Origin of the sequence: Marinagarivorans algicola (assembly GCF_001292705.1) — a bacterium.
GTDB classification, from domain to species: Bacteria; Pseudomonadota; Gammaproteobacteria; order Pseudomonadales; family Cellvibrionaceae; genus Marinagarivorans; species Marinagarivorans algicola.
The window spans coordinates 1-57,671 of record NZ_LGAK01000023.1 but is presented as its reverse complement, the minus strand read 5'-3'; the positions used below and the strand labels follow the sequence as shown (position 1 = coordinate 57,671).

At 44.0% G+C, this 57,671-nt stretch carries 39 protein-coding genes (1 of these 39 running past the window's edge); 20 read left to right on the top strand and 19 right to left on the bottom strand.

All coding sequences use genetic code 11. The annotated features are described in order from the left end of the window. The 3 genes from AC438_RS09500 to AC438_RS09490 all read right to left on the bottom strand — a co-directional run. On the bottom strand, positions 1 to 924 hold the 5' portion of the coding sequence (locus tag AC438_RS09500) for a substrate-binding domain-containing protein (RefSeq protein WP_053981045.1). It extends 117 nt beyond the left edge of the window; the window shows 924 of its 1,041 coding nt (coding positions 1–924); it begins with the start codon at positions 922 to 924; the stop codon falls past the left edge of the window. Between the two features lie 1,163 nt (positions 925 to 2,087). Then, positions 2,088 to 2,924, bottom strand: a complete 837-nt coding sequence (locus AC438_RS09495; protein WP_053981025.1) for a mechanosensitive ion channel family protein — start codon at positions 2,922 to 2,924, stop codon at positions 2,088 to 2,090. 107 nt (positions 2,925 to 3,031) lie between these two features. Continuing rightward, on the bottom strand, positions 3,032 to 3,904 hold the full coding sequence (locus tag AC438_RS09490) for a hypothetical protein (protein ID WP_053981024.1): 873 nt from the start codon (positions 3,902 to 3,904) through the stop codon (positions 3,032 to 3,034). 92 nt (positions 3,905 to 3,996) lie between these two features. Between AC438_RS09490 and AC438_RS09485 the strand changes: the two genes are divergently transcribed. Further along, positions 3,997 to 5,325, top strand: a complete 1,329-nt coding sequence (locus AC438_RS09485) for a mechanosensitive ion channel family protein (RefSeq protein ID WP_053981023.1) — start codon at positions 3,997 to 3,999, stop codon at positions 5,323 to 5,325. A gap of 154 nt (positions 5,326 to 5,479) precedes the next feature. Continuing rightward, the gene (locus AC438_RS09480; RefSeq protein WP_053981022.1) at positions 5,480 to 6,022 is read left to right on the top strand and encodes a cytochrome b; all 543 of its coding nucleotides are present in this window, start codon (positions 5,480 to 5,482) and stop codon (positions 6,020 to 6,022) included. A gap of 183 nt (positions 6,023 to 6,205) precedes the next feature. Here the strand turns inward: AC438_RS09480 and AC438_RS09475 are convergent, their stop codons facing one another. The 10 genes from AC438_RS09475 to msrA form a co-directional block, all read right to left on the bottom strand. Next, complete coding sequence (locus AC438_RS09475) at positions 6,206 to 7,813, bottom strand: malectin domain-containing carbohydrate-binding protein (RefSeq protein WP_053981021.1); 1,608 nt, start codon at positions 7,811 to 7,813, stop codon at positions 6,206 to 6,208. 490 nt (positions 7,814 to 8,303) lie between these two features. Further along, positions 8,304 to 9,740: an aldehyde dehydrogenase family protein gene (locus AC438_RS09470; RefSeq protein ID WP_053981020.1), complete on the bottom strand. Its 1,437-nt coding sequence runs from the start codon at positions 9,738 to 9,740 to the stop codon at positions 8,304 to 8,306. Between the two features lie 12 nt (positions 9,741 to 9,752). After that, on the bottom strand, positions 9,753 to 11,393 hold the full coding sequence (locus AC438_RS09465; RefSeq protein WP_053981019.1) for an acetolactate synthase large subunit: 1,641 nt from the start codon (positions 11,391 to 11,393) through the stop codon (positions 9,753 to 9,755). A 1,375-nt stretch (positions 11,394 to 12,768) separates the two neighbouring features. Further along, positions 12,769 to 13,017, bottom strand: coding sequence for a hypothetical protein (locus AC438_RS09460; protein WP_053981018.1), 249 nt, complete (start codon positions 13,015 to 13,017; stop codon positions 12,769 to 12,771). A gap of 357 nt (positions 13,018 to 13,374) precedes the next feature. Further along, entirely contained in the window at positions 13,375 to 14,196 is an 822-nt protein-coding gene (locus tag AC438_RS09455; RefSeq protein WP_053981017.1) for a mechanosensitive ion channel family protein, read from the bottom strand. 84 nt (positions 14,197 to 14,280) lie between these two features. Continuing rightward, entirely contained in the window at positions 14,281 to 15,429 is a 1,149-nt protein-coding gene (locus AC438_RS09450) for an OmpA family protein (protein WP_053981016.1), read from the bottom strand. A 332-nt stretch (positions 15,430 to 15,761) separates the two neighbouring features. Next, complete coding sequence (locus AC438_RS09445; protein WP_053981015.1) at positions 15,762 to 18,152, bottom strand: CHASE2 domain-containing protein; 2,391 nt, start codon at positions 18,150 to 18,152, stop codon at positions 15,762 to 15,764. Between the two features lie 8 nt (positions 18,153 to 18,160). Next, entirely contained in the window at positions 18,161 to 19,495 is a 1,335-nt protein-coding gene (locus tag AC438_RS09440) for a FecR family protein (protein ID WP_156312393.1), read from the bottom strand. Between the two features lie 336 nt (positions 19,496 to 19,831). Further along, on the bottom strand, positions 19,832 to 20,527 hold the full coding sequence (locus AC438_RS09435; RefSeq protein WP_053981013.1) for a response regulator transcription factor: 696 nt from the start codon (positions 20,525 to 20,527) through the stop codon (positions 19,832 to 19,834). A 342-nt stretch (positions 20,528 to 20,869) separates the two neighbouring features. Further along, positions 20,870 to 21,502: a peptide-methionine (S)-S-oxide reductase MsrA gene (msrA, locus tag AC438_RS09430; RefSeq protein ID WP_053981012.1), complete on the bottom strand. Its 633-nt coding sequence runs from the start codon at positions 21,500 to 21,502 to the stop codon at positions 20,870 to 20,872. 376 nt (positions 21,503 to 21,878) lie between these two features. Between msrA and AC438_RS09425 the strand changes: the two genes are divergently transcribed. Continuing rightward, positions 21,879 to 22,265 (top strand): DUF2750 domain-containing protein, encoded by a 387-nt coding sequence (locus tag AC438_RS09425; RefSeq protein ID WP_053981011.1) that lies wholly within the window; start codon positions 21,879 to 21,881, stop codon positions 22,263 to 22,265. 88 nt (positions 22,266 to 22,353) lie between these two features. Here AC438_RS09425 and AC438_RS09420 read toward each other — a convergent pair whose 3' ends face one another. After that, complete coding sequence (locus tag AC438_RS09420; protein WP_053981010.1) at positions 22,354 to 23,739, bottom strand: DUF1552 domain-containing protein; 1,386 nt, start codon at positions 23,737 to 23,739, stop codon at positions 22,354 to 22,356. A gap of 11 nt (positions 23,740 to 23,750) precedes the next feature. Continuing rightward, positions 23,751 to 26,612 (bottom strand): malectin domain-containing carbohydrate-binding protein, encoded by a 2,862-nt coding sequence (locus tag AC438_RS09415; protein ID WP_162230723.1) that lies wholly within the window; start codon positions 26,610 to 26,612, stop codon positions 23,751 to 23,753. Between the two features lie 829 nt (positions 26,613 to 27,441). Between AC438_RS09415 and AC438_RS09410 the strand changes: the two genes are divergently transcribed. From AC438_RS09410 to AC438_RS09380, 6 genes are all read left to right on the top strand, one after another. Further along, positions 27,442 to 28,863, top strand: coding sequence for a helix-turn-helix domain-containing protein (locus AC438_RS09410; protein WP_082354066.1), 1,422 nt, complete (start codon positions 27,442 to 27,444; stop codon positions 28,861 to 28,863). 315 nt (positions 28,864 to 29,178) lie between these two features. Then, a complete protein-coding gene (locus tag AC438_RS09405; RefSeq protein ID WP_053981007.1) occupies positions 29,179 to 29,385 on the top strand; it encodes a cold-shock protein in 207 nt (68 codons plus the stop codon). 556 nt (positions 29,386 to 29,941) lie between these two features. Then, a complete protein-coding gene (locus AC438_RS09395) occupies positions 29,942 to 30,997 on the top strand; it encodes an efflux RND transporter periplasmic adaptor subunit (protein ID WP_053981005.1) in 1,056 nt (351 codons plus the stop codon). Then, positions 30,997 to 34,095, top strand: a complete 3,099-nt coding sequence (locus AC438_RS09390; RefSeq protein WP_053981004.1) for an efflux RND transporter permease subunit — start codon at positions 30,997 to 30,999, stop codon at positions 34,093 to 34,095. Before AC438_RS09395 ends, AC438_RS09390 begins: the two co-directional genes overlap by 1 nt. A 161-nt stretch (positions 34,096 to 34,256) precedes the next feature. Beyond that, positions 34,257 to 35,984, top strand: a complete 1,728-nt coding sequence (locus AC438_RS09385; protein ID WP_082354065.1) for a DUF3592 domain-containing protein — start codon at positions 34,257 to 34,259, stop codon at positions 35,982 to 35,984. Between the two features lie 271 nt (positions 35,985 to 36,255). Further along, positions 36,256 to 36,747, top strand: a complete 492-nt coding sequence (locus AC438_RS09380; RefSeq protein WP_053981002.1) for an Hsp20 family protein — start codon at positions 36,256 to 36,258, stop codon at positions 36,745 to 36,747. 78 nt (positions 36,748 to 36,825) lie between these two features. On the opposite strand, the gene AC438_RS09375 is transcribed toward AC438_RS09380, so the two are convergent. Then, entirely contained in the window at positions 36,826 to 37,680 is an 855-nt protein-coding gene (locus tag AC438_RS09375) for a peptidoglycan DD-metalloendopeptidase family protein (RefSeq protein WP_162230722.1), read from the bottom strand. Positions 37,681 to 37,897: 217 nt separating this feature from the next. Between AC438_RS09375 and ptsP the strand changes: the two genes are divergently transcribed. Further along, entirely contained in the window at positions 37,898 to 40,498 is a 2,601-nt protein-coding gene (ptsP, locus tag AC438_RS09370) for a phosphoenolpyruvate--protein phosphotransferase (protein WP_053981000.1), read from the top strand. Positions 40,499 to 40,567: 69 nt separating this feature from the next. Next, a complete protein-coding gene (gene ptsG, locus AC438_RS09365) occupies positions 40,568 to 42,328 on the top strand; it encodes a PTS glucose transporter subunit IIBC (RefSeq protein WP_053980999.1) in 1,761 nt (586 codons plus the stop codon). A gap of 136 nt (positions 42,329 to 42,464) precedes the next feature. Here the strand turns inward: ptsG and AC438_RS09360 are convergent, their stop codons facing one another. Next, the gene (locus AC438_RS09360) at positions 42,465 to 43,553 is read right to left on the bottom strand and encodes a hypothetical protein (protein WP_053980998.1); all 1,089 of its coding nucleotides are present in this window, start codon (positions 43,551 to 43,553) and stop codon (positions 42,465 to 42,467) included. A 362-nt stretch (positions 43,554 to 43,915) separates the two neighbouring features. On the opposite strand from AC438_RS09360, the gene AC438_RS09355 reads away from it, so the two are divergent. Next, positions 43,916 to 44,383 (top strand): hypothetical protein, encoded by a 468-nt coding sequence (locus AC438_RS09355; protein WP_053980997.1) that lies wholly within the window; start codon positions 43,916 to 43,918, stop codon positions 44,381 to 44,383. Between the two features lie 106 nt (positions 44,384 to 44,489). On the opposite strand, the gene AC438_RS09350 is transcribed toward AC438_RS09355, so the two are convergent. Then, complete coding sequence (locus tag AC438_RS09350; RefSeq protein ID WP_053980996.1) at positions 44,490 to 44,795, bottom strand: hypothetical protein; 306 nt, start codon at positions 44,793 to 44,795, stop codon at positions 44,490 to 44,492. 87 nt (positions 44,796 to 44,882) lie between these two features. Next, entirely contained in the window at positions 44,883 to 46,082 is a 1,200-nt protein-coding gene (locus AC438_RS09345; RefSeq protein WP_053980995.1) for a DUF3080 family protein, read from the bottom strand. Positions 46,083 to 46,233: 151 nt separating this feature from the next. On the opposite strand from AC438_RS09345, the gene AC438_RS09340 reads away from it, so the two are divergent. The 8 genes from AC438_RS09340 (at position 46,234) to AC438_RS09305 (ending at position 57,426) form a co-directional block, all read left to right on the top strand. Further along, positions 46,234 to 47,877, top strand: coding sequence for an MFS transporter (locus AC438_RS09340; RefSeq protein WP_338011125.1), 1,644 nt, complete (start codon positions 46,234 to 46,236; stop codon positions 47,875 to 47,877). Between the two features lie 140 nt (positions 47,878 to 48,017). Next, positions 48,018 to 50,399 carry a GH36-type glycosyl hydrolase domain-containing protein gene (locus AC438_RS09335; protein WP_053980993.1) on the top strand — a complete coding sequence of 794 codons (2,382 nt, stop codon included), beginning with the start codon at positions 48,018 to 48,020 and terminating at the stop codon, positions 50,397 to 50,399. A gap of 121 nt (positions 50,400 to 50,520) precedes the next feature. Continuing rightward, entirely contained in the window at positions 50,521 to 51,036 is a 516-nt protein-coding gene (locus AC438_RS09330; protein ID WP_053980992.1) for a gluconokinase, read from the top strand. Between the two features lie 228 nt (positions 51,037 to 51,264). After that, a complete protein-coding gene (locus tag AC438_RS09325; protein WP_053980991.1) occupies positions 51,265 to 52,086 on the top strand; it encodes a sugar-binding protein in 822 nt (273 codons plus the stop codon). Between the two features lie 76 nt (positions 52,087 to 52,162). Further along, positions 52,163 to 52,882, top strand: coding sequence for a glycosyltransferase family 2 protein (locus tag AC438_RS09320; protein ID WP_202904737.1), 720 nt, complete (start codon positions 52,163 to 52,165; stop codon positions 52,880 to 52,882). Between the two features lie 6 nt (positions 52,883 to 52,888). Continuing rightward, positions 52,889 to 53,281: a DUF2304 domain-containing protein gene (locus AC438_RS09315; protein ID WP_053980989.1), complete on the top strand. Its 393-nt coding sequence runs from the start codon at positions 52,889 to 52,891 to the stop codon at positions 53,279 to 53,281. Beyond that, positions 53,265 to 55,130, top strand: a complete 1,866-nt coding sequence (locus tag AC438_RS09310; protein ID WP_053980988.1) for an ArnT family glycosyltransferase — start codon at positions 53,265 to 53,267, stop codon at positions 55,128 to 55,130. Before AC438_RS09315 ends, AC438_RS09310 begins: the two co-directional genes overlap by 17 nt. Positions 55,131 to 55,137: 7 nt before the next feature. Next, the gene (locus tag AC438_RS09305; RefSeq protein WP_053980987.1) at positions 55,138 to 57,426 is read left to right on the top strand and encodes an NPCBM/NEW2 domain-containing protein; all 2,289 of its coding nucleotides are present in this window, start codon (positions 55,138 to 55,140) and stop codon (positions 57,424 to 57,426) included. Positions 57,427 to 57,671 lie beyond the last annotated feature (245 nt).

Below are 57,671 nucleotides of genomic sequence, written 5' to 3'. Positions count from 1 at the left end.
ATGGGTAAACTCAGCCAAAAATTCTTCAATACCAGGAATAACGCCAACATGGGCTTTTTTCACATAGAAGTATAAAGGGCGAGAAACCACATAGCTGCCATCAGAAATACTTTCAAAAGTAGGGGCTTGACCACCCACTTTTGCCGCTTGTACTTTATCAGCATTTTGGTCAAGGAAGCTAAAACCAAAGATGCCCAAAGCTTGTGCGTTTTCGCTCAACTTACGTACAATTAAGTTATCATTTTCGCCCGCTTCAACATAAGCGCCATCTTCACGAACACCGTGACACAAGGCTTTGTACTTGCTTTTGTCTGTTTTCTTCATGGCTTTGATCCAGCCAAACTGCTTACAACCACCTTCCATCGCTAGCTCAACAAATGCATCACGCGTACCTGAAGTGGGCGGCGGACCAAGTACTTCAATTTTAGTCGCAGGCAAGACAGGGTTAACGTCTTTCCATGTTTTATAGGGGTTTTCAATTAAAGTCTCTTTGCCATCGGGACTCGGTACATATTTAGCCAAGCCCAAGAAGATATCTTTCAGGCTTAAAGTCATTGGCTTAGCCTTGATAGAGTTTGCCAATACAATACCGTCATAACCAATCAACACTTCAACAATGTCTTTTACGCCATTCGCTTGGCAGTCTTTATATTCGCTCTCTTTGATGCGACGCGATGCATTGGCCACATCAGGGAACGCAACGCCAACACCTTTACAAAACTCTTTAAAGCCGCCACCGGTACCAGTTGGCTCAATCTTGGGGGCTTTGAAATTCGTTTTACGACCAAAGCGCTCAGCCACAACCTTAGAAAACGGAAATACAGTAGAAGAACCCACCACCATGATGTGATCACGGTTGGCAAACGCCTGTGGCGCTACAGAAAAACCCGCTACACACGCAGCTGCTAAAAGTAATTTTTTCACAATTAAACCCTCGTTTATAAAATTGTCGCCGACAAAGCGTTCGGCTAATACCTTTTTAAGTCGGTCCATCGTAGTCGCCAAATGTGACAGTTTTGTTTCAGTTTTATGGAAAGTTGATCTAGAACACAATTAGATTAAAAACGATACAGCAATGCATACATAATACTGCTCCAATCGATTACCCCCATCACCTGCCCGCCGAGCACTCAGCGAGTCAACCCATGCTGCTCCTATGGAATCAATAAGCCTCATTATCACTGCGTTAAATCGCAATCTCGGATGCGCTGTGTCTTGGGTGACGTTATGTATGGTATTTGTGACAACAGCTGCGCGCCGCCTTGAATTACAACCCAATCGGTACCCAAGGGCTCGTCACTTATCTTCATGCAGCAGCCATCATGTGCGCTAGCGGTTCTACTTTGGCAGAACAAGGTCATGTGCCGGTCGATATTTTTGACCGCCACTTTAAGCCCTATCAACAAGCGCGGGGTGATCTTGTCGGCAGCCTATTTTATTACCTTTTACGCTGGCCACCATTGTACTGAGCTGAGACCTCGTACGTATCGTGGTCTTTAAAAGAAGCCTCTAATGACGCCGGCGGTATCGGTCTGTACTTATTTTAAGATCGCTCTTAATTGTCAATTGCATCGTACTCACACTGCAAGCAATCACTGATACGCTGCAACAACTTATCATTATTGACCAACATGTGCACAGCGTTGTGGCAAACAAGCAATAATGGAATGGATCCCTTTTTTACTTTTTGGCTGTATGCACCTTGCATTAATGCTGGGCTATCGGGTTACTTTCCCTGTAGGCGGCGTTAGCTTGTGGTTCGTCGGCATTGGGGTAACCAGTGGTCACTTCGTCCACAATGATTGATTTTTATACCTGAACGCTTATTGGGTATTTTCACCAAAACAACTTTAATTGCTGTGCCATTTTTTGTATTTATAGGGGTTTTGTTAGTGCGCACAAAGTTAGCCGAAGAGCCACTCAAATATGGTCCAAGCCTATGGAGAGATAGCGCCAAAAGAGATAAAAATGAGTGATATCTATAAAGGTATTATACCCTGCATTATGATTCAACTCGCTGTGCTTTTGTAACTCGCATTTAACCCCAAGCTTGTGACCGGGTTGCCCAAGTAGATCAGCGATACTCCTTAGGGCGCTTTGTTCATGACAGGGAAATCTTGGGTCTGTGAGCCGGCATAGACGGTTAAATGCGGGAAAGGAATTTCTATGTCATTGTCATCAAATGATTTTTTAATCGTCTCGTACATACTATTTTTAAGCGTTAAAAAATTTTCACGTTTAGCCCAAATCGAAAATTGCAAATCAATAGAGGATGCCCCAAAACCCTGAACAATAAATAAAGGTGCGGGCTCAACCAAACATAATGGATTTTTATTGGCAATCTCTAATAGCAATTCACGTACAGCTTCGATATCTTCTTTATAGGCAATACCGATCATTAAATCAGCTCGCCGAATAGGGTATTTTGTGAGCGTGGTCACTTCTGATTTAATCATTGTTTCATTGGGTATTCGCACAAATAAATTATCAAAAGTTCGTAACTTAACCGATAGCCAATCAATAGAGATAACCTCGCCTGTCGTACTTCCCACTCGAATAACATCTGCTATCGAAAAAGGTCGCTCTGCCATCAGAAAGATACCGCTAATTACATTAGACGCCGAGGTTTGCGAAGCAAAACCTATCGCGACTGTTAAAATACCTGCCGCACCTAAAACGACACTCAAATCAAAGCCTAATTGGCGTAATGCCGATATGCCAAACAATGCAAATATGCCATAAAATAAAACACGCTTGAGCACAAGATGACCATGAGCGGTAAAATGTTTATGTGTGATTTTGATAACAGTGACACTCACCAAACGGCCTAAAAAGTAACCCGCCATTAGCAATAAAATAGCGCGTGCAATAGGCAAGAGTTTAGAGGACTCTAAAAGAACTAAAAAACTTTTGACTTCTTCCATAATAGACTCATTAACAAGGTTTCCGCCCCTTAGGTAGGGTAGGTTTAATTTGTGGTTGACAATTAACTTAAGTATCGATTAATGGCGGTGACACAATGCCATTAGCACTAGGCAAATAAACTACTTAGTGCCCGAGTAAAGGCGTGCTTTTCTATTTTAATACGTGGCTCAGCCACAAGCGTCGCCTCTTTTGCCTCTTCCGGCGCCTGCTTAGCCAGCAGCAACTCGGCCAGCTCGCCCCCTTCATCGCGTGTGACGGTTAACAACTGGGTCCATAATTGATGATTAACATCACTATACAAACTCAGTAAAGGGACAGGGATATTTAATCGCTCAATATCGAGCGGCGCATCACGCTTATTATTGACCACTATAGGCGTAATAGCACGATGCGCTCTGGGCGTGAGTAAATCCAGTTGTAGTCGTGCATCGGTATACTTGGCATAACAGAATTCACCATCGCGTGTATTCGCGCCAAACCACGAATCAGAGGGCTGCCAAAACGGAGTATCTAGCATGATTAAATGGCCCGGCATCGCAGAGGCCTGAAACCATAACGGCGTACTCACATAAATGCGCGCCTGCTCGCCAGCAAGTAGACGTACCGGAGAGCTTAAGCGTACAACAATAGAGCGATCGGCCAGTGCGGGCGCAATATGCAGCTCACCAGTGGTCGGCGCTTGCAGATGGCGCATGAGACTTTTAAGGTGTACACGCCGAATATCGCAATACTTTGTGCTACCGAGTAAGTGCTCTTGATGCGCCAATGTATCAGCCTCTTCCAAGGCCGTAACCTGCAAAGCTTGAGCATCTAAAACGCGACAAATGAGCGGTTCCCACACTTCCTCAGGAGTTTCGATATTCCAGCTATTCCACTCCGAGGCTTTGCGCTCAATCACAATGGCTCGCTCGCCGAGCGTCCAGCTTAGTGCTTGACCTTGTACCACATTAAAATCGCCCCACCACTGTGTTTGCAACACAATAATCTCCCGTAAAATAGAAACAATTATATGCCTTGCCGAAGCCATTTAGGTGTATTCTTCACACATTATTTTGTACTTTAGAGGCCATCATGGAAAAACCCCAGCTCGCTAATTTACTCACGACAGCCCAAGAGCATACTATCACTGCACTCTCGCAATCGGCTACGTATGTACAGCTGAGTATCGTATTAACAATATACTTGAGTGCCTTTTTTTTAGGCCGCCGCATTAAAAAAAGTAGCCGGTTATTTAATCAGCCACTGTCCACCCTTGAAGCTTATCCTTTACGACTTTTTGCTGCAAAGCTAGGTAACTTTATTTTCCCACTCATTGCGATTTGCTTCTTACGCTTATCAGTAGAACTCACCGCAGTCACCTTACAGCAAGGCTGGCTTGTTCAAACAGCACTCACCATAGCGCTGTTATTACTTTTTAACTCCTTTATTAACAGCTTTGTAAATAATGCTGTCATTACCAATATTTTGCGCTGGCTTGGCATACCAATGATTTTTTTACATATGGTGGGTGTACTGCCTGGGCTTATTAGTGTTTTAGAATCGATATCCATGACCGTTGGTAACATCAATATCTCAGCTTATGGCATTGTACGCGTCACGATTTTTGGCTCGCTATTATTTTGGTTAGGACGAGTGTCCAACACTACGGGTAAAAGTATTATTCGGCGGCAAAAAAATCTAGATCTGCGTACCAAAGAGGTTGCAGCTAAGCTATTTGAAATTGGAATTTTCGTTTTAATTACACTGGTATTACTACAGATTATGGGGATTAATTTAACCGCACTGGCTGTTTTTGGTGGTGCCGTTGGTGTAGGTCTAGGCTTTGGTTTGCAAGCTATCGCCTCTAACTTTATTTCTGGTATTATTATTTTATTAGATCGCACCGTATCGATTGGCGATTATGTGGAGCTGGCAGATGGCAGCACGGGTATTGTACGCGAGCTCAGTATGCGTTCCACAACCCTAGAAACCTACGACGGTAAAGACATTGTAGTACCGAACGAAAAATTTATTGTTGAGAAGTTCATCAACTGGACACACAAAAACCAAAAGCAGCGCTATCGCGTTGACTTTAGTGTTGCTTACAACTCCGATATCCGCAAACTCGTCAATATTATTAAGGCCGTTGTAGCCAGTCACCCACAAGTACTTAGTGGTGAAGAGCTCCCTATCGAGGAGCGCCCAGACTGTGAAATCGACAGCTTTGGCGATTCAGGGATTAATATGTTTGTAGAGTTTTGGATGGAAGGTATTGATGATGGCCCTAATCGTGTGGGCGGCGATCTATTATTATTGATTTTAGAGGCGCTGCAAGAGCATGGTTTCTCAATACCCTTTCCTCAACGCGAAGTCCGAGTGCTTAACGAAGCCTTTAGTGTTTCGCCTATCAAAAAGGCTTAACGACTCTGTTATGGGTCGGTGTCACCGAGATATCATATTAGACAAGTAGACTCGACCTATGATGCCTGCAATAGGCCGCATTTAATAAACAGTATTCAAATAGACTGCACCATCACAATTGTGATGAGTACTCAATGACAATAGAGAACGGATCATGAAAGATATACACAGTAAATTTAGCCCTATCACTATTAGCCTGCACTGGATTATTGCATTGAGTATTATAATAATGCTGGTTTTTGGTTTGTATTTAGAGGAGCTACCACGCAGCCCCGAAAAGGGCGCATTAATGGGATTACATAAATCATTTGGCACTATCATTCTATTATTGGCTGTTATACGAATTTATTGGCGTATAAAAAATGGCTTTCCTAAACCACTCAGTCAAGGCCCAAATTGGCAAATGACCCTAGCAAAATTCACGCACTGGGTATTAATTACTGGCACAGTATTTATGCCTTTGTCTGGCATTTTTATGTCTGTCGGCGGTGGCTATGGTTTAGCTGTTTTTGGTATTCAAGTCATCCCTAAGATAGAAGCCATAGAGATACTTGGGCAAATCGGTGGTGCCATCCATGGCATTGGCAGCAAGCTACTGATTCTTTTTATTGTGCTGCATATTTTTGGCGCAATAAAACATCAATTTATTGATAAAGACGGTACGATCGCACGTATGCTTGGCTCAAAAATAGATTAATAAAGTCCTCAAAAACGACGATGAGTACATAGACAATATATCTCGAACTTTATACTGACTAAATGTCTTCACAGGCTGTACCAAATACCTAGGCATATAACGCTTCGAGCAACGCCGCTGAGAAAGTAGAAAACAGAGACTGGAGCATTACTGCCTCACCCCTACCCTATGCATACCGTTAAGTTACTTAGCTGAGATATCAAAGTAATCATAAATAAAGCCGTCTTCACGGCCTGCCAGTGTAATATAGTGTTCACCAGTGCCAGCGACATCAATCACTTGTGTAATGGTCGCCCATTTATTCTTACCGCTAATATCAACGCGGCCGTCTAAGTGAGTGCGCATATCTGGGTCGGCGGTGTGCCCGTAATGACCGCTACCTGAATCGGTATTGTGGCGAAATGCACGTATTTTTAATTCATACTTACCCGCTTTCGGTAAATTAACACGGTAATACACTTTAGGGGCTAAGTCTTTATTGGGCCCCCAGTTACTACCGCCATGTGGCGCCTCATTGTGGTTGTCGTATAGCATGTCGGGTAACAAACTTAACACCGCCTTGCCACTCGCCGCGTTAATCACTTGATCATAGTTAAAACCGTTGTTGGCGCTATTATTTTCGATCGGATTACACTGCCAGCGTTTTATCATTTCTGTCACACCTAGTCCTTTGGCATCTTCGCGACCAGTGCCAGTTGTTTTAGGCTCAAAGAAAGTATTTAACTGACTGCGACCCCAACCATTGGCAATAATTTGCTTCACTGTTTGGCCGCCATATTTCACACTATTATTGTTAAGCTCTTCCAGTTCGGTTTTCGCCATCGCGCAGCGGTCGGCAAACTCTGGATGGTCTTTAACCCTAAAGGTATCGGTTTGCACCATAAACCAACGAGCACCGCGATAATCACGATTCCCATAACGCTGAGTGGCAAAGTGCTCAGCCTCAATACGTGTTGTGCCTGTTACTTTTACCGTATGAAAATATTTCTCCATACGCTCCTGCTCGGTCATATTACCAAAAAGCGGACCTTCGTGACCTCGTGGGTCAAAATTACCCGTAGGCACAGAGCTATAAGAAGCACTTGAGCTGCTTACTGAGCTCATCGAATCATTTACCACTGCCGCATTAGAGGGCCATACCGTAATAGCCGCTAAAGTCGGGTTTTCGGTATGGCTGATTGCATCGATATTTAGAATGCCATCGGTAATGCGTATGCCATCTTGAATAACTGTATACGCCGTATCGTGCCCGACGGTAGCGATCAGATCTAAGCGATCAACCGCTTTGTAGCCTTCAATATCGATACTAAAGATACGCTTTTGCGCGTTGGTAAAATATTGCTCAGCAAACTGTAATTCAATACGATACACACCATCATCGACTTGCAGCTGGTAACCAAACTCACCAAAGCGCTCACTCTGAAAAAGTGCGTCACTCATCGTCGCGCTAATAGGGTCATTGCTCGAACCTACCTTACCGCCATTAAAATAATCATCTGCTTCATACACAATATCCATCACTGTGACCGCATCACCGCCAACATTAATCGCCCATACCGGCTGCAAAATAGCAGCACGACTGGAGCTAGAAATTATTGCAGATGTGCTATGAATGGCCACGCTACTGCTAGCCATAGAGCTAACGGCTTGCACGCTAGAAACCTGCGAACTAACGGCCTGAAAGCTCGAAAACGCGACACTCGATGAGCTGGGTTGGGCTGGCTGCTTCGTAGCAACACAACCGCTGACACACAATGAGAAAGCACTCATTAAAATCAATTTTTTATTCATAGGATGATGCTTTGAGAAATGAATATTCAGCGCTGAATCAACCACGCAAGGAAAAATACATAAATGGTGAATAAAACACCAGATAATGCTCAATATTATCCAACAATTGCATCCTATGCATGCATAAAATGCATGCCCTGCCACAAGGTTCACACTTTTTGCTACGACGAACACCCTGACTACGACAGTACATCGCAGACTCGATAGCACCAGAGCCATGCCACTCATCATACTGTATCAAAAATGGAGATACTCAAATGACGACTATTTTATCGCCTTTAGGCAACGGCCTGATAAAGGCATAGAAAAGGGCATAGAAAAGGGCGCCTAGACTGCATTAAGAGAGTGCAAGATCAAGCTTTGAGGAGCATAGAATCAAAAAATATAGAATTAAGAGCTGCCAGCCCAGAGGAAACTACGCCCATGCATCCATGCTGGGGGTAGAGGCTGTATAAGCGATTCGAGAGTTGGCCCCTGCAGGCCTAGATAACTACTTAGATTTATCTCGAATCACAAGTAATCTTATTTCTGTCATATCTTCTATAGCGTAGCGAATACCCTCTCGCCCAACACCCGAATCCTTCACGCCACCATATGGCATGTTATCAACCCTAAAGCTAGGCACATCACCGATGACTACACCGCCAACATCTAATACATCCCAGGCCTTTTGGATTTTAGTAATATCTTTGGTAAAGATACCAGCCTGTAAGCCAAACTTACTTTGATTGACCTCTTCAAGCGCACGGTCAAAATCATCAAATGGTGACAGCGTAACAACAGGCCCAAAAGCTTCTTCAGTATTAATTAATGCATCTGAGGAAACATTTTCTAATACAGTAGCTTCTAAAAAGGCATCATTTTTATGACCACCTGTTAGTATGCTTGCACCCTTGGTAATTGCGTCATCGATCCAAGATTTCAGCCTTGCAGCTTCTGACTCTGCGATCATCGGCCCAATAAAAGTCGCCTCATCTTTCGGGTCGCCCATTTTTAGCGTGCTAACTTTAGAGATAAATTTTTGTTTAAATGTATCGTAGACATCACTATGCACTAGCAAGCGCTGAACGCCAATACAGCTTTGACCTGACTGATAAAACGCACCAAATATAATGCGCTCAACCGCGTCATCAAGATCATCTGTATCACTATCAACAACGCAAGCTGCGTTGCCACCCAACTCTAAAACTACAGGTTTTTTACCCGCTTTAGCCTTTAGTGCCCAGCCCACATCTGGCGAGCCCGTAAAACTCAATAGTTTTAATCTCTCATCTACTGTAAATAAATCTGCACCGTCTCGGCTACAAGGCAGTATTGAGAATGCACCTTTAGGCAAGTTGGTTTCAGCCAAGATTTCACCAATTAATAACGCACCTATCGGGGTCCGGCTAGCTGGCTTTAATATAAATGGGCACCCCACTGCCAGCGCTGGAGCAATTTTATGGGCTGCCAAGTTAAGAGGAAAGTTAAACGGTGAAATAAATGAACAAGGGCCTATCGGTACACGCTTTGACATGGCTGAGTAGCCTTTGGCGCGCGGCGTTATTTCTAAATTTATCACTTCGCCATTTATTCTAACAGATTCCTCTGAAGCAATTTTGAAGGTATCAATTAATCGCTGAACCTCACCTCTAGCATCTTTTATTGGCTTACCGGCTTCAATACATAACGCCATAGCAAGCTCATCAAAACGCTCTTCAAATCGCTTAACGCAATGCTGCAGTATATTTTGTCGGTCATAAGGCGCCATAGCTTGCAACAAAGGCTGGCTCTGAACAGCAGCATCAATTGCTTCATCTATTGCGTCAACATCAGCCATGGCGACATAGGTAACGGTTTCACCTGAATATTTATCAGTGACAGGGAGGTCTTTGTTGGCAAATACAGCTTGATTTGCAAGGTAATAAGGGTAACTTTTGTTTAGCATAGCAATCGCCTTTTAAACTTTACTACTCAATATTCGAAGTTCATGATTAAGAATTTTATCATTTTCACTATAATCAATCGGAACATCTATTAGATGAACAGCATGCTCATTCATACAAGATTTAATGAGCGGTAACAATTCGTCTGCTGCTGCAATTCTATGACCTTTACCTCCATAGGCTTCGACATATTTTACAAAATCTGGATTACCATAATCTAAGCCGTAATCTTCAAACTCCATATTAGCCTGCTTCCATTTTATCATCCCGTATGCATCATCTCTTAATATAAGAATAATTAAATGTTGTTTAAGCCTTATTGCCGTTTCAAGCTCTTGGCTATTCATCATGAATCCACCGTCGCCACAAATGGCCATAACCGGTCTATCTGGGTGTACCAGTTTGGCCGCCATAGCCGACGGCAGTCCTGCCCCCATCGTTGCGAGTGCGTTATCCAATAATACTGTATTGGGCTTTTTAGCTTTATAGTTGCGGGCAAACCATATTTTATAGACGCCATTATCTAAGGCGATGATGCCATCATCTGGCATTGCTTTTCTAACGTCTGCGACAAGACGTTGAGGGTATATTGGAAAACGGTCGTCGTCACAGCCATGCGGTAATTCTTTTTCTTCTGCGGCTTTAACTTTATCGAAATAACTAAAGTCCCAATGTGCCTGCGGCTTAATCTGCTCCAATATCGCCCATACACCATTGGCAATATCACCTACCACTTCGACTTGCGGAAAATAAACTTGATCAACTTCTGCGGCATTATAATTAATATGGATAACTTGTTTTTCATTAGATCGCATGAAAAATGGAGGTTTTTCTACAACATCATGCCCCACATTAATAATGAGATCTGCGTGCTCTATTACTCGGTGAACAAAGTCACCATCGGATAGCGTTGTATTACCTAAAAATAAAGGATTAGACTCATCAACAACCCCTTTACCCAGCTGAGTAGTGACAAAGGGAATCTTTAATTCATCGACAAAGCGGCTTAACATCTTACTGGTCATTTTACGGTTAGCCGCAGCACCAATAAGTAGTAGAGGCGACTTAGCGAGTTCAATTAAATTAACGGCTCTATCTATGGCTTTGCGCTCTGCAATTGGTCTTCGAATAGTGCTTTCAGCAATAAGATTAGGATTAACTTCTTCAACGGCTATATCTTCTGGCAACTCTAAGTGAGTGGCACCAGGACGCTCAGAACTAGCAATCCGGAAGGCTTCTCTTATATGAGAGGCAATGCGCTCAGCACTCACTATTTGCGCCGTATATTTTGTAATTGGCCTCATCATATCAACAACATCTAACACCTGAAATCGACCTTGCTTACTGGCTTTTATGGGTTTTTGGCCAGTAACCATGAGCATTGGCATCGCACCTAATTGTGCATAAGCCGCTGAGGTGACAAGATTGGTGGCACCAGGACCTAAAGTAGACATGCAAACCCCTACTTTACCGGTAAGGCGACCATAAGTGGCTGCCATAAACCCAGCCGCTTGCTCATGCCTTGTTAAAATCAGCTTAATATTTGAGCTTCTAATAGACTCAAGTAGGTCCAAATTTTCTTCACCTGGTATACCAAAAATATATTCAACGCCTTCTTGCTCTAATGCTTTTACAAATAAATCTGAAGCTTTCATATTTTTATCCCCAATTAGTTATATGCACAAAGTCATTGACTGTTGATATTTCAAAGTAGCACGATTCATGCTCGAAATCGCATGAGTCGTTACACCCTCTATTGAACTTGACCTCTGTTTGACTTTAAAAGGCTTGACTTTAAAAGATCTACCTTTAAGGACAACAAAATCTCTAACAATACTTAAAATATATGGATACTTTTTCGAGCGCTTCTGCTGAGGAGCTAAGTTTTATTGATTAAAGCCCAAATCTTAGATTAATCACCTAAACATTACAAATAAAATTAACTAATCTTAATTAAAGATCTTATTGATATTACAAAGTATAAATTCTTTGCTCACTAGAATTATGAATGCGTAATCAAAATAAAACGAGAATACCAAAAAATCTATCATATTACCGTCAAATTTACGATATCCACCGCCAAACTGTAGTATGCCTAACAATATTCTGTTTTACTTCACCCAATACCCCCAATACATTAGCATCAAAAAAGCAAAGTCATAGTAATTGCCAATATGACAACAAGCAGGACTACTATAGTTCCCACTAAGACAGCGACGCATGATTGGCTATATCACACTATAATCAATACCAACAACCCAATTACATTAACTAAAATAGAAAAATATTAGAATGAAGCAATGCAGACTTCGAATCGGTAAAATGGAAATTACCATACAAATATTTTTTGGTAGAGAAGGAGAGAAATAATGACTAATAATTAAAATTTTATTTATCAGCAGTCAATTCATAAAATAATTAAATTTAAAAAAATTATAACTAAACCATTTCATCAATCGTGATAATTTTTAATGAGAGCCTATCACTTATGGGGATAACATTTTTTTATAAGCATAACATCTACTAATATCACTAACTCCGCGCTAGACAAATTTAATCGCAATACAACATATTTATATATGACGATGAATATCGAAACGGCATGATAATGGATTATTGACTAAGCCACTCAAGCAATATGAGCATACAGTTTTTATAGCTAGGCGAACCCGCTCTTCTAAAGATCGGCTACAGCAATAATTTAACTAACAAGATTAAGATAATAAGGGTATGCTTAATGAAGCTAACAATCACTGATTGCGTAATCAAGCATAAGAGCCTGTAGGCCAGCTAGACTTTAAATGAAAAAGCACGATTAAGGCTCAGCAAATAATACAGGCAACACTAAAGTCAATACAGAGGCAGCACTATTGAATCAAGGGCAATAATACCAACACGGATTGAATAAAGATTACCGTATAAGAGAAAAAAGAACGCTATGGAGGGGCATGTGAGGGGCCCAATCAAACTATAATTGAAAGACTGGGCGTTATATAAGATATTCATTGAACGGGATGTGCAAGTTCAATCTTATTTAAGCTCGGCAACTGTCTCATCAAAAAGTCTAGCAGCATCTTGGTTAAACAAAAAATTTTCTCGAATAAATAATAAGGTTTTTTTCTCAATATCGGACACTCTAACGCCCTCTTTAACAGATGTAATAAGGTCCCATACATCGTCTTGCGAGAGTTCACGAGCACCTTGCTCTGCGGTATAATCTTGAACCAAATCCAACAGTTCTTTTTCATACTTTTCGCCATCTATTGATATATAAGTCATAAGAATTCCACATATGAAATATTAATAAAAACCGCTGCAACCCTTAGCCCTTACTAAATAAGAGTTACAGCGGAAACCTGAGTATTAACACCAAACAAAATATATCACGGTAAACATACAGCTAAAAGCATAAATTTAACAAGTACTTTAAACCCAGCACTCATTAGAACCAATAAAAATCCATAAAGCGGTCCTTTTGTAACTATTAAGAGGACTAAATTGACATCAATGAGTGATGACTTTAAGTATTCAAGTCATCTGCGACTCGTATTAATTGACTTTGCGCCCCGCAAAGTCAATACCCGGCGTATCCATACTGGGGTACGACACTATATAAGTGCTTAGTATCGCTCTAGATTAGTTTTCTTTAGAGACATGCACGTCCATTTGAGGAAAGGGTATTTCAATACCGGCCTGATCAAATCGAAGTTTAATTTGCTCATTTGTAGAAAAATATAAAGGCCAATAATTTTCGGTTTTCGTCCATATACGGAAGGCAAAGTTAACCGATGAATCTGCCAGCTCGGCTACACCAATCGTGATGCCTTTATCGATTAGTACTCGATCATCTGAGTTGGCAATTGCTTCAAGCTCTTTACGTACTAAGTTTAAATCTGCGCCATACCCTACACCTACAGTAAAATCAACACGGCGCTCAGGTTGAGTAGAATAATTAGTAATATTACCGCCCATGACAGAAGCATTAGAAATAGTCACTGTCTTATTATCACCTGTTGTTAGAATCGTCGAAAATATCGAAACATCTTTAACAACACCAGAAGCACCACCAGCCTCAACAAAATCTCCCAATTTAAATGGGCGGAATAAAATCAACAACACACCTGCAGCAAAATTGGCTAAAGAACCCTGCAATGCAAAACCTATAGCTAAACCTGCCGCACCAATAATTGCAACAAAAGATGCCGTTTGCACACCCAATTGCCCAAGAGCAGCAATAATAACCATGGTAAACATTGCATAATATACAATATTTTTAGTAAAACTAATAATAGTTGCATCAACTTTACGCGAAGCCATTCCCTTTTCAAGTAGACTCGCAACTGCTTTAGCAACCCACTTACCAATAAGGTAAACAGCAAATGCTAAAATGATTTTCATGCCATAAGTCATGATTATTTCGGGGGCCTTATCAATTAAGCCTTGAATATTCTCATTCATATTTTTATTCTCATAGGGAGGTTGATTTTACGAATAGGTCACTACGGACTTATAATCACCTATTCGTGATCTATGTGCCACTCACTATTTAGCTTGTGGAACTTGAATTGTAGCGCTAACCACAGCTTCAACACGTCTATTTTGTGCGCGACCTTCTGCTGTGGCATTGTCAGCAACAGGCGAAGCTTCACCTAAGCCACGAGCCGTAACACGATTAGCACTAATACCGTTCTCGGTTAATAAAACAGCTACTGCTTCAGCACGCTTTTGTGACAACTGTAAGTTATAACCTTCACTGCCGCGATCATCGGTATACCCCTTAATAACCACCTGACTTTTAGGGTATTCGCGCATAAATTTAGCCAGTGAAGTAATTTGTGTATCGTTAGGATTAAGCACTGTGGCAGCATTATTAGCAAACTGTAATTTCAAGGTTACCGTACGATCCTCACTTAATAATACATAACAACCTTTATTGTCGACTTTTGCGCCAGCTTTGGTATCAGGGCAGTTATCTTGGCTGTCATTCACGCCATCTTTATCAACATCAATGAAGGAAGGGCAACCCGTACTATCGACAACAACGCCGCTTGCAGTACCTGGACAGCTATCTAAACGGTCAGCCACGCCGTCATGATCAGCGTCGGTATTTTTGATAGGTTTGGCAGGTGCTTTACCGCCAATTAAAAAACTTAAGCCTAAATTGAAGGCACCTTGCGTGGCGTGCTCATCAAGATGATGAATAAGACGGATGTCTGAGCGCAGCGCAACAATATCGCTAAAGGCATGTTTAATACCAATGCCCGCATTAACAAGGGTGTCATCGATTTTTGAGCCATTATAAGTTAGCTCGCTAACGCCTGCCCCCATAACACTGTAAAGCTGAGTTTTATCGGTGCGGTCTAAGTAATAAAGTGCATCTAAACGCAAATGCTCTTCATCGGCTTCTTCGCTTGACTGGTTAAAGTTTGGCTTGCTGGCAAGGTAGGTAAGCTCTGCCGCCCAAGGGCTAGCAAATTGGTAGCCCGCGCCCAGGCTCACAGTATTACTATCATCTAAACCAACTTTACTACTCTCATGTGTATGACGCCCAATAGCGGGTGTAAGGGTGAAGCCTGCGCCATCATGCAAGCCTTCACTCATGGCAGCATCTGAGCCGAGTGTAATAAGAACCATAACGGCAATTAGCTTACGCTTTTGAATTCGTGTGAGGGTATTTGAAGTTGAAATCATAGGTACTTCCATTAAATAGTGCATGTTTAATCGTTGCGCTATTGTGGACAATACTCACAATAAAGTGTGTAAAACGTTGTAAAATCACCCAATGACAAGCACCAAAGTGTGAGTCTATAAGAGAGGCAATCGTGTAGCCTTTTAGTTGTAGTTGTAGTTGTAGTTGTAGTTGTAGTTGCAGGCAACCTTAGAGCTGCCGATGTGTACACAACTCAATCTATATTCGCATACATACTTGGGCAAGAAGTTATAATGGTCGCCATGATAAAGCACATAATAATACGCTAACGACAGCAATAAATATAATTAAGGGAGGCACTCAATAATTGGACTCAATCCATAAAAGTCAGTTTTTTAAGCGGGAATAGGCACGTAATTATACAGCCTGCATTAAGCTCGCTGCGCAATTGCAGCTGCCCTAAATGATTCTGAACTACTGTCTTTATAAAGTATAGCCCAAGCCCTGCTCCCTCTGAGGCCGAAGCATCGCGTGTAAATCGCTCAAATGCGTGAGCTTGTTGAGCTAATGTCATGCCTATACCAAAATCTTGCACCGTCAGAGCAATTAACTCACCCCCGCTATCATTCACACCCTCTTGCTGCGGCTGGGCGCTATTGGCATGAGCAGCTGTGAGCGCTAAAGACAAAATCACACCACGTGTAGAAGCACCATATTTCACGGCATTAGTTAATAAGTTTACTACTGCGCGCTGCAATAACTCATAATCACCATCTAACCAAAATTCATGCTCATCAAACTCACAGATTAACGGGCAATGATGTTCGCGCGCAAAGGGTAATACTTGCTCATAAGCATCTTCACATACGGCTAATAAATCACACAATACCGCTTGATTAACTGACAGTTGCTCTGCGCGATTAAGCTGCAACAGGCTTTCGGAATAAGCTAAATTACGATTGGCGTAGCGCTCAATCTTTGCCAACAAGTCAGTCAATGCGTGATCATCTTGGTCGTTAACAGTGAACATCTCACGATGATGCTTGATTAAAGAAATGATCGAGACTAATGGTGAGCGCAAATCATGTGAGATGAAATTTAATGTTTCTTCACGTAAACGCTCACTAGCTTTTAATTCAGAAATATCTGTTAACGTTAAAACACCTACAGTCACAGGCTTACTTTTGCCCTCTAGCTGTATTTTACAATGCTGCAACTGTAAAAAATAACTCGCGAGCAAACCTGCCTCATCAGGTACTAGCGCTTCGGCAGCACAGCACAATGTCTCTTGCTGGTTAAAAGTATCATGAATAAGCACAGCCCAAGATTCCACATGAATATTCAAGCTGTGCTCAATATCAAAAATACTCTCGCTATGCCAACGAGGTAGCCATGCCGTAGCCAAGGTATTCACTAAAAAACAGCAGCCTTGATTACTGAATATAATGCAGCCCTCTTGTAAACCCGACATACTTTGCTGTAAAAGATTGTAAGAAACTTCTTGCTTGAGTGAAATGGCTTCTAGCTGCTCAATAGTTAATGCTACGGTGTCTGATGCAACCAGCCAATGAGGCTTTGAAGGCTGAACATTAAAGTGCTCAACTAATCGAATACTTGGCGGGCTCTTACGCTGATGAGCCAGTAATGAACGCTTTAAATAACGCATCGCCAACTCTAATCTCAACCAACTCCATAATGGGTAAAATAATAGAGTGGCCATTAATAACGGCGCTACTGGCAACCATCTATTCCAAACCACCAACAAATAAAAAGCCACGCTAGACTCTACTAGCAGTAGCGCGCTAACCCCAAGCAATAACTTCGATGACGAGAGCACGGATATACCCGCCAAAAAAAGCACTAGCAAAGCCCCCAGCAACAGTGCACTCAAGCGCCCTTCGTATAATTGAATTAAAGTACCCTGATATAAATGATGATATATCAAAGCCGTGATTTCAACGCCGGGTAAGCGCCCTACTGGCGTTGTTAATATATCGTGTACACCGGCTGCCGTCGCACCGATAAAAATAGTTTTACCTGCCAAAAAATTAGTCGGTATACGCCCTTCAAGCACATCGATATAGGATATTTTAGGGACACTGTCTGCAGGGCTAAAGGGAATAAAATTATGAAAGTCACGATAAATCAATAGCGCTGATAAACGCTCAGCAGGTAAGGCACGTGCTCCCACTGTATTTTGCGTGAACGGCCACAGAGCGGCACTAAGATGTGGCCACCGAGGTTGTCCAACCCCTTCGCGCAAATATAACGAGCGGCATACACCATCAAAGTCACAATTAATATGCGCATGACCTATGGCTTTAGCTGGCTCATAAAAGGTCATCGCGGGCACCACCTCGATCAATTGCCCTTGGTCCCCTAGCGGTTCAATCGTCATAGGCAATATAACCTGCCCATGCCGATCAATAGCTGCAGCTAACGCTAAATCTTCACTGGATATACTTGCATCCGAAAACAATACATCAAAATAAACAGCTTTTGAGCCACTATCATAAAGTTGATTAATTAATTGCGCATGCACATCACGAGACCAAGGCCAGCGCCCAATACTCGCAATACTCTGCTCGTCAATGGCAATAATGACACTATCTGTTAACACAGTTGGCTTGCGCCACTGCTGTGCAGAATCATATAAAAGATAGTCAATACTTAATAGCCACTGCCGCTCATAAGCCAATACTGCTAAAGCCGCCAGCACGATAGGTAATAAAACTCTACTGCCCCATTGCTTTAACAAAAACATACGGTTGATTACAGCGCCAACATAAGCATAAATAAAATAGTCGCAATCATACCCTGAGGGCCAGCTTGTTTAACCTGAACTTGCGTGCCAGCTAAACCTATGCGGCCTTGCTCATCAACAGCAATCACACGAATATATAAGCCTTTTTCCTCATCTGTTAATTGATAAGTGGTTTGACAAGTATAATCAATGAGAATGGGGGATGAAAAATCGCTATCGACACTACCCTCTATGCGATACATATTAGCGTGCTCAATAGACGGCCACTGCAACTGATTATCATTGAGTGCAAGTTGCTTGATGGCAGCTAAAGGCTTAGCGGCACATAAATGACGAACCGCAGGCATGCCTTGTAAATTAAATGCATCTATTGCACTAACACGTACTGTAAAACACTGATTCTGCTCAATCGGTAACAACCACGTGTGGCCTACCTGATAATGGCTAGAAATGACTTCTTCTGTTTTATCTGATACTAATAGCTCAACTTTGTAACGGCTGGCTTTGGGCTGTGCATTCCACAATAGAGTATAGGGAAGATGAACATCGTTAATCGCAGTTACCCAAGTGACTGCTGGCAATAACGCGATAGGCGAGCCTAGCACTTCATTTTTTTTAACGCTAAGACCGTATTGTTTTTCCACATCAACGGCTTGAAGTACCGTATTGTTTTTGCGTGCTGCAAGACTGGCATTATGCGGCTTTGCAATGTTCACAAGCCCCTCAAAAACCTCTCCTTGCATTTGCCCCTCACTGGTACTTACTCTAAATTCGGTACCGCGCACCGCAGCAATTGCTGAGGGGGTCGAAACACTAAAATTCGATCTTGGCTGACGCTTTGGCACACGCGATTTGGCCGCACCCGACAGCAAATTTAATTGCGTATTGACCATACCAGTACCTTGATGCTGGGTGAGGGTGTCCATCACGATATGCGAATTCTCTTCTACAACCAGCAACGCTCCATCGGCAAATTTGAGTGTCACACTGCTTTGTGACGACACCTTAACTTCAGCACCCATCGTAAGTTTATCATCAATCTGCGCCGGCTTTAGCTCCCCGCTGGGTAGAGTCAACTGCACCTCGCCGACCACAAACATAATGACAGCGGGTACCGGTTGCACTTTTAACCACCCAACAGGAAACTTAATACGCGTGCCCGGCGCTAGTGAAGGCGGGTAACTCACACCATTATATTCACCAATCGTTAACCAGCAGTTTTTTTGCGTAGTATAGGTCAAGCAGAGATCCCACAGCGTATCATTGGGCCTGACGGTATATGCCCAATCTTTGGCATAACTGGATGTTACACTACTAACACTCAAAAAAATTAACAACGCCATGTGAAGCAAGCGTTTGCAAAAAAAGGCTACCAAAGCAATCCCCCTATGTTTTGCCTTAAAAATACAGTTAGCCGCAACATCACAGCGCTATAATAAAAAACGCTTTCAGCGATCGTAATGTTCCGCCTTATGATTAATGTGCGCCCTATTCTTAATATAGTAGCGGTACCTACAACTATGAGAAGTACCTGTATATGACTTAAATAACAAAATGTGGCGCAACAACAACGTGCATAACAATAATATGCATAAATAATAATGTGAGCGGACCTTGCAAGAAGACGGAGCTGTGCAGTCAATTTTTAGGGCAAGGTTTCAAGTCATCACTCATACTCACTATAGTATTGACTCTTCGAGCAGGTGCAGCCGGTAACCATGTTGATAAATATTTTTGACGCCATAGCCTGTGCCTGCACCCAACTTTAAGGCCCGCCTCACTCGGCTCACATGTACATCCACAGTCCGCGTATCAAGGCTACAATCTACACCCCATACTGTTTTTAACAAAAATTCTCGCGATAGTACTTTGCCAACATTTTGAAATAAGCATAAAGCCACGGCATAATCTTTACGTGTCAACTTTACAGGCTCACCGCTTACAGATACCGTTTGCGACTGTGTATTAAAATCAATAGGCCCAAAAGTCATGACCTCGCTAACCTCCACAACACCCGCTCTACGACCTAGCGCAGTAATACGTGCTAATAACTCAGCTTGGCGTACAGGTTTTGTCAGGTAATCATCAGCGCCCGACTGTAGAGCCGTGACAATGTCAGCCTCAGTATTACGCTGCGTTGAAAATAAAATAGGAATTTGACATTCATATTGCCCTCGCAAAATCGCCAAAACCTCTAACCCAGTTTTATCAGGAACTTGCCAGTCTAAAATAGCGAGATCCATAGCTTGCTGGCGGTATAATTCTAAAAAATCATCGCCGCTAGCCGCATGAGCAACTTGATGGCCCGCGCCATCTAGCCACGCTATCAGCAACTGAGCTTGTGCGGGGTCATCTTCTAAAAGTCCTATTAGCATGCAAAACCTCTAATAAAAGGCACTCAAATAATGTAAAACGCTCACTTAATAACAGCAACAATAAAAACAACATTGGGCAATGCACAGGTCAAGCGCCTGCTAACACTCGAGAAGAGTGAGCCCAGCAGCAACCCACCTGTACTTTAAAAAAGACGCGTTTAAAGAGTTACTCAAAAACGAAGTACTGATGGATACCTAGCCATTATTTCGGCAACACTATAGCGCAATACAACAAAGTATCCATTGGAATACTGAGTTTACGCCAATTATGCCCATAAAAAACTTGAGGTAAAAATCAACACCGCCTTTCAAGTCACTCACCATAAGAGTGCTCAGAGGTATTTAGGCTAAATCGACTCCGCAACCGCCAATACCGCAATAACCATTAGGGTTTTTCTCTAAATATTGTTGGTGATACTCTTCGGCGTAATAGAACTCGGTCGCTGGTGCAATTTGCGTAGTAATTTCACCAAAACCTTTTGCATTGAGCGCGCTTTGATATTCAGTTTTACTGGCAAGCGCCTGCGCTAATTGAGCCTCATCAAAAGCATAAATACCCGACCGATATTGCGTGCCTTCATCGCCACCCTGGCGCATACCTTGAGTGGGATTATGCGACTCCCAAAACACCTTTAATAGCTGGGCAAAAGTCACCTGCTTTGGATCATAAATAACCAATACGACCTCACTGTGTCCAGTTGAACCAGAGCATACCTCTTCATATGTAGGGTTTGGTGTAAAGCCAGCGCTATAGCCTACGGCTGTAGCACTAACACCTTTGACCCCCCAAAGTTTGCGCTCAGCCCCCCAAAAACACCCCATACCAAATAGCGCCCGCTCTAAGCCCTGTGCAAAAGGTGGCACCATAGTATTGCCGGTCACACAATGAATACCGGTAATTTCCTGTACCGTTTCGCGGCCTTTTAAAGCGTTTTCAGGTTTAATCATTTGAGATTTTTCGGGTTTTAAAAACATAGCTGTACCTAAATTTGCTGATTATATGTAGTCATCTAGTTGAATAACCATATTTGACAACGCTTACGCATTCAAGCCTGCCATTAGATCGCTGATCGTGTATTCAATGCAAATTTTATAATATTTACTCTTCAAGCACCGTATTTATCCATACTGCGCGCCCTTTTACTGCACGCTGATGCCAGCCTCAATAAACCGCTCAAACCTCCCCTTGCTAAGTTTGCCTGAGCTGGCTATCTAGGCTTTGCTTGATGGCTTTATTATCGATTAAAAATTTTCTCATTACTCAAGAAATGGTAACCTGCATACAGCCCAATCCATCATATGAGTTACATCTCGTTGATCTCATCTTCCAATACTGACTAAGACAAAAATCATGACGTATACATTAAACGATGTAAAAGAGCTTTCTGGCGAAGATCGCTATGATTATTTTTTAACCGTGGCCGCCGAGCAAAGAGAGTTATGGATTTTAATCAATGACAAGCAAGAGTTTCTTAAGCTATACAGTGACGAGTTGGAACTAGAAACCTTGCTGGTATGGCCTAGCGCAGACCTAGCCACACAGTATGCTCGAAGCGCCAGCGAGGCTTTAAGCGCAAAGAGTATTGCACTACCGCAGTTTTTTATGAAATGGGTTGAAGGACTAGAAGCCGATCACCTCCAGGTCAACGTATTCCCCAACGATACCGATGATGCTTGGATCATGACAGCTAAAGAGCTCAAGTCCGAACTACAAGACGTGATTAACAGCGCCTTTTAGCTTGCCAAGGCAATAAGCCCTCAAATGATTAACTCAAGGGCTTATTGAGGCTAAACCACTACGACCATGATAAGTAGCAGCGTAGCGCCTAAGCTAACACGCCAGGTAACACGCCTTGAGATACCTCAGGAATACCAAAGCGGTTAATATCCGTGAAGCCCATCGCGTGAGCTGCCGTCACATACATGTCTCCGTGCCCGCGGCGATTGCTCGAGAAATCAAAAAAGTTGCCCGTCTTTATCGCACCACCAGCAGAGCCAGCCGTAATATAAGGAATATTACGCCTATCATGCTCACCCCGATCGTTTGAATGCTCGCACGTCCATATAATTAACGTATTATCCAGCATAGTGCCGCCAGCCTCGGGAATGCTTTTCATCTTTTTAATGAGGTAGTCAAAGCGCTCGGCATACCACTGTGTAATTTTATTGCGCGCATCTTTTTTCGCTTGGCTAAAAATATTACTGTGAGTGTAGGAGTGGTGCCCCTCGGTTAAACCTTTGCTGGTAAATTTAATACCGTTAGCCGAGTTAGACCACATTAATGTGGCAACACGGGTACGATCACAGGCAAAACCCTGCACAATCATATCCATCATGTTTTCACCATCAATTTGGAAGCGCTCATCTTGAGCCCCTTTTTCCGCTTTCAGCGTAGGCGGCATACACGCAACACCACCGGTATTACTCTCTTCAAACGCCAATTGCTGCTCCAGTTGGCGCACAGCATCTAAGTGATCTTGCATTTTTTGCTTATCGACATTCGATAGCACTCGCATCACGGCATTTATTTCAGCGGTCGCATTATCAATAACGCTACGACGCTCGGCAAGTCGACGCTGTAATGCCAGATCCCCACCACTACTGGCATCACTGCCATCAAAAATTTGGCTGTGTAATGTTTGTGCATTTACCTGCGGATATAACGAGGCGCCCGCGCGACTGTATACCTGATGATAAAAAGAGCCTCGCCCAGTTTTAACACCGGCATAAATAAAGGGCATTGCCGTTTTCGTCGCGTCGTTGGCCATGAGCCGCTGTGAAATCACTTGATCGATCGACTTACCTTTAGAGTGATAAACGGCTGTCTGGCTATTGGCATCTTCATTAGCATTTGCGCGCTCGGTCACCGCTGCGGTGAGTAGGTGTGGCGCTAATGCTGGGTGGCTATTCGTCACTTTATATAAGTTCGTATTGTAAGCCTTGAAGTCGATACCCCTAAATATATTGATATCTTTTTTATGCTTATTCAGCGCACCAAAAGCACTACCATTAACGTAGTCGGCCCCAGGCTTAGTGGGCGTAGCGCCATCACCTAAGCCATTAGGCGTTGTAACAATTAATAATCGCTTGGGTCCATCGCCTGCGGCAGCCTCTGCATTCAATACCGGAATAAAAGGAGCTGCCGCTGTTATCCCTAAGGTTTTTATCACAGTACGACGAGAATAGTTATTAGCAATATTGTGTTTTTTCATGGAATGTACCTCTAAGGCGCAGTGCGACGGTGGCGGAATGAATCACTAAGAACAATCGAGGTCATAACATCTAAAATTGACCCACCCTCAGCGGCAGCTAACTCATTAACTTTACCCAAAGAACACGTATCTTTTGTAGAAGCTTTACGACCTACAGCAAATTCAAACCAGTGATAGTTATAGCACTGACTGACATCATTACTGCTCGCTAGCTTATCTTGTAGCTCTTTAGCACCTTCAAAGTCACCATCGACATCGGTTAACAAGAAGTTACCCGATATATCAATATCAAAACCACCGGGCACCGCAGCGGTAGCTGGGTAGCGATCGCGCCAATGGCCTTCGTCATCATAGTGATCAAAGGGGAAACCCAAAGGATCCATCAATACATGACAACCGCCACAACCTGGATCTGTGGTATGTAAAGCAAATAAATCGCGTGGGTTTAATGAGTCATCAGCTTCTGGTATGGCTTCGGCCGCGTTAGGTGGTGGCGCTGGAATAACGCCGCACAGCACATGCTCTCTCAAGAAAATACCACGCACAGTTGGAGAATCATTACTGCGTAAAAAGGGTGCGCGCGCTAACAATCCTGCGCGACGGTTAGGGTTAAGTGCGTATTTGTCATACCCGTTTGCACCGGCTTCAATAGCATCGCCTTGCACTTTATATAAAGCCTTTGTATGCACATTTAAAAAACCATAATCTACTTCAAATAAAGCTTTATAAGAGCCCTCATCGGCAAAGGTAACGGCGCTCACTGTGCGATTAAAATCGACCATAGCAGCTACTTGCTGATTATAGCCATTAGTCCCGGCATCAGGGTTTTTGACCTTCATCCATTCCCGATGGAATAGCATCACCGCACCTTTAGCTCGTGCATCCTTCAGCATACGAGTCGCTTGCGCTTGTATTTGCTGGTTGGTTTTTAGTTTTCCCTGCTTGGCCAAATCTAACAATGTATCATCGGGCAAACTACGCCATAAGAACAACGCTAGGCGGGCAGCCAACTCATATTGCGTTAACGGCACCACTTGGCCACTGCCCTCTCCCGTCTCCACATAGTATAAAAACTGCGGTGCGGTTAATAGGCTCTGCACCAACACCGCGATGCCACGATCAAAGCCGATCGTTAAGTTTTCAGCGCCTTGTCTGACCTTGGTGAAACTCGCCATAAACCGATTGACCTCAGCATTGGTTAAAGGCCGACGAAACGCTCGACGCCCAACAGTCTCTAGCCCCTGCTTGGCGCAAGCATATGTTTTATCCGTACAAGGCATCCACTTCGGTAAAGTTTTTAGGGCTTCATCGGCAACTGTAGCCGCTACCGCAAAGTATTGCTCAACTTGTCCAGGCTCGGCCGAACGCGTGGTATTAATAAAAAAGTTACCCACTAATTGGTCTGCACTAAAGCCTTTGGTAAAGTTACCTGTGACTTTAAATAGGTCGGCCACCATACGGTTATAATCTGCACTAGCCACACGGCGCAAATGATTAAATTCTGTATTCGGTGCTCCACAGCTATTGGTATCGCCGCCTTTATCTAAGAAGTCAGGGAGCTCTACTGGCGGGTTATCACCGTAACCGGCAAATTTGCGATGAATATAATCTGCGATACGCTTAGCACAGGACCCTGTACACGCTTGCGGGAATTTAAAGGGCATGGTGCCGCCAATATAATTCTCGAGCACTTTTTGATCGCCGCACACCGTGCAACGGCTTGCGACTAGGGCATCACCGAGCTCTGTGCGTTTTTCACCATTCGGGCCGCCATGACACGATGCACATAGGCGATCGTACTGCTCCCCAGGCCATTCAATGCGCTGAACTTTGATGTACGATACCGTCGGATTGTGAGTCACCGCCTTAAAGTCGATATTAAGTTTACCATCAGTGATTTTGACGTTTTTAACGCGTTTTACCAAAGCTTCACGCGTACCGCCTGCCGCCTTAACGATATCCACGTTTGACAATTTAATATCGCCTTCGATCGCGACATTAAAAACCCGTGAGCCCGCGGTATGCTCTTCGACTAACTCGATAAAACCAAATTCAATATCAAAGGTTCCATTATAGAGGTTTAGCTCATATTGCGACTCGCCCCAACGCTCGGTAAAAAACAAAATGTCATCTTTAGTGTTGGCAATATCGGTAACGCCGCCGGAAACATCAGACACCTGTCCCCCGGTAAAACTGTTGTCAGCCTTAAACGCGATATGACCGTCGCCATCAGCGTTGTCACCGCCGGTGTTGATCGCTGCCACTGTCACGTAATGTAAGGGGCTATCTGGCGCCGCCGAAGAAGCCGCACTACTGGTAGAGGCCGCACTAGATGGTGCTTGCGAACCCTGCTGCGCGCACCAATTTTGTCCCGCTGTATCATAGAGATAAGCTGCCAGATCATCGCCGCAAGTTGCGTTACCCTCGGTGCAGTTAGAGCCGAAATAAACCGACATGTGCTTTTCAATATACACATCTAACGCACCTTCAGAAGGTTTACCGGCACCGATAGCACCATAAGGCGCATCAAAAATGGCAATGCTAGGGTTGGCACCAGCGCCAGGTGTTTTATTGGTACCATCTGGGGCACCATGACATGTCGTGCAGTTTAAGCCCGCCGCATTATAAAGCGCCTTTCCACGGTCGATATCTGCTTGGCAACCACTTGTCGAAGCTGTGATTGAGGATGACGCACTCGAAGAGACCGAACTCATCGGCGGCGTGCTAGCTGGCTCTGAGCTTGGCGAGTGACTCGAAACCACCAGAGATGAGGAGTTATTGGTAGAGGAGGCATCATCTTGCCCACCGCTACATCCTGCCACGCTTAGCGCCAGTACAACCCACAAAGGTCTATACAGATTCATCGTAAACATTGTAAATACCATGTTGTAAAAAATTATTAAATATGCCTTTAAAGACAATCGCACACCATCACGACATATTCTCTTGCCAAAGTTCTTACTAGCAGCAGTCGCTGAAAACTTAAGAACAGCCTCTTGCCTTGTTCACTTGTATACTTTTTTTATTCGGTAGTGGGAAAGATAACGGGTCTCAAGCAAAGACGATAGTGGGGAAAGTGAGACGCAGCGCAAAAAAGTAGGTAACGGGACTGCCGTCCCACACAATAAAAACAAAAATCACTTAAAAAACAGCCGTTTAAGTAATAATGACTAGAAGTCAATATTTGGGACCGCGTACTAAAAATAGCTAAATGGGACGTCAAAAAACTCACCATAGAACAAAAAAAGAAGAAAATTGAAGAAAATTCATGTACTTTATGACTTATTGTCGAATTTAAATGGGCTGTCTGTTCAGGAGCACAATAGAGAACACCAAAGCATAGATCCCAAAACAGCGTACTATTAGGTTATATCAAACACTCGCATCTGAGCACATATACTGTCTATTTTTTAGACAGCACGCTATTACCATGCGACCGCGGACAGTACAGCGCCCAACCAAGCGCCGCTTAAACTATGTAACCGGCAATAGTAAGAAAAGAGAAGCAAGAACAAAAGCAAGACGAGCGTCCTATAATGATCAATGCATTAATCCGTTGTCCCAAAACACCCCTGAGTAATGGCAGTTGGCTCAACTGGGCAGTACCGCCTAAACTTTGAAGGCTTTGTGTCAATAGCGCTAAAAAAATCGGTTTATCTATCCCTAGACCTGTTTCACACAACACTAAGATAAGTTACTCGCATGCAAGGCATTTTATTTTCAGTTACAGATCTTTCGCTTATCGCAACAATCCTCGAATGCGCATTAATGTTTTATTTGATCGCAATGACTCGCACCATTCCGGTCCCTTCATTACTATGCCGCTGTAGCTTAAGTCTTTTCTTTATTGCTATCGCCCTTGACTCAGTGGCCATGCTCCTCATTTGGCATGACGGTATCCGAGAAGCTTTGATAGCCTTCTCACCAATCACTCTCACATTAGCCACTTTGGCACTAACAGCCAAGGGGCCCTTACTGTATATTTTTATCAAAACAATCAGCCAACCCAATTTTACGCTCAAACCTATCCACCTGCTGCATACACTCCCCTTTTGGGGAGCACTGAGCATTATTGTTTTAAAAGACTTAAGCATTTACGAAATTGCCTCGACTCGTGACTCTGGCCTCACAAGCATGGGGTCGGTGTACTGGTGGCTACTAGCCCGCTCGGTACCTGCCGCCTACGCTATCGTAAGCATCATCTCTCTACGAAACATGAATGCACTATACGACTCGCACTATACCGGCAACGAATACCACTACACCTACTGGATTAAGCTGCTTTCGTTTGGTTTTTTAGCGCAATGGCTACTGGCGTTAGGGATTCACGTTGCCGGCCAGTCACTGCCCTCAGAAACCGCTAATTCGTTAGGTAAAGTCAGTGACTTTTTAGGCCTAATTTTAGTCAACGGCCTACTTGTCTATGCCTTTACTATGATTCGAACACTCACACCCATTTTAGGGAGCGACAAGCCGAGCCCGCACCTAGAGCCTACGGCTGCACTAACACAAAACTCTAAGCCGACTTTAAGTCATCACGTTAGCAGCCCGTCAGCGGCCCTAAACAAGACAGCGCATAATGCTAACAGCGCATCCACACCTCATTACCTAGCACCGACAATATCGGCACAGCATCAACAGCCCAAGCATACCAAGACACCTAGCATGATCGCGCATCAAATCAGTTCACCCGATTACAGACCAACACTCGCCACCCCCCCCACCGAAGAGTGTGACAGTGTTGCGATAGCCTTGATTCTAAAAGCCATTGAAGAGGATAAGATTTACCTCAGTCATACGCTTAATTTAGAAAAACTTGCCGTCGCCTTGAGCTTGCCAGCCAAAGAGGTATCACGCCTCATTAACACGTACTTTCAGCACAGCTTTTCTGAGTTTATTAACGCTTATCGCACACTCGAAGCCGAAAGAATACTCTCAGACCCTGAGCATAAAGAAACCCCTATTTTAGAAGTTATCTACCTTTCGGGTTTTAACAGTAAATCAGCTTTCCACCGATTTTTTAAACGCTTTACGGGCATGTCGCCCAGCGAATATAAAAATCAACTGGCAAAAAGAAATGACACCTTAGCTGTGCCTAAAAAGTCTGGCACTCACAACCTGTAACAACTAGGCCTCTATTTAGCGGAGCTTTACAGGTAAAGTATGCGCGATTAGCGGCCTACCGAGGCTAAAAAAATATTCACCTTTATATACCCACGTTAAAGGTTGAGCCCAGCATAAAATAAAACTAAGATAGCTCTAGACAGAGCAAGAAAACATCTATACAGTGACCGCAGCTAGAAAGAAGTCTCTTATTTACATGCTACATTTCGCTGTTTTATTCGTAATACTCGTCCTGCAGTTTTTAAGTTCAAGTCTACATTTTTACGCACCCCATGCCCATTTGGGCAACATAAATTAAAATTTCAGGATATTATTATGTCTACAGTTAAAGGTACAGTTAAGTGGTTCAACGAATCTAAAGGTTTTGGTTTTATTGAGCAAGAGTCTGGTCCAGACGTTTTCGCTCACTTCAGCGCAATTGCAAGCTCAGGCTTCAAAACCCTTGCTGAAGGCCAAAAAGTTGAATTCACAGTTACTGATGGCCAAAAAGGTCCTCAAGCTGAGAACATCGTTGCTATCTAATGGATTATTGATCTAATAGATAATAAAAAGGCAGATCTTCGGATCTGCCTTTTTTTTGCCTAAAATTTCCCTCTCCCCGAGCATCACCTCACATACACGGCTCTTGCCGCGTACGCGCCTGTTCATCGCAACTACAGGTGGCAACAGCACCCCATTGGCTTCGATTATCTCTGTCGGAGTATTTTATCATCGCAACCATGGAACTATTTGAGACATAGCGTACTAAAAGGCCGCACTTTATTTAGTCAAAAGATTTTAGGCCATTACAGTGATTATTTTAAAACGGCAATAATCAGTAGTACATAATGCACCTATTATTACACCTGCGCTGAGATGCAGAGTAATGAGACAAAGTACACTTACAATACTTCAGAAATCGCAAAACTGGGCAGCCTCTGATGGGTATTTGTCAATTTGACTAAGTAATGTCGTACAGATTTTACTTTTATACGTACAGTCCAGCGACTTTACATACATACTTTGAATGACACCAATTTGAGTGTCAGCTTTTATTTTAACTATCGCTCTGTTTACAGCGTACATATCGAGGTTTGACATGCGAACAATTGGTGCCCTTTTATTACTCAGCGTTTGCATAGCCATTGGCTGGCGCTTTTATACAACACACAACGCCAGCACGCAGCGCCCTTCAAGTGCGCCTGCGGTTGTGCTACATAACGTACAAAAGCAAACAGTCACTCAAACACTAGAGGCCATTGGCACCACCAAGGCCATAGAGTCTATTGAAGTCACTAGCACTATTGCCGAGCGCATCACCAGCCTCCCTATGCAAGAAGGTGCTAAAGTCAAAAAAGGCGCTGTTTTAATCGAGTTAGAAAAAGCTGAAGAGCAAGCCTTGCTCAAAAGCGCCAAAATCAATCTTAAAGAGCAAAAACGTGAATATGCTCGCATAGAAAATCTTGTGCGCACCAAGTCGATCCCTTCTTCAGAGCTCGATAAGCGTCAATCCTTAATCGATAATGCCGAAGCCCATATTGCTGAAGTGAGTGCCCGCTTAGCTGAACGGACCTTAACTGCTCCATTTGATGGTGTTGTAGGCCTTCGTAATTTAAGCGCTGGTGCACTCGCTCGCCCTGGTGACACCATCACCACTCTCGACGCAATAGAAAAACTCAACATTGACTTTTTTATCCCCGAAAAGCACTTGGGGCTCTTAAAGGTCGGTAACAGCGTCAACACTCAAAGCGCGGCCTACCCAGATCAAACTTTTACAGGCACTATTAGCACGCTCGATACCCGCGTAGACCCTGTTAATCGCAGTATTAAAGTACGCGCCACTATTGATAACAAAGCACTCAAGTTACGCCCAGGTATGCTATTAACACTTAATATTGTCAACAGTACGCAACAATTAATGATGGTGCCCGAGCAAGCGGTATTTATGCGTGGCCAACAGCACTTTGTCTACAGTGTCGATGCGCAAAATACCGTTACCGAAACACCCGTCAGCACAGGTGTTAGGCAAAAAGGCATTGTAGAAATCACTCACGGCCTAGCGCTTGGCGACAATATTGTTTTGCAAGGCTTATTAAAAGTAAAGCCAGGTAGCCAAGTAACGCCGCAAATAGAGCAATGGCGTGGTGACAACTAATGATTATTACCGACCTCGCCGTTAAACGGCCTGTTTTTGCTTCTGTTATTAGTTTGCTGATTTTAGCGTTTGGTTTAGTCGCATTCGACAAACTTCCGCTGCGCGAATACCCCGATATTGATGCGCCAGTTGTAACAATCGAAACCATTTACCGAGGCGCAGCTGCCGCTGTCGTAGAGCGTAGAATCACTAAAATTATCGAAGACAGAATATCGGGCATAGAGGGCATTAAAAACATCATATCCAGCAGTCAAGATGGCAGCTCCAGAGTCAGTATCGAGTTCAATATTACCCGCGATATCGACGGCGCTGCCAACGATGTGCGCGATAGAGTATCGCGTATTTTGGATCAACTACCCGAAGACGTCGACCCGCCAGAGGTCTCTAAAGCTGGGGCTGATGATGATACGATTATGTGGTTTAACCTTGTTAGCGACCGCATGAATTTACTCGAGTTAACCGATTACGCCAACCGTTATTTAGTCGACCGCTTTAGTGTACTCGATGGCGTGGCACGCGTGCGTGTGGGGGGCGGACTAGATTACGCCTTACGTATTTGGCTAGACCGCAACGCACTCGCAGCTAGGCAATTGACCGTCAGCGATGTTGAACAAGCCTTGCGCCGCGAAAATATCGAGCTACCTGCAGGCAGTGTCGAGTCGGATCAGCGACAATTCACCGTGCGACTCGAGCGCAGTTACTTAGATGCAGCGAGCTTAGGCGAGCTAGTTATTGTTAAAAACAATAACCATCTGATTAAACTGCGCGATATTGCTCGCATTGAGCTAGGTGCCGAAGAACATCGCAAATCATTCCGCGGCAATGGCGTACCTATGGTGGGCCTGGGCATTACCAAGCAGTCTACCGCTAATACTTTAGAGGTTGCCCGTCAAGCTCGTGCGTTACTCACCGAGGTCAACCGCGACCTACCCGCAGGTATGGAACTGCTCTCAAGTTACGACAGTGCCGTTTTTATTGAACAATCTATCAGCGAGGTCTACCAAACGCTATTTATTGCCATGGTACTCGTTATTGCTGTCATTTTTTTGTTTTTAGGCGATGCCCGTGCAACACTGATTCCCGCCATCACGGTTCCGGTGTCTCTGATGGGTACCTTCATTATTTTGTTAATGCTTGGTTTCACCATTAACTTATTAACACTACTCGCGATGATTCTGGCTATTGGTATGGTCGTCGACGACGCCATTGTGATGCTAGAGAATATTCATCGCCGTATCAGTGAAGGTGAGCCGCCGCTTGTTGCTGCTTATTTAGGCGCAAGAGAAGTATCGTTTGCAATTATCGCCACCACTGCCGTACTCATTGCCGTGTTTTTACCCATCACCTTTTTAGAGGGCGACTTAGGCAAGCTATTTACCGAGTTTGCTGTTGCAATGTCAGCGGCGGTTGGGTTTTCTTCGATCGTTGCTTTATCACTATCACCCATGATGTGCTCAAAGCTATTACAGGCCGATCACAAACCCAGCGCCGTCACCGTGAGAGTCAACAAGCTAGTTGACACGCTACGCGTTAGCTATCAAGCCTTCTTGGCTCGGCAACTCAAAAAACCTCTATTCACCCTAGGGATACTCATTAGTGCATTAGCCGGTTGCGGTCTCTTATTCACACAAGTACCCAGCGAATTTACCCCAAGTGAAGATCGCGGCGCATTTTTTGTGATTGTTTCTGCCCCCGAAGGCTCTAGCTTTGCTTATTCGCAAAGCTATATGGATGAAATAGAAAAGCGCCTCATGCCGCTTGTGGCAGACGGCGAAGTCAAACGCTTGCTTGTGCGCACACCCGGTAGCTTTAGCAGTACTGCTGACTATTCCGGCGGCTTTGTCATTGTTGTATTAGAGGATTGGGCCGATCGCCGCTCAGCCTTTACGATTATGGGTGATGTTCGCAAGCGTTTAGGTGACCTTGCCGGCGTACGAGCCTTCCCTGTGATGCGTCAGGCATTAGGTCGCGGTTTTGGCAAACCCGTACAATTTGTACTGGGTGGCAGCAACTACGACGAACTCGCCCAATGGCGCGACATACTCATGGAAAAAGCCAGCCAAAACTCGAATTTAATCGGGCTAGATCACGACTTCAAAGAAACAAAACCCCAAATACTCATCGACATCAACACTCAGCGTGCCGCCGATTTAGGCGTCAGCGCTCAGGAGATTGGTAATACATTAGCAACGCTACAAGGCTCGCGCCGTGTCACCACATTTGTGGAGCGCGGCGAAGAATATGATGTGATTTTAGAGGGCGAGCGCAGCCAGCAAAACACACCTATGGATATGGCCAACATTTACGTGCGCAGTCATAGCACCGGCGAGCTAATCACACTCGACAACCTTGTTAGCATCAAAGAAGGAGCCGATGCGACCAGTCTAAACCGCTACAATCGCATGCGCGCCATTACCCTCGAGGCTAACCTTGCCGATGGCTACACCCTAGGTGAAGCGATTAGCTACCTAGAGGCTTTAGCTAAAGAGCACCTACCCGCAGAAGCCGTTATTAGCTTTAAAGGGCAATCACAAGATCTTCGCGACAGCGGGCAATCGATTTACTTTATTTTTGCACTTGCCCTTATTGTTGTTTTCTTGGTACTCGCCGCACAATTCGAAAGCTATGTACACCCTCTGGTCATTATGCTCACCGTACCGCTCGCCATTTTAGGGGCACTCATAGGGCTGTACACCTTTGGGCAAACGCTCAATATTTACTCCCAAATAGGCATCATTATGCTGGTGGGTTTAGCGGCTAAAAATGGTATTTTAATTGTCGAATTCATCAACCAGTTACGCGATCAAGGCGTCGCCTTTGAGCGTGCCATCATAGAGTCTGCTGGCCAGCGATTGCGCCCAATTATTATGACAGCCATTACAACCGCCTTCGGCTCATTGCCTTTAGTCTTTTCCAGTGGTGCAGGCGCAGAAACGCGCATAGTCATTGGTATTGTTGTGCTCACGGGTATTATTGCTGCCACAATATTCACACTGATTATTGTGCCGGTGATGTATCAGCTCCTAGCGCGACATACCGGCTCACCCAAAGAGCTCGAAAAAGAGCTCGAAAAGCAATTGGCCAAACAAGCACGCTAAGGCCGTATACCTAGGCGTTTAACGCTTCGAGTAACACGGCCGAGGAGTAAGAACGCCTTATTATAAAGTGTCGCAGCTTGACTCCTATATCAGCCTAACGCACTCGCCGAGTGGTGCACAAAAGACTACACTCCTACACAAAACATCGTGTAGGAGCTTTCATGACGCCAAACCTTCGCGTCCCCCTCAAAACGCTACTGATTAGCCTGCCCTGTCTTGCGATCGGCTTAAGCTTTTTAGTCTTCAGTCTTATACCGTCTGTGTATGAATGGCACGCAATGAGGCACTGGAACCCAGTACCCGCCACCGTAACTCACGCCGAACTCAAAGTAAGCCACAGTGACGACTCAACCACTTTTTTGGCAACAGCGACCTATACCTACAGCGTGAATGGGCGCAACTACACCCACTCGCGCGTCGGCATTAATGACAGCTACGATAATCTTGGCTCTTGGCAAGAAGACAAAGGCGCTATATTGCAAGAACATCGTGATAACAGCGATCTTATTATTGTGTATGTCAACCCTAACAACCCTCAAGACAGCGTGATTTACCCCGAGCTACGACTAAGTGTTTTTGCCTTTAAACTTGCCTTTGCCGTGATTTTTACCGGCATAGGCATAGGCTTCATCGTATCAGCAATAAGAAAAAACACTTGGAGAACATCAAATCCATATGCCCCCGACGCCCCTTGGAGGGCCAATAAAGGCTGGCAAAACCCTATCACATCAAACGCCAAAAGCAGCTTAATAGGCACTTGGGTATTCGCACTGATAGGGTGCGCGGTATCATTCGCGCTGGCAATAAACACCGTGCCGCCAGCACTTGCGCAAGGCAACTACGGCACTTTATTTGTTTTGATTTTTGTACTGATAGGCTTACTGTCATTGTACTGGGCAATCAAAAAAACGATGCTATGGCGCCACTTTGGCCCTACGCCTTTATGGCTAGAACCTTATCCAGGTGCGATTGGCGGGCATATTGGCGGCACAATTAAATGCGATAGGCCACTCAACGCCAGCACCGCGCATATCACCTTAGAGTGTATTCTTCACTATCAAAGCGGGAGCGGTAGAGATAGGCAATCAAAGCAAAGCATCGTGTGGCAAACCCAAGGCAGCGCCCCAGTAGTCGCACAAAATACCACGGGCCACCCGCAATCACATATTGCATTTTATTTTAATGTTCCCAACCAGCTTCCAGCATCAGAGCCTCGCTCGCAGCATTATCACTGCTGGAAAATCACACTTAAGCTCAGTGATAACAAGGCAACGCTAAGCCGTCAGTTCACCATTCCCGCGTTTCACGGCACAGAGCGAAGCCAGCTCAATATTACAAATACCGCCGATAATGCACAAACACGTGATACCCAAGAGCAAACACTCGAATCACTACTCAACATACAACAAATAAGCGGCGGCATTGCCCTAGCGCATAAAGCGGGGCGCGACCTTAAAACCAATGCCTTATTGTTAATAATAGGATTGGTGTTTTGGGGTGTAGGGATCGGCATTGGCTTTACCGATGACACACCAATATTCATGGTCATGATATTAAGCTTACTCGGGGGAGCGTTGTCGCTATGTGGCTTTTACAAACTGCTCAATAGCTACCATGTCAAAATAGGTCATGCCGGCTTATATACCGAGCGCTATATTTTGGGCATAAAAACAAGGCAACGCTTTTATGCCTCTCATACAATCAAACATCTCGCTATAAAAAGCACCGGCCACAGTACCATAGGCAATCATCATACGGAGCATTTTGTCATTACAGCAGTCCTAAATAATGGTAAAACTGTTAATGTCGCCGAGTCGCTCAATGGGCAATCAATAGCTGAATACGCCCTAGAAAATATTAGCCTGCTAAGTGGCTATCCAAAGTTATGACTAGACCGATCAACAAGGAGCCCTTGCATTCATCATTTAACTCCCAAGATACTGGATACATTTAGCACGGTAGCGACCGGTTTTTAATCATGTGAAAATGCGCGCTTAAAGCACATTCTCTTCAAAAATATTTTTATTCATTTATTTTTAAAAAAGCCTTGAAAAGACTTTTTTCGCCTCTAAATTAGTAGGGCAGCAACGGGGCTTATAGCACGTTGCAAGCAACCCTTAATTTAATCGTTAACAATTATTGCTTCTCGGAGAATAGTTTATGAATAGCATTGATCTCACACCGTTATACCGCAACAGCGTTGGCTTTGACCGTTTTGCGTCATTAATAAACCACACCTTAAATAATGATGCGGCAGCACCTAGCTACCCACCGTATAATATTGAAGAGCTAGAAGAAAACCGCTATGCCATTACGATTGCCGTTGCCGGTTTTACCGAACAAGAGCTCGATATACAGGTTGAAAAAGGCATACTCACTGTACGGGGTAAAAAATCCTCAACCCAAGAGCAAAAGTTCTTGCATCGCGGCATTGCCAATCGCGCCTTTGAGCGAAAATTTAATTTGGCAGACCACATAGAAATTACGGGTGCCGACTTAGCTAATGGTCTACTGGCCATACAATTAAAGCGTGAAATACCAGAGGCGATGAAGCCAAGGAGTATTGCTATTAATCAATCGGCCACCAAACCACAGGAAACATTAGAGCATCATAAAGATGCCGCTAATTCAAGCGGTGAAAATGCAGCGTAATAGCTTGCATGAATATTCAAAAAGGCGTCTTAAAGGCGCCTTTTTTATTGCACTCAACCACCTAAACTCATGTATGAATTAACGGCAAGGGCATATTTTTTGTTTACGCTCTGGTGTAAATAATCCGCGCTCGTCTATAAATTTAAAAGGCACTGAAATTGTTTTAAAATTAGAGTTTTTACGGATAACAAAATGCAAATGCGGGCCCGTCGAAAACCCACTAGTACCCGATAACCCCAATACATCACCTGCCTTAACTGACTGCCCCGCTTTAACCACAACACTGCCCATCAACAAATGTGCGTAAAGGGCATAAGTACCGTCATCGTGTAACACATACACCACATTGGCTTTATCTAAAAAATATTTTTTAGCGCCGCCAAAGGCATAATCATCGCGTACAAAAGCAACTACGCCTGCGCGTGCAGCCACAATATCAGTTCCTATCGGTAGCGCAATATCTACGGCATGCCGGCTTGATGGTTTAGTATGCGAAAACCGCCCGTTAAATCCTTGCGATATATGATGTTGGCTGAATGAGCTAACCGGTAATCGATACCCTCCAAAATTATGCCGACTATTCGGCTCACCCCATGTATAGCGATACCTAAAGCGTGGCATTTTTTGCTCATTGCGATAAAACACCGTACGACCATTTGCCGGGATCGTTACGGTTACTTCCGGCAAGGCATTATTTTTAAAGAAAATTTTAGCTTCGATGGGTAAATGAAAAGGGTTAACTACATATGCGTGTAATACTTTACCGACGGTTTCGTATTGAAACTGTAACGCTAAAGGATCTTTGGCCTCAGGCTTAAACTCAAGCACCTGCGCTTGCGCTCTCTGCTCTTTGGGCGGCTTATCAGTAAATTGCCAGCGGCCGTTGGCATCCTTATATTTATACACCGTCGCTGAATGTATCGATAAAGGCAAAAAAAGAACCAACAAAAAAATACAGTGTAAAGTGCGTGACGCCAGTAAGACCATTACCCTTTCTTCCTTAAAATAGTTATTATTTTCTCCAGTATAACAGTGCGCAAACACACACTTCATGGCACATAACGTGCACAACAACTTGCTTCACCTGAATACACCCGCTATGGTTTGCGCCCTAAAAATGATAATAAACCGCCTATATCTGGGGAATGTAATGCAAACAAATGAATTGACGCTTTACGCGCCAATAAGCGGCCTTATTGTGCCACTTGAACAAGTGCCTGACGAGGTTTTTGCCAAAAAAATGGTTGGCGATGGCATTAGTATCGACCCAACCGACTCAAGCCTTGTCGCTCCTTGCGATGGCACAGTACTGCAAGTGCATCGAGCACGCCATGCGGTCACCCTTCAATCACCTCAAGGCGTCGAAATATTAATACATATTGGCATTGATACTGTTGGTTTAAAGGGTGTTGGCTTTAGCGCGCATGTACAAGAAGGTGACAGCGTGAGCGCAGGCGATAAACTACTCAGTTTTGATGCAGACTTTGTCGCCACTCAAGCCACCAGCTTACTCACTCAAATACTGATCACAAATGATGAGCGTGTCGCTGGTATGCAATACAGCCAAGGCATTGCCCAAGCTGGTGACACAGCACTCCTTAACCTACAACTTACAGAGGCCAGTCAAAAAAGCACCGCGAGCAACGGTGCAACGATCACAGGGCCAGAAATCATTATCCCAAACTCACAAGGGTTACACGCAAGGCCTAGCGCTACGCTAGCTGGCCATGCCAAAACCTTTAAAGCCATTATTCACCTACATAAAACAACTCAAGCGCATAACACGGTACAACCGGCTAATGCCAAAAGCGTCGTGGCATTAATGGGCCTAGAGTTAGACCTTCACGATCGCGTATACCTAACAGCCACCGGCGATGACGCCGAGCCAGCCATTAAAGCATTAAGTACATTGATCAATGAAGGCTCAGGGGAAGACTGCCTACCGGTTAATAAAGAGGCGATTGCCGGCAGCTCAGCAGCAGAAAACAAGACACCTAGCCAAGCACCTATTGGCGCCTCACCTATCAGTAATACACAAGCATTACCCTTAAATGGCGAGCTTCATGGTGTCTGCGCATCACCAGGGCTAGTGGCCGGCAAAATATGGCAGCTTGTTCGCACAACACTCACAATTGACGAGCAAGGTAAGAATACGCAGTGGGAGCTGAGTCAGTTAGATGCAGCCTTAAAGCAAGCGCAAAAAGATTTAACGCATTTAGCACAAACTGCCGATAGCGAAGCACAAAAAGGCATTTTTTCCGCACACAGCGAATTACTCACTGACCCCGAATTATTAGAGCATGCCCAAGGTCACATTGCCCAGGGTAAGAGCGCTGCCTGGGCATGGCAGCAAGCCTTTGAAGCACAGGCAACACTCTTATCGCAATTAAAAAATGCCCTGCTAGCGGCACGCGCGACCGATATGCGCGACCTAGGCCAAAGAGTTTTAACATTACTGGCCGGCGACGAGCAAGCCGATAATACAATCCCCGATAATGTTATTTTAATTGCCGATGACTTAACCCCCTCAGACACCGCTAATTTAGATCCTCAACGTATTTTAGGGTTTTGTACCGCAACCGGAGGGGCCTCCTCACATGTGGCAATTATTGCTCGTGCTCTAAATATTCCTGCCATTGCAGGGATCGATAAGCGTGCGCTGCAACTACCCAATGACACCCAAGTCATGCTGCGTGCCGATACGGGCCTGTTACAGATCGCGCCAGCACAAGAGCAAATTGACACGTTAATGGCCGAGCAAAAAGCTGACAACATTTTAAACAAAGCCGCCTTAAGTGCAGCCCAAAAACCGGCTATCACCCAGTGTGGCAAAACCATTGAGGTGGTTTGTAATGTCGGTAATATTAAAGATGTGAATGGCGCACAAGCACTCGGTGCCGAAGGTGTGGGTTTACTGCGCTCCGAATTCTTATTTATGCAGCGCGCTAATGCTCCCACCGAAGACGAGCAAACATTAGCTTACAGCCAAGTGGCTAATGCTTTTGGTAAAGGTCAAAATATTATTATTCGCACACTCGATGTGGGCGGTGATAAACCTCTGTCTTATCTCCCGCTACCCAAAGAAGACAATCCATTTTTAGGGGTGCGGGGTATTCGAGTGTCATCGGCACACCCCGAAGTATTTCGTACACAGCTGCGTGCTATTTTACGCGCAAGCCATGACTGCATCGCTAATGTGCATATCATGTTCCCTATGATTACGACACTCGAAGACTTGCGCTCAGCCAAGGCAATGCTAGAACAAGAGCGCATCGCTTTAAATGTTGCGCCTATTCCTGTGGGCATTATGGTTGAGGTGCCTTCGGTAGCAATGCTAGCAGAGCAATTTGCTCGCGAAGCCGATTTCTTTTCGGTAGGTACTAATGATTTAACACAATACACACTGGCGGTGGATCGCGGTCATCCAGATTTAGCCAAAACGGCTGACCCGCTCAACCCAGCCGTACTCGCCATGATTGGCCGCGCTGTAGAGGGCGCGCACAAACACAATACTTGGGTAGGTGTGTGCGGCGGTATCGCTAGCGACCCTCTCGCTGTCCCTATTTTATTAGGCTTAGGCGTCGACGAACTGAGCGGCTCACTGCCGTCACTGCCACGTGTTAAAGCGGCTATACGGGATCAAACATTAGAGCAGTGCCAAGACCTGGCTCAACAAGCATTGCTGGCCTCTACCGCCGATGACGTACGCGAGCTGTTACAAAAGCACAAGCACCCAGCACCGAATGCTTAGGCGCTAAAAGTGACTTTAGACTTTTACTGACACAACAACAATAAGATCTCCTCTTAATAGGAAACCATTATGAAATTTTTTGATGCTGCATTCGGTATGCTGCAACAGTTTGGTAAAGCCATTATGTTGCCTGTCGCCGTTTTACCTGCCGCCGGTATTTTATTGGCCGTAGGCTTTAACGATTTTGCTTTTATCCCCTCGATTGTATCGCAACTAATGGAAAGTGCTGGCGGTGCTATTTTTGGTAATTTGCCCATTTTATTTGCCGTGGGTATTGCTCTGGGTATGAGTAAAAACGATGGTGTTGCTGCTTTTGCAGCCTGTATTTTTTATGCCGTTATGCTGGCCTCGCTCGGCATTGCCGCTGCCGCACAAGGCCATGCAACAACAGACATTATGGGCATAGCGTCTATTGATAGCGGTGTATTTGGCGGTATTATTGCTGGCGGTATTACCGCCTTCTTATTTAATAAGTATCATCGAATATCTCTGCCCGTATGGCTCGGTTTTTTTGGTGGCAAACGCTTTGTACCCATTGTCGCCTCGTTTTGGGCAATTATTATAGGCTGCTTATTAAGCGTTGTTTGGCCGCCTATTGGCGATCAAATTCAAAATTTTTCTGATTGGGCCTCAAAAGAAAACCCCATGATGGCTTTTGGTATTTACGGTTTTGTCGAGCGCCTATTAATTCCTTTTGGTTTACACCATATTTGGAATGCACCGTTTTTTTATGAAGCCGGAACCTTTGTAAACCCAGATACAGGCGAAGTTATTAAAGGGGAATTACAGCGCTATATGGTCGGTGACTCAACAGCCGGTAACTTAGCGGGGGGGTTTTTGTTTAAAATGTGGGGCCTACCTGCAGCCGCTATTGCTATTTGGCATACTGCCCGCCCCGAAAACCGTGCGAAAGTCGGCGGCCTAATGATTGCCGCCGCCGTTACCTCTTTTGTTACCGGCATTACCGAACCTATCGAGCTGGCTTTTTTATTAGTCGCCCCCGTTCTGTATTTTATTCACGCTATTTTAGCGTCTGCCGCCTTTATGCTGTGTATTGAGTTAGGCATTAAGCACAGTACGACTTTCTCGCATGGTTTATTCGATTTTATTTTCTTGTATGGCCAATCCACAAAGGGGTGGATGCTCTTTATTATTGGCCCTATTTGGGCTGCATTATATTACATTGTATTCCGCGCAGCGATTGTAGGCTTTAATTTAAAAACGCCAGGTCGCGACTTAGAAATCACCGAAACAGTCACCCACACGAACGACGGTGGCATGGCACAAGATTTGGTTTTAGCCTTTGGCGGTAGAAGCAATATCACGTCTTTAGATGCTTGCATTACGCGCTTACGTATTAGTGTCAACAATATGGGTCAAGTCAATCAGGAGCGCTTAAAAGCCCTTGGCGCGACCGCAGTCATTACCGTTGGCAATAACGCACAAGCTATTTTTGGCACCTCATCAGAAAACCTCAAAACAGATATGGAAACTTACCTTGCATCAGCTGGCGATGAAGCAGAACTTAGCGGCAATCATCAACCCGCCAGCACATCCGCTATCAATACCCAGCCCGACATAGTGATTGATGATACAACCCGCCAAAACGCACAGGCATTAGTCAATGCACTAGGAGGGCAAGGTAATATTAAGCAGCTCGACGCTTTTGCTAAAACGCGCTTACGCGTAGAGCTTAAGGACAGTAAAAAACTAGACCAAGCCGCATTAACTGCCGCAGGTGTTAATGCCGTCATGGAGCTTGCAGGTAATACCTGGCATCTCATTATTGGCAATAATGCCGAGGCTTTTGATAAAGTAATAAAAAGCTAAAATCTTGTTAACATAATATAAAAATCCCGCATATTATAATGCGGGATTTTATTGAGTGTTGTACTGCCATTAAAATGAATAACCGCTAGCGGTTATTCATTCAATACTTATAATGCGCTATTCATACGGCACTAGACTATAATCCAATACATCCATGCTTAATACGCACTTCATTTAAAACGGCTAATAACTCTGGCTTCTTCATCGCATTAATATACTGCAGATGTTTATCTGTTTCTTGCCACGTGGTATTTTTGCCAAGCGCATCGTAATACAACCAAGACTGCCCCCACAAAAGCAATGTTGCCTCTCTTAATTTCTCGTCATTGAGCATGGCGGTGTAATCTTGAGGGCGCTGCTCTTTGGCCCATAGCCAATAGCGCTGTGCCGCCCACATAAAATTCAACATAGCACGAGTATCAAAGTCATACTCTAATTTAGGAAAACGCCAAAGCAAGTAGTTAACGGCCACCGAATGAGTGTATTGTGACCACTCGCTATAGGTGGTGTGTATGCCTTGCTTTGCGGAGCTATCCTCAAAATAGGTAGAGTTTGCAAAAGCATCGGGAATATCGTTATGGAAGCGATCTTTTGTGATTTCACCACGGCCAAAATAATCATTTGTAGGAATGGGCGTTTCATAGTTACTCGAGAGAAAATAGGTGTCACGCTCAAAATCAAGGGCGTGCCCGCACTCGTGAATCGCAAAGTTCCATGGCGATGTTGTACCAAATTTCTCAACATCCGAAAATGTTAAATCACAACGGCCTGCACCATCAAAACCCGGTGAATTTCTTAAAATATAGGCTCCATGCGGATAAGCGATATCAAAAACATCCAGCTGTACCTGCGCCATCTGCTCAGTTGTAGGATTATCTAGGGCATAAAAATCATTAATCAAATGATCGATATCAGCCGATACATCCGGTAACTCTTCGGTATATCGACCATCGGAACAACTTGGGTCAGTGTTGGCTTGAAAGGGCCCATCTGCTGTAGTGTTGTTCGGTGGTACTGCAGGCGCAGATGATGTCGCATTATTAGAAGAGCTTTCAGTCTCTCGCGATGAAATTCCTTGGTTAGGTGGACTATTTTTTTCTGAGCTATTTTGTCCAGAGCTATTATGTGCAGTAGGGTCATTATCGTCTCCACATGCACTGAGAAAAAAGCTTGCCATTAAAGTAGAAGTTAAAATAATATTTTTTGGGGGGGACATTAATCGCATGTCAGATTCCTTAAACGTCTGAACGATACCGGTATGCCGTTGTGGATTTTTATGCATAAGCGGTAAGTTGAAAATAACCCATGCATTCTAACCACAAAAACAATACATTAATGCGTGCTATGTCTCTAAATTTTGCGGGAGTTTGAAAAGCCCTATACTGACTACGTCTCAACAAGCAAGTACCTATAATCGTCAACCCAAATGGTCAATCCATAATTTGTCATCCGTATCAAATACTTTAATATTACGCGCCACAAGTAAAGCAATGATTCAGTCATCACAAAAACATTCACCCAAACACACCCTCAGTTGACATACCATACTTGCTCTTTATGGAAAGCGGGTTTTTAAGGAGTAGAACCATGAAAAAAATCACAGAAGCAGATTGGGATAGGTTAATCAAAGAAGAGCGCTATGATGAAGATGTTGTATACGCAAAAAAGATATTTTGGAATAAAACAGACAAGGAAATAATGGAATCTTTTGAGTCAGGGACCGGCTATATAGAGCGATGCGATGAGCTAAGATATATGCCCGATGAGCTTTTTAATTATTATTATCATTACTTCCCTACGTTTGTTATGGAGGGCACTTATGACTACCTAGAGGACCCAAGCGTAGCAGGTAGTTTTATGCAGCTGCTTGGAGAAAAGCTGAAGAGTCATTCTTTTTATTATGCAGAACTTTTAGCGCTTGCCAATAAAGTGCTTGACTTTATACTCGATAATATCGATAAATTTAATACTGATCCGGATATATTTGGTGATTTTTTGCCTAAAATTGAAACGCTTAAAGCCGATATTAAAATATACCCCATCACGCGGCATTGAGTATTAAATTATTTACTGTGTATCAAACAATAGTGCTGCCTATAACTAATCAACCAATAACCAATAACCAATAATCAATAATCAATAATCAATAAATAGTGCCTGCCTAATGGTGTTCATCGTTAGGCTCAATAACCGGTGGCCTTGTTTTTACAAATACTCGCCATAAAAATACAAAGCGTGTCTCAAGTTTTGATTCTAATCGATGTAAGTAATGGTTGACCTTATGGCTACGTATACGCAGGCGCTTTAATTGTTGCCTCGCCACCGAGTTTACACACAATAAAATAGAAACATTAAGCGCAATAATAATCACACCCACAGGGATAGGCGATATCAAGGCGACTACCCCCACCAATATGCCCAACACCGCCAGCACACTCGCCAGCGCGTTAATAATTTTTTTATGCATAATGCTATTTACCGTAATGATAAAGCCCTTAGCGATGAGCCAATGCTTTAAATAGCATTAAGCTTAGCGTTAAATGCCGCATATAGGCTAATTTTGAGCGTGAGAGTCGCCTTGCCCGCCTGGGCTCAAATGACAATGCTTTAATACACTCTGCCAAAAATGGGTATGAACTTTTATTTGCTGCTTGAGCTTTGCCGGCTCACCGCGCGCGCCCCAGTGCTGCTGCCAGTAAGCGGCGTATGCCTTATGACTGGCCTCTAAAGCGCTTAACTCTAAAGCGCTTAACTCTAAAGTGCTTATTTCTAAAGTGCTTACCAGCGCCTCCATTTTATGGGTAAACGTATCGCTTTGCTTTAATAGCTTGACCGCTAAAGCCTGCACCTCAGGGATATAGTCATTATGCAGTACATGCATCAGTGCAGTTGCGCTGCCGCGCTTAATCAAAAGCTGCTCATTGCTGGCACGCCAACAGCGTGGCTTAGTTTGCCATGCACTGTGCAACTGCTCGTGCGTTAAAGCTAATTGCTGTGTGAGCATGGCGCTTTGCAGCATCAAGCGCCCCGCATAGCTACTCGAGCCAATAACGCTTAAGGCCTGCTCAAAGTTATGTTGGTCACGCTCAAAATTCTGTGATTCACAGCCCTCATGAGTACGCGTAACCGTGCAATCCATGGAGTGCTGCAGTAATCGGCTAACAATTTGCTGCAACTGCTCTAAGGCACCAATTAACGCGCTAGGCATTTGAGTCAGAGCACTGGGGTTGGCGCGGTCGCTTAGAGAGTACAACTGTGCAAATTCGGGGCTGGCCACTAAAGCATTCCATAATATACGCGGCAGTGCTTGCTGCTTTTGTTCAATAACTTGGCGCAGAGACGCGACTAAATCGTTGGGTACTAAGCCTTTAGCTAAACAATTTTGTGCCAATGCAATAAATTGAGCTGTATAAAAAACCAATTGGCTAGCGGGCATAACCTTGCCCAAACCACTGTTACGCTCGCCCACTAAACGCTGCAAATCGCACGGCGAGAGACGCAAAAAATCGAGCAGGCTAATACTCGTAGCTGGCAACGGTAATGCCAGTGCACGGCGCGTAGGGTACTGATATGCACTGTAGTCGGGCGTGCTGCGCACCGACGCAGCCTTAAACACATGCGTGACGCGCTTTACATAGCGCTGCAAGCCAGTATCCCAAGCGGTTTGCCCGCAACCCGCTAGCGCCAGCATTACGGTGCCGCCGAGTACAGCAGTGGTAAGGCTTAGTATTAGCGTTTTTACCGGTTTTATCATCTAGGCCTCACTTTAAACTACCAAGTTAGCATAGGTGCTGGATTTAGCCGTTCGGGCTGTTTATGCTACACCGCACTTATTATAAGTAAAATAAAAAAACAGTAAGGCGATTTATCGCCATTACTCATTATGTAAAACACTGGGGGATATTGTGTCGCAAACTCATTCTACAGATCGCTTAGCCAAGCTCAGCTTGCGCGAGCGTATAGGCTACGGCCTTGGAGATGCTGGTTTTAATTTTTATTGGATTATCATTGGCTCTTACTTATCATTCTTTTATACCGATATTTTTGGCATCTCAGCGGCTGCCGCTGGCACTATGTTTTTGGTGACCAAAATCGTGGATGCCTGTACCGACCCCGCTATGGGCGCTATTGCCGACCGCACCAATAGCCGCTGGGGAAAGTTCCGCCCTTATTTACTGTTTGGCGCCATTCCCATGGCCGGCGCCGCCATTTTGACTATGACAACCCCCGACCTAGGTGAAGGCGGTAAACTCATTTGGGCTTACTGCACATACTCCTTGATGATGATTTGCTACACCATTATTAGTACGCCTTACTCATCACTCGCTGGGGTGATTACAGCCGACCCTGATCAGCGCAACTCTATTTTTGGCATTCGATTTTTCTTTGCTTACGCAACCGGCACCATTGTGGGTTTATTTACCCCTTCACTAGCCGCAAGCTTTGCCACCGAAGGCGACCCAGCCAGCGGCTGGCAAATGACTATGGCACTTTATGCCTCAGTCGCTACGCTACTGTTTTGGACCACTTTTGTCAGTACAAAAGAACGCGTTACACCACCGGTAGGCCAAAAAACCAACCCTCTTGCTGATATCAAAGATTTAATCAATAACAAACCATGGGTTATTTTATTTGCTTTGGCCATGATTATTATGATGACCATTGTCTTTCGTGGTAGCTCAGCCACCTACTACTTTAAATACTTTGTTGAGCGTCCGGATTTAATGGGCCCTTATATTGGCTTTCAAATGGCGGCCTATGCCGTGGGTTGTTTGGCGGCGCCCTACTTGGCCCGCTGGATTACCGATAAAGCAAAGCTACTTATGTTACTGATGACCATTGTGGCTGTATTTAGCATTGTTTTTGCCTTTGTACCCAAACCCGAGCGCACCGGTGTTATTACCCTAAACCAAGACGGCGCTGTGACCTTACAAGCCGAGACGCTATTAGGCGAGCCCGTTGCCAATGACGAAAGCGTTGTCTGGTATGAGCATAAACCCTATCTCAAGCTCTTTACCCAGCGCGAAGTTATGAGCGAGCAAAGCGATACATTAAGCTTACCCAATGCCACCAGTGGTCGCGCCTTTAGCGTGGTAAAAACCGACAGCCAAGGCACCGAACTCGACAGCGCAAGCTTGCCTATCGAAATCATCATCATGTTTATTTTAAATGTCATTATTAGCTTAGCGCTTGGGCCTAAGTCGCCAGTTGCTTGGTCAATGTATGCCGATGCTGCCGATTATAATGAATGGAAAACAGGCCGCCGCGCTACTGCCATGACCTTTTCGGCAGCGACCTTCTCGCAAAAACTCGGTGGCGCACTGGGCTCAGCCGGTGTGCTATGGGTGCTGGCCTCTGTGGGGTATTCAGCCAATCAAATTCAAGCAGGTGCTTCGCTTAATAGTATTGTGTGGCTACAAACCTTAGTCCCCGCCTTTTTTGCTTTTGTGGCAGTAGGTTGCCTTAAATTTTATGATTTAAGCGCCGACAAGCTCCAACAAATACAATCTGATTTAGCAGAGCGCAACAAAAAACCAGTAGGCGAATAAACTGCTTCTGGCTAAACAACAAACGCCGCTAGCACTTTGCTTGCGGCGTTTTTTACGTATTATATTTCACGTATGACTCAATGCTTAACTCACCGCCCCAAATCAAGCGATGACATTGACGCACACCCAAGGAACCCGTTATGACTACGACTCCCTTTTTGCATGCCGCCGAAGACGGCCAGCGCTATCACTTAACCAGTCCTACGGCCATGCCGCGCGCTGCTGCCTTCTTGTGGAACCAGCAAATGATGATTCAGGTTAACTGCCGCGGCTTTGCAATTGCCCAGCACATGCAACCTGAACCGGGTAAATATGCCTACGCACCCAACTTAGAAGCTAAAACCTTCATGCAGCCCGAGCAGCCCTACTTTGCCCATCACCCCGGTCGCTTTGTGTATATCAAAGACGAAGAAACCGGTGAGATATTCTCGGCACCTTATGAGCCTGTACGCAAAAAAACCGAAAGCTTTACCTTTTCGGCAGGTCAAAGTGATATTACCTGGTTGGTGAAAGATGCCGGCATAGAAGTGACTCTCACCGTAAGCCTGCCCACCCAAGATGTGGTTGAGCTATGGTCACTTAAAGTGAAGAACGTCAGCGGTAAAGCTCGCAAATTAAGTATTTACCCGTTTTTTACCATTGGCTATATGAGCTGGATGAACCAAAGCGCTCAATACCGCCCTGACCTTAACGGCATTGTTGCCAGCTGTATTACGCCGTATCAAAAGGTAAAAGATTACCCAATGATCAAAACGCTAAAAGATAAAACCTTCTTTTTGCACAACACTAAGCCCACCTCGTGGGAAGTTGCCCGCGAAGCCTTTGAAGGCGAAGGCGGCTTACATAACCCCGACGCCCTACAAGGCGAGCAGCTCGCTAACGGCGATGCCATTTACGAAACACCCGCTGCCGTATTGCAATACCGCGAAGCCCTAGAAGACGGCGCCGAAAAACAATACCGTTTTTTGTTTGGCCCAGCTCATAGCGATAGTGACATTGAACAACTGCGCGACAAATACTTTGCCGACGGTGCCTTTGAGCAAGCCGCCAGCGATTACGCCGCTTACTTAGCAAAAGGCAACGGCGTACTAAAGATTAAAACTCCAGACGAAGGTCTAGATAACTTTGTGAACAACTGGCTGGGCCGCCAAGTGTACTACCACGGCGATGTCAACCGCCTCACCACCGACCCACAAACACGCAACTACATTCAAGACAACATGGGCATGACGTACATTATGCCTAGCGTTACCCGCGCGGCCTTTTTGCATGCTTTAAGCCAGCAAGAAGAAACAGGCTCCATGCCAGATGGTATCTTGATTCACAAAGATGCCGAGCTTAAATACATCAACCAAATACCCCATACCGATCACTGCGTGTGGGTACCTGTGTGCTTACAAGCTTATTTAGATGAAACCGGTGATTACGCCATTTTAAGCGAGCCGGTAAAAAGCGCCGAAGGCGATTACGTAGCCACCGTATTTGAGCGCACCACCCACGCGATGCGCTGGTTGCTCAAAGACCGCGACGCACGTGGCCTTAACTATATTGCCCAAGGCGATTGGTGCGACCCCATGAACATGGTGGGCTACAAAGGCACTGGGGTTTCGGGTTGGTTATCGGTAGCAACAGCCTATGCCCTTAAATTGTGGGCCAAAGTGGCCGTGCAGCATAACCAACAAGCAGTTGCCGATGAGCTGCTAAGTGGCGCCGCTGATATTGCCAAAGCCGTACAAACCCACTTATGGGATGGCGATTGGTTTGGCCGTGGCATTACCGATGACGGCGTAGTCTTTGGCATTAGTAAAGATGTAGAGGGCCGTATCTTCTTAAACCCGCAAAGCTGGGCCATGCTCGCTGATATAGTCACGCCCGAGCAACAGGCCAAAATGGTCAAGGCCATTGAAGAGCAGCTCGAAACACCTTACGGCGTTGCAATGTGCGCACCCGCCTTCACTAAAATGCGCGAAGATGTAGGCCGTGTTACGCAAAAATGGCCGGGCTCTGCCGAAAACGGCTCGGTCTACAACCACGCTGCCGTATTTTATATCTACAGCCTATATGTTGCCGAAGGCGGTAAAAATGCCGAACTTGCCGAGCGCGCCTTTAAGTTATTACGCCAAATGATCCCAGGCCCCGATACCGAAGATTACTTGCAACGTGGCCAAATGCCGGTGTACATCCCTAACTACTACCGCGGCGCTTATTACCAGTTCCCTCGTACTGCTGGCCGCTCCAGCCAGTTATTTAACACCGGTACTGTTAGCTGGGTGTATCGCTCATTAATCGATGGCCTATTTGGTGTCAAAGGTTGCGCAACAGGCCTAGAAATTGCGCCGCAATTACCTAAAGCCTGGGGCGAAGCTAGCGTGACTCGCTTGTTCCGTGGCGCCACCTTTAACATTCACTACGTACGTGGCACAGCCTTTAATGTGGCCGCACCAGGCGCTACTGTAACAGGCCATGTGATTAGTGGGTTTGACGCCGGTAAAGTCTACGACGTAACGGTAACTGTTGCATAAGCCTAAACCTTACATAAACCTAAACATTGAGACACTAGCGCTGAGCATGCGAACGCAAGACGCCATAGATATGCCTGCTTAAGCCTTGATCGGCGCCTTAACAATCACAGTAGAAGCTCCTATGACTCAACCTTATCTCATTATTAGCATGGGCGTGAGCGGCAGCGGTAAGTCAACCGTTGCCCAAATGCTTGCGCAACAGTTCGACCTCACTTTTTTAGAGGCCGATGACTTTCATAGCCCTACCAACAAAGCCCATATGGCGGCAGGCAAAGCCCTCACCGACGCCATGCGCGAACCTTGGATTGCGAGTATTTGCGACAAGATCAAAAGCGATGGTAACAATTGCATACTCGCCTACAGTGGCTTGCGCCGTGCCCATCGTCAAAAATTCCGCGAGCTAGGCTTTAAAACACTATTTCTTTATTTAAATGGCAGCAAAGAGCTCATTGCTCAACGTATGAGCGAACGCGCAGGCCACTTTATGCCGGTCAGCTTACTCGACAGCCAATTTGCGAGTATGGACGCTCCGCAAAACGAGCCCGATATGGTACTTGTTAGCATCGATGACCCCATCCCACAAATTGTGGCCAATACCACGCATATTGTGGAAAGCTTTATTACAGCCAATAAATAAACGACAGTAGATGCCAAAAAGTGCGCTGCATCGTGGACAGGCCATAGGCTTGTCCTTAAAATCACAACACTATTTTTACTGTACCGATAACAGCACCCGTAACAGCCAGACAACAATAAAAACATACCGTGCGAAGCTTAAGTGCCTTACCACTCAATACATAACTGTTATAAATATATAGTTGTTTATAGCAAGCTGTACAACTCGATCGACTCAAAGGGGAATACCATGCGCTACAGTCGCACGCTACTTGGCGGATTACTTTTTAACACCACACTCGGCCTTGCCACCGGTGTACACGCCGCCAGTAAACCAGTCAACAGCCCTGTCACCTATCAAGCCCCCTATGCCAAAAAAGCGCCTCGTATTGATGGCATAGCAAACGATGTCGCCTGGAGCCAAGCCGCTTGGCGTAATATCGATCAACTTACCGCAGGTGTCGCACCCACCAATAGTGATGACTTTAGTGGCCGCTACAAAGTGGTGTGGACAAAAAAGCACCTTTATATTCTTGCCGAAATCAGCGATGACATATTAATAGACAGCCATACCAACCCACTCGAGCATTACTGGGACGATGACGCGCTAGAAATATTTATTGATGAAAACAACAACGGCGGCGAACACTTATTTACCTACGATGCCTTTGCCTATCACGTATCGCTCGACAACCAAGCCGTCGATATAGGCCCATTTTTAAATGCCGCCGACAAACAGGCCAACAAAACCAATGTACGCCTATACCCTCACCACGTAACATCGCAATGGATGCGCAGCAAAGAAGCGCCCAATAAAATTTACTGGGAGGTCAAACTCGCCGCCTACCCCGACACCTACAAAGACGAATACGCGAAAAAAGAAAAACCCGCAAAACCCGCTAAGCTAAAGACAGGCAAAAAAATAGGCTTTATGATGGCCTACTGCGACAGCGACAGCCCAGCAGGGCGCGACCACTTTATAGGTGACATTAATATAAAACCGGTCAATGGCGATAAAAACCGTGGGTATATTGACTCTAGTGTTTTTGGTGTTATGGAATTGGTGAAGTAGGCGAAAATGTTAACATTTTTATATATAACAATTTCAACTTAATATATACATTATTATATTAGAATAGGAAATGACTGTGAGCGAACCAAAAATCTGTATTATTGTCCCTGCGTTCAATGAAGAGGTCAGTATCGCAAAGGTCATTACATCACTCAAAGCTCACAATAGTCGTTATGTAGTCGTCGTGATTAATGATGCCTCAAAAGATAAAACCCAGGCAGTTGCAGAGTCAACAGGTTTTGCAAGAGTAATCACACTGCCCTGCAATTTAGGCATTGGCGGTGGCGTTCAAACTGGTTTCCTATTTGCCAAGAGGAACAACTGCGATATCGCAATTCAATTTGATGGTGACGGACAGCATGTAGCAGAAGAAATCACCAAACTAACAACACCTATTATTAACGGTGAAGCAGATGTCGTTATTGGTTCTCGGTTTGTTGGCAGCAACACAGAAACCTTCAAATCAACAGCCCTTAGAAGAATCGGGATTAAGTTCTTTCAGTGGCTTAATTCGATTTTAATCAAACAAAAAATCACAGACAATACATCAGGGTTTAGATCTTATAGCCGAGAAGCACTAGAGCTCCTCGCCGAACAATACCCCGTAGATTACCCTGAGCCAGAAGCAGTCATTTTACTCGGTAAAAACGGATTTAGAATCAAAGAAGTTTTCACTCGCATGGAAGCTAGAGATGGCGGTGAATCGAGTATAGGGGGGATAAAGTCAGCCTACTACATGATTAAAGTGACTTTATCAATACTTATTACAGCAATCCGCCCTCCTATTGAAAGGTAATTATTTATGTTTGGTATTAGTGATAATCTAACCGATCAACGCATCCAATTATTTTCTATAGTTGGCAGCTTCGCTCTGCTTTTTTTTATCCTGTCTCTAATAAAAAAGAAAAAACTAAAGGAAGAATATGCATTACTGTGGATTGGTGCATCTATCGTTTTTGCAAGCTTTTCCATATTTCGCCCAGCACTGGAGTATCTCGCAAAATTCCTAGGCATTCATTATGCACCTACAGCTCTTTTATTAATGCTTATTATGGCCATCACAATAATCCTTATTCACTATTCAACAGTTATTTCTAAATTATCTGAACAGACAAAAAGACTAACTCAAGAAATAGCCCTACTTAGACATGATGTTGATTCAAAAAAAGAGACCTCAAATGACAATGACGAATAGGCTGTTACTCATTATCGCAGCTATTACAATAGCTCTATTGTCAACATTTTTATACAGCACAGACTATACAGGCTTCACCTTAACGCACGATAATAATACTAAAAAAATCAGCATCCCTCATTCAGGTAATTTCAATTCTAAAAAAAATACGCACTTTACAGTTGAAGGCTTCATTAATTTAGGCCCATTAAGCTCACGTGCTTTCCGAATCATCCCCGATGATAAAATTATAGCGATAACTATAAATAAAATGCCGGTCGACCTCAGTCATATTCCACCAAGTGCTCTTTCAAGCTGGGATAAAGGCTTTGTCATTGATTTTAGTGACTATTTAGCTAAAGAAAAAAATCATATTGAAATTGCGCTGCTTGATACTGGAGGCAGGTACTCTATTTTCATTAGCAATGCTGCTACAGGGGCGTCTCAAATACCATACTGGGTTATTTTGAGTTTATGTCTAAGTATTGTTATTTACTCTATTTCGATAACAATTGGACTTCGGCGTGAGCTATGTATTGCAGTAACCCTCGGCGTATTACTTCGCTGGTACTATGTTTTAATTACAGGGCCTGACACAAGAGGGCATGATACTGGTGAACATATAGATTACATCATGCATTTCACAAAAGAGTGGGTACTCCCTAACTTATCAGCAGCGACTGATGGTGCCTATTTTCATCCGCCATTCTACTACTGGCTCAGCTCTATAATTTTTGAGATATCCCAGTTATTTTCACCCGAAAACAAGGAGTATGGCTATCGTTGGCTTCAATATGCATCATTTACTTACTCAATTGGCTTTCTTTTATTTTCCACTAAATTGATTGATTTATTCTTTCAAACTATACATACAAAAAACCCTAACTTTCGCTCACACAAACAACATCAGAACTTATTTAATATAACATCACCAAAACTCTACAGCCTCTTTGCTTTATTATGCCTGAGCGCTTGGCCAAGCTCTGTACTACACAGTAGTAGAATAGGCAATGATTCTTTATTATATTTTTTATTCATTGCTGCTTGCTACTACATCTATAGATTTTATCTTACTCCGAAATTCTCTCTTTTCCTGCTTGGCGCTATATTTACAGGGCTTGCTGTTGTTACTAAAGCTAATGCCGCAGTACTAGGCATTGCCGGCGCTATAATTATCGTATTTCACTGGATTAAAATAAAAATAATTTTTCCAAAAAAAGCAATTATCATGGGGATAATACCAAGTATTCTATTAATCTCTGCCGCAGCGATAACTTTCTACCCAGGAATCGCATTGAAACTGAAAGGTGATAGAACCCATCTGTATATTGATAACATAAACAATGTATCCGAAAGCCTGCAAGTAGGTAACGAAGCCAAAAACTACTTATGGATTGATATAGATACATTCATAAATCAACCATTTACATCACCATGGGATGACAAGCTAGGGCGGCAATATTTCGCAAACTACCTAGGGAAAACTAGTTTATTTGGTGAGTGGCGCTTTGACGGTGCCATAGCACGTAATAGCGCCACTATCATTAGTTTTATATTTCTTATTTTAATGGCAATATCCGCGCATGGCGTGTATTCAATAAACATCAATCATTTATTTATTATATTACCCATTATTTTACTACATCTATTATTAGTACTGCCCTTGTACTATATGAGAATGACATTCCCAGTCAATATTGATTTTCGCTACATTATACCATCGCTAGTTACACTGGCTATTATTTTGAACTATAGTCTTTGGCACTTTGCCATTACTGGAAGCACACGCCTTGCCAAGCTCGGCCTTATACTTCAATCCATTTTCATATTAAGCTCAATAAGCTTTCTCCTACATTTTGTATTAACTTAGTGACTTTATGCTCAAAAAATTAGATAAGTATCAACTGACCCTATTCATCTGCATCGCTGTAATTACCATTGCTACACGTTTTATATGGCTAGGTGAGCTACCTGGTGGACTAAACCAAGATGAAGCTTCTATGGGATACGACGCCTACGCATTATTAGAGTATGGGATTGATAGAAATGGCATCCACAACCCCGTTCATATGATTGCATGGGGAAGTGGACAGAATGCATTACTCGCTTATATATCGATGCCATTTATTAAAATATTCGGCCTAAGTGTTTTTAGTATTCGTATTGCACCAGCGCTACTAGGTTGCTTCGCTGTATTTATTATATTTTTGCTAGGTAGGCGCATAGAGAGCACTAATTTCGGGCTGATTGTGGCTGGCATAACAGCTATTAGTCCGTGGCATATAATGATTAGCAGGTGGGCATTAGAATCCAATATTCTACCTGTTTTTATGCTGACGTCGGTGTATCTACTCATAAAGGCTAGTGACAATAAGCGATTTTTACCATTATCTTTTTTCTTTTTTGGGGTCTCTCTTTATGCTTATGCGCCATCATATTTAGTAATACCTTTATTTCTTATAATGGCTGGTTTTTATTGTATGGTATTTAAGGTCTTTACAATAAAAAATATTGTAATAAGTGTATTCATACTAATCATAGTAGCCTTGCCAATATTTATTTTTGTTCTAATCAACACCCTGAAGCTGCCTGCTTTTGAAAGCGACATCTTATCTATCCCTCGATATACCGGAACCCCTAGATACACGCATATGTCATCCATTTATGGAGGTGCTTTTTTCCAAGAAACAGCTAAGCATTTAGCTCATAGCATTAAGATTTTATTCATTGATTTTAATGATTTTGAACTACAGAATAGCGCTCCGAAAGTGGGGTATCTACCAAAATTCAGCCTACCTCTAATAATCGGAGGTTTTTTTATATGTATATGGAAAGCAACAAAAAACAAATCTTTTAATCCAGTGGCCATTATTTTAATTTGGTTTTTTTGTTCATTTATAGTATCGGGAACATCATCTCCAGCTATACACAGAATGAACACTGTGATATTCCCTATAATAATTTTCTTTGCTTATGGGTTATATACATTATTTAACAACTCAAAGGCATTAGCTCTTGCATTTTGTTTAATACTATCAGTCACTTCATATAACTTTTACAAAATATATACCACAGAATATGCGGTACAAGTAAGTTCTTTTTTCTTTCAAGGCTATGGCGAAGCAGTAAGAGATGCACAACAATACTTACTTGATGGAGAAAGCTTATATGCCAGTGATGCTCTCAATCAGCCCTATATAGCAACTTTATTTCACTTAAAATACGACCCAAATGAATATATTAAAACAGTAGAGTTCAAAAATCCTGGAGGAGCATTTCAGTCCGTATCAAAATATGGAAATATTATTTTTGGAGTTAGATCACATGCAGCCAAGAGTGCGAAAGTAGTTGTTATCAGAAAAGGGGATGATGCGAGATATTACAATCTAAATAATTATATCACCCGCGAGTACTATGATTATTTAACTCTTTACTCTAAAGAAGTTTTTCAAGAAGATGCAGAGAATAATATCATTAGAAAAAAAATACCTATTAGCCTTTCAATGCCAACCCTTGAATCAGGCACATATTTTTTCAATGCGCAATGGGAGACCGACACAGGCATCACGATAGAAGCTGTAGAGCTTTATGGCACCCAAAGAAAAATAATTAAATTTGGATCAGACCAGATAAATAATCGTATTTCCATTGAAAAGTCACAGCTTTACCTAGGTAGCAATAAATTAATAATCACCGCACGCTCAAGTGACGGGCGCAAAAAAACTGCCGAATTCGTAATTACAAATTACGACAGCCGGCATAAAAATGCTTTTGATTTTATTAAAACAATACAGCAAGATATAGGAAACAGCCAAAGGAACAAAGCGTTTACCCAAGACAACCTTCTAACACAAGGTATTATGTTTACATCCGGATTAGGGACGCATGCCTCAAGCAAACACATCATTTCACTACCAATCAATGCAGATAGATTGCATATTTCATACGGTATTTCCGATTTTTCTGGTGGGTGCGGACAAGGCTTGGAGATTGAAATTAGCAGTGACGATAAGTTACTCACCAAGCGTAAGGTATATCACAATAGGTTATATTCGAGTATTATTAATATCGACAACCTAAACGAATTGACGCTAACATCAAAATCAGGCTCGAATCGTCACTGTGATCATCTCAACTGGCTGTCTGCAGACTTAGTAATGAAATAACAAAAAGCTTCATTTCAGCAGGGTAAGTCAGGACAACCCCTCCCCCTCTTAATGCATGCATTATCCATCACTTACTCAATAATACTGACTTCGCATTTATGTATCACTCAAATTGGCCGCATCTGTGGGAATGCCGCCAATTCAGATCGAGGTTATAACGCCATTTATAAAAATAAAATCACATAAGAATGTATGGTCTTGTATTGTAAGCGTCCAGCCAACCACACCTAGCGCAATTATGCTTT

Bases quoted from the DNA above. Each gene is read 5' to 3' on its own strand.
- AC438_RS09495 (WP_053981025.1), bottom strand. From the start codon at position 2,924: ATGGAAGAAGTCAAAAGTTTTTTAGTTCTTTTAGAGTCCTCTAAACTC.
- AC438_RS09485 (WP_053981023.1), top strand. From the start codon at position 3,997: ATGGAAAAACCCCAGCTCGCTAATTTACTCACGACAGCCCAAGAGCAT.
- AC438_RS09480 (WP_053981022.1), top strand. From the start codon at position 5,480: ATGAAAGATATACACAGTAAATTTAGCCCTATCACTATTAGCCTGCAC.
- AC438_RS09475 (WP_053981021.1), bottom strand. From the start codon at position 7,813: ATGAATAAAAAATTGATTTTAATGAGTGCTTTCTCATTGTGTGTCAGC.
- AC438_RS09470 (WP_053981020.1), bottom strand. From the start codon at position 9,740: ATGCTAAACAAAAGTTACCCTTATTACCTTGCAAATCAAGCTGTATTT.
- AC438_RS09465 (WP_053981019.1), bottom strand. From the start codon at position 11,393: ATGAAAGCTTCAGATTTATTTGTAAAAGCATTAGAGCAAGAAGGCGTT.
- AC438_RS09460 (WP_053981018.1), bottom strand. From the start codon at position 13,017: ATGACTTATATATCAATAGATGGCGAAAAGTATGAAAAAGAACTGTTG.
- AC438_RS09455 (WP_053981017.1), bottom strand. From the start codon at position 14,196: ATGAATGAGAATATTCAAGGCTTAATTGATAAGGCCCCCGAAATAATC.
- AC438_RS09450 (WP_053981016.1), bottom strand. From the start codon at position 15,429: ATGATTTCAACTTCAAATACCCTCACACGAATTCAAAAGCGTAAGCTA.
- AC438_RS09445 (WP_053981015.1), bottom strand. From the start codon at position 18,152: ATGTTTTTGTTAAAGCAATGGGGCAGTAGAGTTTTATTACCTATCGTG.
- AC438_RS09440 (WP_156312393.1), bottom strand. From the start codon at position 19,495: ATGGCGTTGTTAATTTTTTTGAGTGTTAGTAGTGTAACATCCAGTTAT.
- AC438_RS09435 (WP_053981013.1), bottom strand. From the start codon at position 20,527: ATGCTAATAGGACTTTTAGAAGATGACCCCGCACAAGCTCAGTTGCTG.
- msrA (WP_053981012.1), bottom strand. From the start codon at position 21,502: ATGTTTTTAAAACCCGAAAAATCTCAAATGATTAAACCTGAAAACGCT.
- AC438_RS09425 (WP_053981011.1), top strand. From the start codon at position 21,879: ATGACGTATACATTAAACGATGTAAAAGAGCTTTCTGGCGAAGATCGC.
- AC438_RS09420 (WP_053981010.1), bottom strand. From the start codon at position 23,739: ATGAAAAAACACAATATTGCTAATAACTATTCTCGTCGTACTGTGATA.
- AC438_RS09415 (WP_162230723.1), bottom strand. From the start codon at position 26,612: ATGTTTACGATGAATCTGTATAGACCTTTGTGGGTTGTACTGGCGCTA.
- AC438_RS09410 (WP_082354066.1), top strand. From the start codon at position 27,442: ATGCAAGGCATTTTATTTTCAGTTACAGATCTTTCGCTTATCGCAACA.
- AC438_RS09405 (WP_053981007.1), top strand. From the start codon at position 29,179: ATGTCTACAGTTAAAGGTACAGTTAAGTGGTTCAACGAATCTAAAGGT.
- AC438_RS09395 (WP_053981005.1), top strand. From the start codon at position 29,942: ATGCGAACAATTGGTGCCCTTTTATTACTCAGCGTTTGCATAGCCATT.
- AC438_RS09390 (WP_053981004.1), top strand. From the start codon at position 30,997: ATGATTATTACCGACCTCGCCGTTAAACGGCCTGTTTTTGCTTCTGTT.
- AC438_RS09385 (WP_082354065.1), top strand. From the start codon at position 34,257: ATGACGCCAAACCTTCGCGTCCCCCTCAAAACGCTACTGATTAGCCTG.
- AC438_RS09380 (WP_053981002.1), top strand. From the start codon at position 36,256: ATGAATAGCATTGATCTCACACCGTTATACCGCAACAGCGTTGGCTTT.
- ptsP (WP_053981000.1), top strand. From the start codon at position 37,898: ATGCAAACAAATGAATTGACGCTTTACGCGCCAATAAGCGGCCTTATT.
- ptsG (WP_053980999.1), top strand. From the start codon at position 40,568: ATGAAATTTTTTGATGCTGCATTCGGTATGCTGCAACAGTTTGGTAAA.
- AC438_RS09360 (WP_053980998.1), bottom strand. From the start codon at position 43,553: ATGCGATTAATGTCCCCCCCAAAAAATATTATTTTAACTTCTACTTTA.
- AC438_RS09355 (WP_053980997.1), top strand. From the start codon at position 43,916: ATGAAAAAAATCACAGAAGCAGATTGGGATAGGTTAATCAAAGAAGAG.
- AC438_RS09350 (WP_053980996.1), bottom strand. From the start codon at position 44,795: ATGCATAAAAAAATTATTAACGCGCTGGCGAGTGTGCTGGCGGTGTTG.
- AC438_RS09345 (WP_053980995.1), bottom strand. From the start codon at position 46,082: ATGATAAAACCGGTAAAAACGCTAATACTAAGCCTTACCACTGCTGTA.
- AC438_RS09335 (WP_053980993.1), top strand. From the start codon at position 48,018: ATGACTACGACTCCCTTTTTGCATGCCGCCGAAGACGGCCAGCGCTAT.
- AC438_RS09330 (WP_053980992.1), top strand. From the start codon at position 50,521: ATGACTCAACCTTATCTCATTATTAGCATGGGCGTGAGCGGCAGCGGT.
- AC438_RS09325 (WP_053980991.1), top strand. From the start codon at position 51,265: ATGCGCTACAGTCGCACGCTACTTGGCGGATTACTTTTTAACACCACA.
- AC438_RS09315 (WP_053980989.1), top strand. From the start codon at position 52,889: ATGTTTGGTATTAGTGATAATCTAACCGATCAACGCATCCAATTATTT.
- AC438_RS09310 (WP_053980988.1), top strand. From the start codon at position 53,265: ATGACAATGACGAATAGGCTGTTACTCATTATCGCAGCTATTACAATA.
- AC438_RS09305 (WP_053980987.1), top strand. From the start codon at position 55,138: ATGCTCAAAAAATTAGATAAGTATCAACTGACCCTATTCATCTGCATC.